This window comes from Flavobacterium sp. PL12, assembly GCF_039123485.1.
Lineage (GTDB): Bacteria > Bacteroidota > Bacteroidia > Flavobacteriales > Flavobacteriaceae > Flavobacterium > Flavobacterium weaverense.
Map to the genome: position 1 here is coordinate 1 of NZ_JBANDI010000008.1, position 57,671 is coordinate 57,671.

The window sequence follows — 57,671 nt, forward strand, 5'->3', positions numbered from 1 at the left end:
TCTTTCTACCACGTTTGTCACGCTGGAAGCGTCTCACTGCTATTGATTTTTGTAAATAAGTAATTGTTGAGATTCCTCCGGAATGACAAATTAGTAATTAGTGTCTGTGCGATAATTAAATTAAAGCGCTTTTTTAAAGAGACTCTTTCTACCACGTTTGTCACGCTGGAAGCGTCTCACTGCTATTGATTTTTGTAAATAAGTAATTGTTGAGATTCCTCCGGAATGACAAATTAGTCCAGTTTATTACCTTGGGTAACTAAGTAAAATACTTTAAAAAAAAATTCTATCTATAAAGTTTGTCACGCTGGAAGCATCTCATTGCTTTTGATTTTTGTAAATAAGTAATTGTTGATATTCCTCCGTAATGACAAAAGAGGATAATTTGTCGTTGCGGTAATTAAACTAAAACACCTTTCTAAACAAACTCTCTCTATCACGTTTGTCACGCTGGAAGCGTCTTATTGCTATTGATTTTTGTAAATATGTAATTGTTGAGATTCCTCAGGAATGACAAATTAACAGATAAATTATATTAGTTAATTACTTGCTTTTTTGCGCTGACTCTATTTACATTGTTTGTTACACTGGAAGCGTCTTATAGTTATTAATTTTTATAAATAATCAATTGTTGAGATTCCTCCGGAATGACAAATTAGTGGATAATTGAAGTTAGTTAATTATTTGCTTTTTTGCACTGACTTTATTTACACTGATTGTCACGCTGGAAGTGTCTCAAAGGTCGTGTTATAATTTAAGCGAAGTTATATGTAATCACAAAATAATAACACAAAGAGCTTATAATGTTTGTGTTATAAAGAATCAATTATTATTTTTATAAAAAAATGATTGAATACACTGAAGGAATTTATAACTTTTATGTTTACATTTTGACAAATAAAAACAAAACTGTTTTATATACCGGTGTCACTAATAATTTAAGGAGAAGACTGAACGAGCATAAAGAAAAAATTAATCCTCATAGTTTTAGTGCTCGTTATAATGTCGAATTTTTAATTTATTACGAACATTTCGGCTGGATTCAATTAGCGATTGCTAGAGAAAAAGAAATCAAAGACTTTAGGAGAGAGTTAAAATTGGATTTAATTAAAAGGTTTAACCCAGACCTACAATTCCTTAATTCTCATTTTGATTAGAACATACAAACATAATCTTGAGTAATAATATTAATAAAGATTATGCATGACGAACACAAAATCCTAAATCGAAATTCCTTTTTCCTTCATTGCAATAATTACATCAGAAGCATTTTTAAAAGTAGGTGATTTTTCAACAATGCTTGCTACTCTTTTCTTGTTCAACTTAAAAGTAATATCCTTTTCGGTAGTGAACAGAAGCGCAGTCAAAAATGGATTATTCATGTAAGGAGCTAATACCATAAAAGCTTCGTCTAAAGTATGAGTAGACTCAATTTCCTCTGTTTTATATTTTGCTGTAAGCGACAAAGCAAAAACATCGTTGTCTAATAAAACAGGTCGAACGTAAATATTCTTCAAATCGGTATCACCAATTGTTTTGGCAAGTGTCAATTTAGCGTAAGTTTTATCAGTAATACTTTCTTTTACTTTTTCCCAAAATTCAGCAAATATAGGTTGGTAGGACATAGAATTATTTTTTATGATTGTAAGTGCCCAAAAGGGAGTACAAAATTAGGTTTTGTAGAGCAAACCAAATCTATTTTCTGAAAAATTATTTTCAATATTGTTATTTTTAAGTAAAAAGAGAGCCATTTGGCTCTCTTTTTAGTCTTATTTTCCTGTGAACAATGCTTTTCTTTTTTCTAAGAATGCTGTTGTACCTTCTTTAAAATCTTCGGTTCCGAAACATTTTCCGAAAGCTTTGATTTCAGTTTTGTAACCATTTTTGCCTTCTTTAAAGTTAGCGTTGACTGCTTTTATCGCCTTGCTAATCGCATTAGGTGAATTTTTAATTATTTTTTGAGCAATGGTAGTGCAAAATTCTAATAATTCCGTTTGTGCCACTACATGATTTACGAGTCCATTTCTATGAGCTTCTTCAGCATTTATCATTCCAGCGGTCATAATCATTTCCATAGCGCGACCTTTCCCAATTAGTTGTGGTAGTCTTTGCGTTCCTCCATAACCTGGAATTACTCCTAAGGAAACTTCTGGAAGTCCCATTTTTGCATTATCTGAAGCTATTCTGAAATGGCATGCCATAGCTAATTCTAGTCCGCCACCTAATGCGAATCCATTAACGGCTGCAATTACAGGTGTTTTTAAATTCTCAACAAAATCAAATAATTTTTCTTGACCTTCCGCGGCTAATTTCATTCCCTGATCAACAGAAAAATTAGCAAATTCAGAAATATCAGCTCCAGCTACAAACGCTTTTTCTCCACTTCCGGTCAGCAAAATCACTTGAACTTCATTGTCTTTTTCTAACTTTTTAAAAGCTTTGTGCAGCTCATTAATCGTTGCCACATTCAACGCATTTAGCTTTGATGGACGGTTAATAGTAAGAGTTGCGATATTGTTTTCAGTTGTTACTAAAATATTTTCGTAAGTCATAATGGTAGTTTTAAGTGTTAATTATAGGAAGAGTTACGGTGAAAGTTGTTCCTTTCCCAAATTCTGTATCAAAGGTAATTGTTCCTTTATAGTTTTCGATGATGTTTTTTATTATTCCAAGACCAAGACCCATTCCACTACTTTTAGTGGTGAATTTTGGCTCGAATATTCTAGCTCTATCCTTAGGTTGAATACCAATGCCATTATCTGCAAATGTGATTAATACATTATTGTCTTCTTTTCTAATTCTAACAATTACCGATTTTTCTTCTTGCTGTTCTGGGATAGATTGTATTGCGTTCTTAGCTAAATTAGTGATAATGCGAATGAGTTGCGTTCTGTCAATTACCGAAATAATTTTTGGTAAATCGCTTATAACTTGGATGTAATCTTCATTAAATATATCCATTGCAAGTTCGACAACTTCAACCACATTTAACGTTTCATTTTGCTGTGCCGGCATCGAAGCAAAGTTTGAAAATGCCGAGGCAACTGCTGTCATCGTGTCAATTTGCTGGATTAAAGTTTCAGAGTAATCATTCATTTTTTGCTTTACGTTGGGGTCGCTTGGATCAAATTTACGTTGAAAACTCTGAACAGTCAATCGCATTGGAGTAAGCGGATTCTTTATTTCATGGGCTACTTGTTTAGCCATTTCGCGCCAAGCTTCCTCTCTTTCACTCTGCGCTAATTTTAAGGCACTTTTCTCGAGCTCATCCACCATCGCGTTATACGAATTTATTAATAGATTAATCTCCTTGCTACTGGCTTCTAAAACAATTTTTTCGTTTTTCTGACTCAAACTGGTTTCGCTCAATTTATCAGAAATCGTTTTTAATGATTTAGTGATATACGACGAAAGGAAATAGGCTAATGCAAAAGCCATAATTAGCATAAAGGAGTACACTTGTCCTAAGCGAATTAGAAAGCTTTTTAACTCATTTTCATAATAGCCATCATCTTCTACATAGGGCAGATTCAAAATTCCTAAAGGTTTAAATTTATCGTCTTTGATTTGGCTAAAAGCCGAACGATTCTTTTTACCAGCAATAGACTTAATTTCAACGTAGCGCTTTTCAATGGAAGAACGCACGAGTTTTAAAATGTATTTTGGAATAGGTGGCGCTACTTTATCGACTGAAAAAGACTCTTTTGAAGATTTAAGTAATTTTCCGTCTAAGCCATAAATATTGATTTCGACATTATGAATGTGCGCTAATTCGTGAATTTTGTCTTTGAAAATTAAATCTAGATTACTAGAAGTAAGGGGATACGTTGTTGTGGATAACACGAAATTAATGTGTTGCTTAACAGCATTTTCATTGCGCTCTAGACGTTGCTGGTGATAGACTTTAGCTTCATTTTTAAACTGAATAATTGAAATAGACGCTAAGATTACCGAAGCCATTAATATCAATACAATCATCGAAAGGAATATCCTAATTCGTAATGAAAGCGTTGCTATTTTGAAGTTTTTGATCATAATTTAAGTGTTCACTGTTCACTGTTCAGTTTGAACATTTTCCACAAGTTAATCATTTGCTTTTACTCCAAATTTATTTGGATTGCGCATCATATAATTTATAAGTTTTCCAACTTCTTCATTTTCTTTACAAAAAACGTTAAAAGTTTCTTCAGAAATGTAGTTACATGCAAAACAAAATTCAAGCCAAGTGTGTGTTTCAGAATTTTCAGCATCACAGTCGGTCAATTTACTATGAAAGTGTTTTGGATAATCTCTTTTTCTATAAGCCTCTGCGATATTCGCACAAACGCTTCGGGATGATCTTCTAATTTGGTCTGTTAAAGAATAGGTCTCTTCTTTTGGAAAAGACTTACTTAAATTAAAAATTTTCATCGCTAATAAAAAACCTTTTTGGTAAGCAAGCAAATCTTGATGCTTCATTTCTATTTCTTTGAAGTTTTACCTGCTAACTGAACACTGAGCACTAATTTCTCTCTCTAATTCTTTTATAAAATTTGAATCCAAGCATTATCAGAATTGAAAATAAGAAAATACCAACTACTCCGTAAATCCAGTTTACTGCATTTTTTAAAATCACTAAAAATACAACTGCAAATAGAATGATTGTCGCACCTTCATTCCATAATCTCATAAATGTATTGGAGTATTTTACATTATCAATTTGTAAATCTTTGAATATTAAATGGCATTTCCAATGGTATAAATACAGCGCAAATACAAAGCCAAGTTTTACGTGCATCCAAGGCATTTGCAACCAAGATTGCCCTAATTCTGTAAAAAATAGCATCCAAAACGCAAAAATACTCGCTAAAACCGCTGACGGCCATGTGATAATATACCACAAGCGATAGGTCATGATCTTGTATTGTTTTTGCAGAATTTCTTTTTCAGGAGATGGTTTTTGAGACGCTTCTATTTGGTAAACAAATAAGCGAACAATATAAAATAAACCTGCAAACCAAGTGATAACAAAGATGAGGTGTAATGATTTTAAGTAATTATAGTATTCCATCGTTAGTTTGAATCAATTTTGTGTTCATTTCTTTTTTAAGAAAGTAACCGGTGAGAATCGTGGAAAGAACATCGGCAATAGGAAACGCAATCCACACTCCAAAAATACCTAAAAAATTTGGTAGTATAAGCACTAGAGGAATTAGGAAAAATCCTTGCTTACTTAAAGTTAAAAGTAACGCCTTTCTAGCTTTTCCTGCGGCTTGAAAATAGGCGGCGCCTATTAGTTGAATTGCAATAATGGGTGAAGCAGCAAAAACCCAACGTAAAGCGTCTGGTGTTTGAGCGATTACAAGTGCATCAGTTGTAAAAACTGCGGTAATGGGTTTTGCAAATATTAGAATAACCACAAAAATCAGTGTAGCTAAAATAGCTGCATATTTTATAGATAATTTCACACTTTCTTTAACTCTATCGTAATTTCCCGCACCATAATTAAAACCAGCGATAGGAAGGAAACCTTGTGTAATTCCTAGGATTGGGAACAAAGCAAACATTAACATTCTACTTATAATTCCGTATATCGCTACTGAATGTTCGCCACCATAAGTGTATAAAGTATGATTTAAAATAATCGATAAAACACTTATAACACCTTGTCTTGAAAAAGTCACGAAACTTAGCGCTGATATTTCTTTAACGATAGGAATTTTGAATTTAAAGTGTTTTAATTGCAACTTTAATTCACTTTTAAAAAGGAAAAACCATAAAACAAATAGAAAGCAACTAAAATAGGATATGGCTGTCGCCAAAGCAGCGCCAAACATCCCTAAATTCATGTATTTTATAAAAAGAATATCTAATCCAATGTTAACAAATGCGGGGACTAGCATTGCCACCATAGCAAATTTTGCTTGGCCCTCTGCGCGAATGATATTGTTCCCCATCATGCATAATGCAAGAAATGGAACTGAAAGTATAATAGGGAAAAAGAATTCCTCTGCAGGTTGTACAATAGCTCCTTTTGCTCCAAAAAGCGCTAACATCTCATCACTGAATAAAAGTCCTATTGCAACGAAAAAGCAAGATAGCAGTAGAGTCATCATGATTTGATTGGCAAAAGTGTTTTTTGCTTTCTCTTTATCATTCGCTCCTAAAGCTCTAGAAAGTACAGATCCGCCACCAATACCTATTGCCATTCCTAATGAAGAAATGAAAAAGGTAAATGGCAAAACTACCGTTACCGCCGCAATGGCCAAAGAACCAATCCATTGTCCAACAAAAATTGTGTCAATCAAAATATTGACAGACATGAACAATACTCCAATAGAAGATGGAACTGCTTGTTTTATCAATAATTTTTTGATGTCTTGCGTGCCTAAGTCATCGGCGGTAACAGCCATTTATGCGTTTAATTTTTCAGTATTTGATTGAACAGTAGAAGATGTATTTGACCAAGTCGTAATCCAGTTACCCACTGTTTGACACCAATCGTCACTATCATTTAAGCAAGGAATCGCTAAAAATTCCTCTCCACCATGAACTTTAAATTCTTCATTTGCTTCCATGGCGATTTCTTCTAATGTTTCTAAACAATCAGACACAAAAGCAGGAGTAACAACAGCTAATTTTTTAATTCCTTTTTCTGGCATTTTATTTACTTCAACATCAGTGTAAGGCGTTAACCACTTATCTCCAGCTAAACGAGATTGGAAAGTTTGGCTGTATTTTCCCTCTGGAATTCCTAGTAATTTAACGACTTGTTTTGTAGTTTCATAACATTGATGACGGTAACAAAATTCATGAGCTGGTGAAGGTGTATTGCAACAAGAACCATCAATTTTACAATGTGATTTTGTAATATCTGTTTTGCGAATGTGACGCTCTGGAATTCCGTGATAGGAGAACAATAAATGATCGTAATCATAACCTTCTAAATGGCCTTTGATTGAATCAGCTAGGTTTTTTAAATAATCAGGTTTATTATAGAAAGCAGGAACAATAGTAAATTTCATATTTGGAAAATACTTTTGACGGTGCTCTTCAGCTAACTCTAAAATTGTAGTAGTTGAAGCCATTGCGTGCTGAGGATATAAAGGAAATAAAAGAACTTCCGTTACTCCTTTATCATGTAGCTCTTGTAAACCGGATAACAAAGATGGATTTCCGTAGCGCATCGCTAATGAAACTGGAACATCAACTAACTGCTTCACTTTCTCATGCATTCTTTTAGAAATTACAACAAGAGGAGAACCCTCGTCCCACCAAATTTTAGCATATGCCGCAGCAGATTTTTTAGGTCTTGTTTGAAGAATAATTCCACGTACTAATAAAGCGCGCAACAAAAAAGGAACGTCAATAACATATTTATCCATTAAAAACTCATCTAAATATGGTTTTACATCTTTTGCTGTTGGACTTTCTGGAGAACCTAAATTAACTAATAATACACCTTTCATGTTGTCTTTTTTTGTTGATACAAAAGTAATTAAACTTACTTTTTTGTAAATTGGGATTAACTATTTTTTATTGATTGTTTGATATACGAAATTTATGCCTTTACGTATTTTGATTCATAGACATTAAATATTTTTTAGGAGTCGTAGCAAATTTCTTTTTAAATGCGGCTATAAAGTGACTTCCAGTACTATATCCTATTTTTAGTCCTACTTCGTTGACATTATATGAACCACTGTCGAGTAATTTTCGAGCAAAATCCATTTTGTAATCAAACAGAAATCCATAAACGGTGTCGCCGTAAATTTGCTTGAAACCCATTTTTAGTTTCTTCAAATTCAAACCAATCTCATCTGCTAATTCTTGTAATCCTGGGGGTTCAGCCATATTTGCAATAATAATTTCTTTGGCTTTTCTGATTTTTAAAACGTTATCCTCATCTATTAAAAAGGGACATTGTTCTGCATTAGGATCTTCAGTTCTATTAAAATATAAACTTAATAATTCATATCCTTTCCCTTTGTAGTAAAGGTTTTTGATCGATGGATTTAGATTGTAGTGAAACATTTGATTCAGTACAATTGCCATCGAGGGACTGATTTCCGTTTCGTTGTAATATTTTTTTTCTTGATTTTCTTTACTTAGAAAAGGGATATGTTCGGCATCATCAGTGAATAGACCGTGAAACTTTTTAATCGAAATAAAAATAGAAATCAACCATGTTTTTGGATCGATTTCGACATTTAAAGGAAGTTCTTTCTCAGTGTTATAAAACAAAAGAGCCTTTTCTTCCTTTAGTTTTAAACTGTAATTACCTTGATTAAAATTATAATTTGCACTTCCCTTGAGTCCAAAATGAAATTGTATCAATCCTAATTGTATTGGGCGTTGAAATACAGCGACTTCATCTGTGTTGTTTTGAAAGCGAATTAAAATAAAATCATCATCAATTTTTATTTCTTCCTCCATTTTTTAGATTTTTTTAATTCTGTTCGAAAGAATCTCTTCTAATCTAAGATTCCATTCCGACCTTCAAAATTAAATCTTTTATGTGGTTAAACCTTTACTTCCTTCTAAATTTATAGAATGTTTAATTATTACTAAAATTAGAAGATGTGGTAAAACTGTCTTTTTCCAAATATATATTTGCGAAATACTATTAAAGCTAATACTTAATTTTATAATTACATTGTTGTTATAATAGAATCTATCAGAAAACCAGCAGTTTAAAAATAATTCTTTTTTGACATTAAAAAAGCTATTCAATTAGGTAGTGTTTTTATTTAAAAATAGTTTTCTAATTAGTTTATTATAACGGAAATCAATTTAACTTTAATGAATCATAATTTTAAATTAGCTTTAAATAAATTAATTTTTAAAAGGTTTTAGCCACGAATAATTCATCTATTTAGAGATACAATTTCCATTACTGTTTTTAAAAATGATATTGTTCAAAATAATTGTTAACATTATTTTTAAGCACTCTAAGCGATGTTTTTACTAATAATTTAATAAAAAAACCCAATCTCTTATTTAGAATTATTCTACATAATTAACTGTATTTACCCTTATTTTGCTCTATATTCAGATATAACTTCTTTTGTAATTAGTATTTTTGACTAAAATATCTCTTAGCGATACAAAAAGCACTTCCAGCGTTGTTTTAATAAAATAGTTAACAATAATTTTGTAGAAATTTTTTAAGAAAAGTATAATATGGAAAAATTCAACATGTCCAGAAATAGCACTTTCTATGCTTTAGGTTTAAGTTACAAAAAAGCAGATGCAACAATCCGAGGAAAATTTAGTTTAGATGCGCATGCGCAATCTGTTTTATTAATGCAAGCTGAGGCAGAAGGTATCGAATCACTTATTGTTACTTCTACTTGTAATAGAACTGAAATATATGGTTTTGCGAAGCATCCTTATGAATTAATCAAATTACTTTGTGAAAATAGTAAAGGTTCTGTAGAAGAGTTTCAAGAAGTTGCTTACATATATAAAAATCATGAAGCTATTAATCACATGTTTCGTGTAGGAACAGGATTAGACAGTCAAATTCTAGGTGATTTTGAGATTATTAGCCAGATTAGAAATGCTTTTAATTTAAGTAAATCTAACGGTTTGATCAATACGTTTATGGATCGTTTAGTAAACTCAGTTATTCAAGCGAGTAAAAGAATTAAAACCCAAACTGATATTTCTTCTGGTGCAACATCTGTTTCATTTGCATCTGTTCAATACATTTTTAAAAACGTTGAAGAAATTGCTAATAAAAATATTTTACTTTTTGGAACAGGGAAAATTGGAAGAAATACTTGTGAGAATTTAGTAAAACATACTAAGCACAGTCAAATTACTTTAATTAATCGTACAAAAGATAAGGCGGAGAAATTAGCTAAAAAATTGAATGTTGTTGTAAAAGATTACGCTGACTTGCAATTAGAGTTACAAAAAGCTGATGTTGTAGTTGTTGCAACTGGAGCACAAAATCCTACGATTGATAAAACTCTTTTAAATTTAAAAAAACCCTTATTAATTTTAGATTTATCAATACCTAAAAATGTAAACGAGAACGTAAAAGATATTGAAGGTGTTACTTTAATTCACATGGATCAACTGTCTCAAATTACAGATGAAACTTTAGAAAACAGAAAGCAACACATTCCACGAGCAGAAGCAATTATTGAGGAAATTAAAGAGGAATTTGATTCTTGGAATAAAAACAGAAAATTTGCACCAACTATCCAAGCTTTAAAAGAAAAATTAAATTCTATTAAAGAAGGTGAGTTGAATTTTCAAAGAAAGAAAATATCAAATTTTCATGAAGAACAAGCTGAATTAATAAGTAATAGAATCATCCAAAAAATTACTAAACATTTTGTGAATCATCTAAAAGATGGAGAATCTATGGATGAAGGAATCGAATGGATTGAAAAAGTGTTTCAGTTAGAGCAAGAAAAATATTTTTCGTAATATAACAGATTGAAAAAGCTTTAATAAGTAATTAAAACTGTTGTAAAATTAAATAAAACGTGGTCGAAAAAACAATACGCATAGGAACCAGAGATAGTGAATTAGCACTTTGGCAAGCCCATACAGTTGAAAAAAAATTAAACGATTTAGGTTATAAAACTGAAATTACTGCAGTAAAATCACAAGGAGACATTCTTCTCGATAAACCACTCTACGAATTAGGCATTACTGGAATTTTTACTAAAACATTAGATATCGCCATGATTAATGGTCAAGTAGATATTGCGGTGCATTCCATGAAAGACGTTCCTACAGCATTGCCAACAGGAATTGTTCAAGCTGCTGTGCTAGAAAGAGCGAATACGCTTGATATTTTAGTTCATAAAGGCAATCTTGATTTTCTACAATCAGAAGGAACAATTGCAACGGGTAGTTTACGTCGTCAAGCACAATGGCTCAATAAATATCCTACACATAAAGTTGTTGATTTGCGTGGAAACGTGAATACAAGAATGAAAAAATTAGAGGACAGTGACTGGAACGGAGCTGTTTTTGCCGCTGCTGGATTAGAAAGAATTAACATCAAACCATCTAATTATATCAATTTAGACTGGATGATTCCAGCACCAGCTCAAGGAGCAATGGTAATTGTTGCAATGGCAAATGATGAATTTTGTAGAGATGCCGCTGCCGAATTAAACGATATAGAAACAGAAGTTTGTACTCATATTGAAAGACAATTTTTGAAGACTCTTGAAGGTGGTTGTACAGCTCCAATAGGAGCTTTAGCAATAATGCAAGATGACGATATTATATTTAAAGGTGTATTGTTTTCTTTAGACGGAAAAGAAAAATTAGAGATTAATAAAACCGTTTCATTAGAGGAGTGGAAAAAATTAGGATATAATTGCGCTAAGGAAATTTTAGATAACGGCGGAATTAGTTTGATGGAAAGCATTCGTAATGATTTAAAAAAGTAATTTTATTTCATTATGAAAAAAGAATCCCTACTCAATTATTTGTATCGTTTTTTTGATATTATAGTACTACTATTTATAGTTTTTGATTTTGGATATGATTTTCAGGATAATTATAACTCACCGCACGTAATTGCATTAATTGTACTTTCAGTAGGATTATTAGGTTTTAACTCCTTCAAATATTACAATTATACATTCAAAAGCAACAAGAAGGTAGTTTTAATCAACATGATTATTCTATCATTTCTACTATTGCTTTCCGCTTTAACTTGGTTTGTAAATAGCACATTACCATCTTATTACGTTTTACAGAAAATCAAACCAGTTATTGAAGGAGGTCTTATCTTTTACTTCTTACTTCGATTGATGGTATTTGTTCGTCATATCTATGACATTTACTTTAATCCCGCTATCGTTTTTGTAGGGAGTTTTATGATTTTAGTTTTAATTGGTGCCTTCTTACTAATGCTACCAAGTGCCACGACAGGCTCAATTACTTTTACTAATGCACTTTTTACCGCCACAAGTGCTGTTTGTGTAACTGGTTTAACCGTAGTTGATACCGCAGCAGATTTCACAATAATAGGCCAATCGATTATTATTGTTTTAATTCAATTAGGAGGAATTGGAATTTTAACTTTTACATCATTCTTTGCATTCTTCTTTAGAGGAAGTTCTTCGTTTAAAGAAGGATTGAATACACGAGATTTTATTGCTAATGAAGGTCTAAGAGATGTTTTTAGAGCGGCTCTTAACGTTGTTATATTTACACTAGCTGTTGAATTAGTTGGAGCATTGTTTATTTATTCATCTATTATCGAAAATCCTATTATTGAGCATAAATTATACTTTTCGATATTTCACTCTATATCAGCTTTTTGTAATGCAGGTTTTTCTACTTTACCGGGAGGAATTTTAAATACAACTGTCAAATTTAATTATTACCTACAGTGGATTTTGATGCTAATGATTATTTTGGGCGGTTTAGGTCACAATATTGTCTTTAACTTCTTTCAATATTGGAAGACCTATGTTTTTGAGCTTTTTGATAAAAAGATAATTCATAAAAAAGTCAGGATCATTACTTTAAATACGAGAATAGTGCTTTATACTACCTTTATATTATTAATAGGAGGTTCTATATTTCTATATATTTCAGAGTATAATCACACTTTACTACAACACGATACTGTTTTTGGAAAAATAACAGCAGCAGCGTTTAATGCAGTATCACCTAGAACAGCAGGCTTTAGCGCAACTGATTATGCAGAAATGGGTGTTCCATCCTTGCTTTTTATTATTTTTCTAATGTGGATAGGTGGTTCGCCAGCCTCAACTGCAGGTGGAATAAAAACGAGTACTTTTGCATTAGCGACATTGAATATTGTTGCAGTAGCTAGAGGGAAAGGTAGAATTCAATTATTTGGTCGTAGAATATCAGCAGATTCTACTTCTCGTGCATTTGCTATTTTATCGATCTCGTTGATTACGATTGGTCTTTCTATAATGGGTGTATTAATTTTTGAACCAGAAGGAACATCAATATTAACAGTAGCTTTCGAATGTTTCTCAGCTTACAGCACTGTAGGATCGAGTATCAATTTTACTCCAACACTTACTGAGCCGAGTAAGTTTGTGATCATTATCACTATGTTTATTGGTCGTATAGGAATGCTGAATTTAATGGTAGGATTATTACGAAGATTGAATCATCAGTTTTACGAATATCCGCGGGAAAATATATTAATTAACTAAACTTGTTTAGATGAAAATAATCGTTTTTGGTTTAGGAAATTTCGGAATGTCATTGGCGATAAGCCTAACCGAAACAGGAAATGAAGTTATTGGTGTTGATAAGAATATTGAGAAAGTGAATCTTGTAAAAGATAAAATTTCACACGCCATTGCCATGGATTCTACTAACGAGCTGTCATACGAAGCTTTGCCTTTAAAGGACACTGATAAAGTAGTGGTTGCTATTGGAGAAAATGAAGGTGCTGCCATTATCACGACTGCAATTATTAAAAAATTGAGCGATGTGAAAATTATCAGTAGAGCGTTGTCACCTATTCACGATACGGTTCTTGAGGCTATGGGAATTCATAGTATTGTTCATCCTGAGCAAGAATCTGCAGATCGATTGACGAAGCAAATTAATTTTAAATCTACTTTAGAAAATTATCAGTTAGATGATAATTACACCATATCTGAAGTTAAGGCAAAACCAGAATTCTTTGGTAAAACATTAGCTGAATTAGATACCATCGATAAATATCGATTAACTTTGATTACTATTATTCGAAAGAGAGAAAAGAAAAATTTAATAGGCAAAAAGTCTATTATAAAAGAATCAATAGGTCGTCCCGCTCCATTAACTGTTATCCTGGAAGATGATATTTTAGTGGTTTACGGATACAATAAAGATATAGAAACCTACTGTTTAGGTCAAGAAGAATACCAAAAAAGAAGTTAAAAAATGATTCAGATACTATCTACAAAGACACTTTTAAAAGATCAAAAAGAAGCTTTGGTAAATGCTAATTTCAATGTTATTGAAGTCGATTTTATAAAGACGAAAAGCAATCCTTTTCAAATAAATGAAATTAATGAGAATTTGATTTTTACTAGTCAAAATGCAGTGCAAAGTTTTTTATTGGATCCAAAAGCTGAAGCATTAAAGTCCAAAAATGTTTTTTGCGTAGGTTTAAAAACTAAAATCATGCTTTCTGAAAGTGGCTACAATGTTGTCGCTTACACTGGTTACGCAGAGGATTTAGCAGAAATAATTACTTTGATTTATGCTAGTGAAAGCTATACTTTTTTTAGTGGAAACTTAAGAAGAGAGACTTTGCCAAAAGCTTTGAAAGAAGCTAAAATAAAGTTTAACGAAATTCAAGTTTACGAAACAACACTGACGCCTCAGAAAATTAAAACGCCTGTTGAAGCAATTTTATTTTTTAGTCCTTCTGGAATCGAAAGTTATTTGAAAGATAATAAGATTAAAAACGAGACTTGTTTTTGTATTGGAACAACAACTTCAAGCGCTCTAGAGGGAATAACTAAAAATGTAATAGTGGCTACACAACCTACAATTGAAGATGTGATTGAAGAAGTAATTGCTGAATATAGATAATGACTGTTTAAAGATGATTTAAACAATTAAAAATAATGAAAACGCTATAAGACAATAAATTATGATTAAGAACGACCTATTTTTAAAAGCACTAAAAGGAGAAACAGTTGATCGTCCGCCAGTATGGATGATGCGCCAAGCTGGAAGATATTTGCCGGAATTTATTGCATTACGTGATAAATATGATTTCTTCACGCGTTGTAGAACACCTGAAATTGCTGCTGAAATTACTGTACAACCTATTCGTAGAATTGCTCCAGATGCTGCGATTTTATTCTCTGATATTTTGGTGGTGCCACAAGCAATGGGACTTGAAGTTATAATGAAAGAAAATTTTGGTCCGTTTGTACCAAATCCAATTCGCACAATTCAAGATGTAGAACGCGTTATTGTTCCGAATATTCACGAAACTTTAGGATATGTGATGGATGCCATCAAATTGACTAAAGAAATGCTGAATGATGAGGTTCCCTTAATTGGTTTCGCTGGTTCGCCTTGGACAATTATGTGCTATGCAGTGGAAGGTCAAGGATCTAAAAGTTTTGATAAAGCTAAAGGATTTTGTTTCCAATATCCAGAAGCTGCTCACGTTTTATTGCAAAAAATTACAGATACTACTATTCTATATCTTAAAGAAAAAGTAAAAGCAGGAGTGAATGCCGTTCAAGTTTTTGACTCTTGGGGTGGAATGCTATCTCCAGCTGACTATCAAGAATTTTCTTGGAAATACATCAACCAAATCGTTGAAGCTTTAGCTGATGACGCACCGGTTATTGTTTTCGGAAAAGGATGTTGGTTTGCTCTAGGCGAAATGGGTAAAAGTAGAGCTTCAGCATTAGGAGTAGACTGGACTTGTTCACCAAGGAATGCAAGATATTTATCTGGAGGAAAAATTACTTTACAAGGAAATTTTGATCCATCACGGTTATTATCACCTATTCCAGTTATCAAGAAAATGGTGCATGAAATGATTGACGAGTTCGGGAAAGATAAATACATCGTGAATTTAGGTCATGGAATTTTACCAAACATTCCTGTAGATCACGCAAAAGCATTTATCGATGCAGTAAAAGAATATAATCAGTAGATAATTTTGTCCTGCAAGGTTTTCAAAACCTTGTAGGTGTAAATTTGACTATATTTATGATTAAAAACACCTACAATGTTAAAAAAACACCTTGAAGGTTATCGAATGAATTTCCTGCGAGGTTTTCAAAACTTTGCAGGTTTAATTTAAAAGAAAATGAAATCAGAAATATTAGAAAAAAACTATTACTACCACATTTATAATAAAGGAATAAATGGTACAAATATCTTTTCTAATAATGAAAACAAGAGTTATTTCCTAAAACAGTTAGATAATTATTTAAAAGGTAACCTTTCAGTTTATGCTTATTGTCTAATGGATAATCATTTTCATTTGATTGTAAAGGTAAATTCTGATCCAGAAATAGTTACACAAAGTTTTTCCAATTTTTTCAATGCATATGCAAAAGCATATAACAAAGAAGTAAGTAGAACAGGAAGCCTTTTTGAAAAACATTTCAAAAGAATTCGATTAGATAATGAGTTGTATTTAAAAAATCTAATTCTATATATTCATTTAAACCCAAAACATCATTTAAATATTGATTTCAAGTCTTTTTTGTTTTCTTCATACCGATCTATTTTATCTGATAAAGAAACCAAATTAGAAAGAAGTGAAATTTTAGATTTATTTGGAGGGAGAGAAAATTTTATTTTTTGTCATACTACAGAAAATGAATTATTAACTGAAAAATACACATTTGAATAATTAATAAAAAATACCTACAAGGTTTTCAAAACCTTGCAGGAGATTTAAATATGAAAAATAAATTTTACGCTTACATACAAAACTTACAAAATAAAATTGTTGCAGGATTAGAAGCTGTTGATGGAAAAGCTAAATTTCGTGAGGATGTTTGGGAACGACCAGAAGGAGGAGGAGGAAGAACTCGTGTAATCGAAAATGGGAATGTTTTTGAAAAAGGCGGTGTTAATATTTCAGCAGTTCACGGAAAATTACCAGACAGCATGCAAAAACTCTTCAACGTAGGAGAAGCTGATTTTTTCGCATGCGGATTAAGTTTAGTTATTCACCCAAAGAGTCCAATGGTTCCAACGGTTCATGCTAACTGGCGCTATTTCGAAATGTATGACGATGCTGGAAATGTAATCAACAGTTGGTTTGGTGGCGGACAAGATCTTACGCCTTATTATTTGTTCGAAGAAGATGCAACTCATTTTCATCAGACTTGTAAAACAGCTTGTGATAAGCACCATCCAGAGTTTTATCCAAAGTATAAAAAGCAATGTGACGCTTATTTCTGGAATGCACATCGTTCTGAAGCTCGTGGAATTGGAGGCTTATTTTTTGATTACTGCAAAGAGACAGAGGACATGAAAATGGAAAATTGGTTCAACTTTGTTTCAGAGGTTGGGAATAGTTTTCTAGAAGCGTACGTTCCCATTGTTGAAAAAAGAAAAAACTTACCATTTACAGAAGCTCAAAAAACTTGGCAAGAAATTCGTCGTGGCCGTTATGTAGAATTTAATTTGGTACATGACAAGGGCACTTTATTTGGTTTGAAGACCAATGGTCGAATTGAAAGTATCTTGATGAGTTTGCCACCACATGTTCAGTGGGTTTACGATCATCATCCAGAAGCTGGAAGTGAAGAAGAAAAATTAATACAAGTATTAGAAAATCCAGTTAATTGGATTTAAGATTGTTGAATAACGATTTTTGATTGCAGATGTAATCCCGTAGTTCAATAATATTCGATAAATAGAAAATATAATAAGATTAGAGATCTAGGATTTCAGACTTTTCTCAAAATAGCACAAAAGATCTAAAATCTACAATCGTTAATCTAAAATCATAAATCATTATGTTCCCATTACAAAGAGGTAGAAGATTACGCGTAAACGAATCTATTCGTTCTTTAGTTCGCGAAACTACATTAAGTCCAAGCGATTTTATGTTCCCTATGTTCATCGCAGAAGGTGAAAATTACAAAGTAGAAATTTCTTCGATGCCAGGAATTTTTCGTCGTTCAATAGATTTAACTGTTTTAGAAGTTAAAGAATTATTCGAATTAGGAATTCGTGCGGTAAACATTTATGTAAAAGTTGATGAAAGTTTAAAAGACAATACAGGAAAAGAAGCTTGGAATCCAGACGGATTAATGCAACGTGCGATTAAGGAGATAAAAGTAGCTTGTCCAGAAATGATTGTAATGCCAGACGTGGCATTAGATCCTTATTCCATTTATGGTCATGATGGAATAATCGCTAATGGTGATATTGAGAATGACTCAACAAATGATGCATTAGTAAAAATGGCCATTTCTCATGCACAAGCAGGAGCTGATTTTGTAGCTCCATCTGATATGATGGATGGACGAGTTTTGCGCTTGCGTCAAGGACTTGATGCTGCAGGATTTCAAAATGTGGGTATCATGAGTTACTCGGCTAAATATGCTTCGGCATTTTACGGACCATTTAGAGACGCCTTAGACAGCGCTCCAAGAGAAGCTGACGTAGTTGTTCCGCAAGATAAAAAAACGTACCAAATGGACTATGCAAACCGTTTAGAAGCTATTAAAGAAGCATTGTGGGATGTTGAAGAAGGTGCAGATATGGTTATGGTAAAACCAGGAATCGCTTATTTAGATATTGTACGTGAAGTTAAAAATGCTGTGAATGTTCCTGTAACTGTTTTTCATGTTTCGGGAGAATATGCAATGATCAAAGCAGCAGCCGAGAGAGGTTGGTTAGATCATGACAAAATTATGATGGAGCAATTAATGTGTATAAAAAGAGCAGGAGCAAGTTTAATCTCGACCTATTTTGCTAAAGAAGCTGCGATACTTTTACAAAAAAGTTAATAAAATAATAAGCTTAAAATTTGAAAATTGAGCTGAAGAGTAATTTTTTTAGTATATTTGATACAGAGTTAAATACAGCTAATCTTACTTTTTGACTGGAATTTAAATAATCACAATTAAAGAAAATAACATGAAAAAGATTTTATTATTATTTGCAGTTTTAGCCATGGCTTCTTGTAAAAAAGAAGAAACTAAAAAAGAACCATTGTATCCTACTTCAACTGAAGAGATCGCTCAGACTCCTGAAGAATTAGGTGCAGAGATTTTTAAAGGAAAAGGAAATTGCGTTGCTTGTCACCAAATGGACCAGAAAGTCGTAGGACCGAGTCTTAAAGTTATCGCACAGATGTACAAAGATAAAAATGCAGACATGGTTAAATTTCTAAAGGGTGAAGGTGAACCAATTGTTGATCCAAGCCAATACGAAGTGATGAAAGCTAATTTTGCGATTACTAAAGCGATGTCTGATGAAGAATTAGGTGCACTAGAAGCTTACGTATATTCAAGTATCAAATAGTTTCACCTTTATTAAAAGTGAAATTTTAAAAAATCTATAGGAAAGTAAAATCTCCTGTAGATTTTTTTATTTTTATTTATGTCAAGTTTGCTTTACTTTTTGATTATTTTACTTTACATTTGATGTGGATTTTAATTGTATCAACATGAAAACAAATTATTTATTTCCGTATTCCTTTAAAAAGTTTAGCGGCATCTTATTAGTTATTTCTCTTTTAACGCTGTTAATTATTTCTGCTGTCAATAGAGATCACGATGTAATTCAGTTACCTGTTAAGACATTTGCTTTTATTTATGATAAAGCCGGCATCCATACTGCTTACTTTGGATTAACTGAAAATAATATTATCGATGAGGTGTTGATGACTGTATTTATTATTTGTGGTATTGTTTTCGCTTTTTCGAAAGAAAAGATAGAAGACGAAATGGTTTCTAAAATTCGTCTGGAAAGTTTAGTTTGGGCAACCTACGTCAATTATGCTATTTTGTTAATTTGCGTGACTTTTATTTACGGATTATCTTTCCTTCAAGTGATGGAGTATAACATGTTTACGCTACTATTGTTCTTTATTATCCGATTTCATTGGACGCTATACAAAAACAGTAAATTGGATAATTATGACGAATAATGTAAAAGTGCAGCGTGCTATTGCAAACATTACACAAGCACAATTAGCGGAGAAAATAGGAGTGAGTAGGCAAACAATAAATGCAATTGAGTTAAAGAAATATGTACCGTCGACAGTTTTAGCTTTAAAAATCGCTAAACTTTTCGGTAAATCAGTGCATGAGATCTTTGAATTAGACAGTGAAGATTAACGTCTTACTTTTAAATCATTAAACCAATTTTAATGAGATAATTAAATAAATTCGATAGTATGGAAACTGCTTATATAAAAACACCTTTAGGTATTGCTGAAATTGTAGGTGATGAAAACGGTATTTGCTCAGTTTCAGTGCACGACCAAGGAACCTTTTCAACCGAAATTCCCGCAAAGTTACAGAATGCAGTAAGTCAGTTAAATGAATATTTTGAAGGAACGAGAACTGCATTTGATTTTAAGTTAAATCCTAAAGGAACGGAGTTTCAAAACAAAGTGTGGAAAGGACTTTTATCAATTCCTTTTGGTAAAACGAGAACATATCTCGAACAATCAAAAATTTTAGGTGACGTTAAAGCAATTCGCGCTGTGGCTTCCGCCAATGGTAAAAATCCTTTGTGGATTGTAGTTCCATGCCACAGAGTTATCGGTTCTGATGGTTCTTTGACTGGTTATGCGGGTGGCTTATGGAGAAAAAAGTGGCTTTTAGAACATGAAAATCCTACGAATCAGCAAAGTCTTTTCGATGAACTGTAGTTTAATTTTTACTTTCTATCATTAGATCGTATTTTAGTTTGTGAAAATTTATGTAATTTGGGATCAAATATGAAAATATGATCGAAAAAATAAACCTAAATAATATTCTATTTCTAGATATCGAAACTGTGCCTGAAGCCGAAGATTTTAATGCTTTAGATGATGAGATGAGAGATTTATGGGAGCATAAAACACAGTATCAAAGAAAGGACGAATTCACTGCAGAGGATTTTTACGACCGTGCAGGTATTTGGGCAGAATTTGGTAAAATTGTTTGCATTTCTGTTGGTTATTTTACAATCAAAAATGACATTCGGAATTTTAGAGTTACTTCGTTTTTTGGTGAAGAAAAAAAAATATTAGAAGATTTTAATAATTTGCTTAATACGCACTTTAACCAACCACAGCATGTTCTATGCGGACACAATGCTAAAGAATTTGATATTCCATTTATTGCGCGCCGAATGATAATAAATCAAATAGCGATTCCCAACAAGCTAAATCTTTTTGGAAAAAAGCCATGGGAAATTCCACATTTAGACACTTTAGAATTATGGAAGTTCGGGGATTACAAGCACTACACTTCACTCAAATTACTGACAAAAATATTGGGAATTCCTTCCCCAAAAGGTGATATCGATGGCAGTCAAGTTGGTCATGTTTTCTATGTCGAAAAAGATATAGATCGAATCGTAACTTATTGTGAAAAAGATACTATTGCCGTAGCGCAAATTTTTCTGAGATTAAGGAGAGAAGATTTGTTAATAGAAGACGAGATTATTCATGTTTAAATAAATGATTTCTGTTACAGTATCAAAAATATATATTAGTTTTAGCAATTGAAATTTGATTTTACGGTTTTCCTTGAATTGTTACATTTATAAAAAATATAGATTATGGTATTAAGTAGGTTTTGGTTAGTTATTTTTATCTCGTCGATTTTATTTGTGGTGATCAGTTTGTTTTCGGGAAGTACTTATACCATCGATTATGTTTTGAATGGTGAAAAGGGTGATCGTATTTTAGTATCTGAAAAATATATAGATCAAGTTCCTGCTTTTATTAGAGATAGTATTCAATTGAAAGCAGATAAAACCATGATTGTTAATCGTGATTTGTCAAATAACGATACGACTTATGTTTACAAAAATCAAACCGTTCAGATTTACAGTGGAGTTCAAAAATCCGATGGATTATTAGCAACGTGTAGAAGCAGTTTAGTTGACATTATTATTCCCTTGATTGCTTATTTAGCCTTCTTTTGTGGACTGATGGAGCTGTTAATTATTTCTGGAGTTTCTGGTAAATTAGCTAAAGTATTGAGTCCTGTATTTGTAAAAGTATTTCCAAGTATTCCTAAAAATCATCCCTCTATTTCTTATATGACGTTGAATTTTGCAGCTAATTTTTTAGGGCTAGATTCGGCCGCAACGCCTTTTGGGTTAAAAGCAATGGAGAGTTTGCAAGAGCTCAATCCGGATAAAGACACTGCAAGTGATGCGCAAATTATGTTTATGTGTTTGCACGCATCGGGTTTAACTTTAATTGCCACCTCTATTATTGGATATCGTGCAGCTGCAGGTTCTAGTAATCCTGCTGATGTAATGTTGCCTTGTATTATTACATCGTTTATTGGTACTATTGCTGCTTTTTTAATCGTGGGTGTAAAACAAAAAATCAATTTTAAAAGTGCTTCCTTGGTAATTGGATTAATGACATTAATTGGCGCTATTGTCGGGTTGTTGATGTATGTTAATCATTTAGATTTAATCGGAAAGAATTATTTTACTTCTAATCTTTCGGGATTGATTTTATTAGCTATTATTGGTTTTACCTTATTTTACGCATTTCGTCAAGAGAAGAAATTTGCTGAGGCTAAAACGACTGTATTTGACTCTTTTGTAGTTGGTGCAAATAATGGTGTAAAAACTGGAGTTACTATTTTTCCTTATGTTTTGGGAATGCTAGCTGCTATTTCTTTATTTAGAAACAGCGGTTTATTTGATATTATAAGTGATGGAATTGCTTTTATCTTTTCGAACTTAGGAGTAAATAAACAAATTATTGATGCTATGCCAGTCGCCTTGCTTAGACCTTTCAGTTCTGCAGGATCAAGAGGGTTTTTATTAGATTCGATGAGTACTTTTGGCGCAGATTCCTTAACAGGAAGGTTAAGCAGTATTTTTCAATGTAGTGCCGAAAGCACATTTTATGTAATTGCAGTTTACTTCGGTTCTGTAAATATTAAAAACACACGTTACGCGCTAGGAACGATGTTGCTAGTTGATGTGATTTGTGTAATCACAGCAATTTTTGTAGCGACTTGGTTTTTCTAGGATTACTCTAAATTATTGATATAAAAAAAGAGTCGGAATTTCAATGTTGAAATTCCGACTCTCTTACATTTATAGAAGTTTTTTTAGATAACCATCTCAGGTATTTCACCTTCAATTATTAGTTCAGCTTCTGTTGAAGCAATGATATGTTCAACTGTAACTCCTGGCGCGCGCTCTAAGAGCTTAAAACCCTTTGGAGTCACTTCTAGAACTGCAAGTTCAGTAACCACTTTTTTAACGCAGCCTACACCTGTTAATGGCAAAGTACATTTTTTAAGTATTTTTGATTCCCCTGCTTTATTCACGTGCATCATGGCAACTATAATATTCTCTGCCGAAGCAACTAAATCCATAGCTCCACCCATTCCTTTTACCATTTTACCTGGTATTTTCCAATTGGCAATATCACCGTTTTCGGCTACTTCCATTGCACCAAGAATAGTTAAGTCTACTTTTTGGCTACGAATCATTCCAAAACTAAAAGCAGAATCAAAAAAACTGGCTCCTGGTAAAGTCGTAATGGTTTGTTTTCCAGCATTAATGATATCGGCATCTTCTTCGCCTTCAAATGGAAACGGTCCCATTCCTAGCACACCATTTTCACTTTGAAACTCGACATTAATTCCATCAGGAACATAATTTGCCACCAGTGTTGGAATTCCTATACCTAAGTTTACGTAATACCGATCTTTAACTTCTTTTGCAATTCTTTTTGCTATGTCTTCTTTTGTTAACATAATTTATTTTTTTTAAACCATTAAGAATATTAAGGTTCAGTAAGTATTTTTACTATTACTGTTTTTAGACTTAAAATGATCACTGCTCACTTTTTTAAATCATTAAGATAGTAAGGTTCATTAAGTGTTTTATTTAAAGTCTATTTAAAGTTCAAATTGATGACTGAACACTGATTACTTTTTTCTAACCGTTCTTTGCTCAATTCTTTTCTCGAACTTTTCGCCTTGAAAAATACGTTGGACTAATATTCCTGGAATATGTATTTCATTTGGATCAAGCGAACCCACAGGTAACAATTCTTCTACTTCAGCAATTGTGATTTTTGCAGCGCCAGCCATACAAGAATTAAAGTTTCTGGCAGTTCCTTTAAAAATAAGATTTCCGGCTTCATCACCTTTCCACGCTTTTACAATAGAAAAATCAGCTTTGAAAGCCAATTCCATTACGTGCATTTTTCCATTAAATTCTCGAGTTTCTTTACCTTCAGCAACTTCAGTTCCGAAGCCGGCTGGCGTAAAAAATGCTGGAATTCCAGCCTGAGCTGCACGACATTTTTCTGCTAGAGTTCCTTGAGGTGTTAACTCTACGTCCAATTCTCCAGAAAGCATTTGACGTTCAAATTCAGCATTTTCACCAACGTAAGATGAAATCATCTTTTTGATTTGGCGCTTGTGCAAAAGTAAACCAAGGCCAAAATCATCTACTCCTGCATTATTTGAAATACAAGTTAAATCCGTCGTTTCTTTTTTTACTAATTCAGCGATACTGTTTTCAGGAATTCCACATAATCCGAAACCACCTAACATGACAGTCATCCCATTTTCAATTCCTTGAAGGGCTTCGTGAACATTATTTACTTTTTTATTGATCATAAGAATGAATTACTAATAAGCCTAATTTTAATAAAAAATAGGATTTAATTATTTAAACAATTTAAAATTTTACAATTCGAATTCTCCTGTGTCATTTTCAGTGTCAGTTGAATCGACTACTTTTTTAGCAACATAACAATCTACTTTAATAGAAAGATTAGCAGGTCGCTCAAATGGAGATTTCGAAACTTTTAAATCTGGATCATCATAGCAAAGTTTCATAAAGTAACCCCAAACAGGTAATGCTGCAGTAGCTCCTTGTCCGTAAGTAATACTTTTAAAACGTGCAGAACGATCTTCGCAACCAACCCAAACACCCGTTACAAGATTTGGAACCATCCCCATAAACCAACCATCAGATTGATTTTGTGTAGTTCCAGTTTTTCCTGCAATCGGATTCTTGAAGTTATACGGATAACCTGTCCAGCGATTAGAACCATTTCCACCGCCCGTAGTTCGCAAACGATCTCCAGAACCACCTTCGGTAACTCCTTCTAACAATTTGATTACTGCGTAAGCGATATCTTTATTTAATACATCGTGGGATTCTGGTATTGGCTCATAAATAATTACACCACTTTTATCTTCAATTCGTGATATAAATTGTGGTTTCATATAAACACCTTGATTTGCAAATGTGCTGTAGGCAGCTACCATGTCCTCAACAGTAATTTCAACGGCACCTAAGGCAATTGATGGTTGCAAAGGAATTTCAGATTTCACACCTAATTTATGAGTTAAATCTACAACAGCTTTTGGACCTACTTTATCCATTAACTTGGCAGAAACTGTATTAATCGAACTAGCTAAACCTCTTTTTAAGGTAACCATTCCGCGGTATTTATTATCTGAATTTTTTGGCTCCCAATCCGCTGTTACATTATGACGACCTTTTCTAATCATAAAAGGTCCATCAATAATTGAATCACAAGGAGACATATTCAATTGCTCAATAGCAGTCGCATATACAAATGGTTTAAAAGTCGAACCTACCTGTCTCGCTCCTTGCCCTACGTGATCGTACTGAAAATACTTGTAATTAATTCCTCCAACCCACGCTTTAATATTTCCAGTTTGTGGCTCCATAGCCATTAAACCAGATTGAAGAAAGTGTTTGTAATAACGGATTGAATCCATAGGAGTCATGATTGTATCTCTTTCTCCTTTCCAAGAAAAAACAGTCATTTTAGTCTTTTCACTAAAAGATTTTATAATTTCTTCCTCACTTTTATCCATTGATTTCATTACAGACCAACGGTTAGATGATTTCATAGCTTGGTTCAATATTTTTTGAGTTTCAACAGCTGAAATATTAACAAAAGGAGCATTTTTATTGCCTTTTGACTGATTAAAAAATTCTTGCTGAAGATTTGCCATATGCGCCGTAACTGCTTTCTCAGCATGTGACTGCATTCTTGAATCGATCGTTGTATAAATCTTTAAACCGTCTTTGTAAATATCATAGTTAGAACCATCCGACTTTTTGTTTTCTTCTACCCATTTTTTCATGTAATCGCGAAGATATTCTCTAAAGTAAGTAGCAGTACCGTCTTTGTGAGTTTCTAATTTGAAATTCAATTTGATTGGTAAACTCTGTAATTGCGCTTTTTGATCTTCAGTAATAATATCACCTTTTTCCATCTGTGACAGCACTACATTTCTACGATTTTTAACTCCTTGAGGATTACGAATTGGATTGTATAAACCTGAATTTTTAAACATTCCCACTAAAATAGCAGATTCGTCTATTGTCAAATCTCTTGGCTCTTTTGAAAAATAAGTTTTTGCTGCAGAGCTTACTCCAACTGAGTTATTTCCAAAATCATATACGTTGCAGTACATCGCAATGATTTCATTTTTAGTATATTGTCTTTCTAAACGAATTGCAATAATCCATTCTTTCATTTTTTGGACAATTCTAAAAGGTAAGAATTTTGACCCTTCACCATGAAATAATTGTTTCGCTAATTGTTGCGTTAAAGTACTTGCGCCACCGCTTGTTCCTAAACTAGAAATTGCTCTCAAAGTTCCTCTAGCATCAATGCCTGAGTGATCATAAAAACGAGCATCTTCAGTAGCAATTAAAGCTTGAACTAAGTTTTTAGGTAAGTCAGAATATTTTAGTTGTGATCTATTCTTTTGGAAATACTTACCAATAACAACTCCATCTGCTGAAATAATTTCAGTTGCTAGGTTAGAATCAGGATTCTCTAAGTCTTCAAATGAAGGCATTGATCCAAAGATTCCCCAAGATGCGAATAAGAAAAATAAACCTACACTTCCTAAACCAATGAAAAATATTTTCCAAAATTCCCTTTGATAAGAAGTAATGTCCTTGCCAGTACCTTTCGTCTGTTTATTGTTTTTTTTGATAGCCATAGTACTATATTATTCTTTTTTTTCTATTCTAAAACCAACTTCGGTAATTCCGTCTAAGTCTTGTACGCCAGGCACTTTGCCATTCTCTCTAACAGCTTGTTTGATATGCACTTTGTATTTCTTGCGAAATCGTACATTTTCTTTATAAAACAATTTACTTTCTTTAATATCAGTAAAGCCATCGCCTAACATTGTGCCATCAGGATCAGCCATTTGATATTCTAAAGTATCTACTTTTGTGAATCCATTAGGCATTTCTAATGCTACAATTAAAAACAAGTTGTTGAATTTGTAATCATTATTTGCTCTTAAATTTACAAATAAATTATATCGTTTTGTCGAATCTAGCTCTGGTAAATTGAATGTTACAATACTGTCTTTATGCCACGCATTCCCAACAGTTTTATACTCATCAAAAACTCTTTTTTTATCACAAGAAGAAAAGAGAATCACAACCAATAGAACTAAAGCGCTATTTTTTATCCACATTTTTGGTAATAATTATAGGTTTTCTAGGCTCCGCAGGTTTTTTATCTACAGGCGCTTGACGATTAGTATCTGCCGGTTTACTGTTTTTAATGATTTTATTATCTTTTGCCGGTTTGCTGCCGTTGGCAACAATCGCATTTTCTCCAACAGTTTTGCGTTTCTTATTTGGTTTTTTCTTTGCTTTAGGTTGGTCAAAACGAGTTAGACTCTCTTGTCCCATTGCATTATTAAAGTTTTTCTCTACCTCAACTACAATTTCAATTGCAAAATCTTCAAGTGAAGAAACCTTATTTTTTAATTTATTTTCTGCTACAATTTCTTTTACCTGATCAATTTTTAAAACATGCCAGTTAGCGAAGTTATTAGTGTAAGCAAACCACATTAATCCTTTAAAAATATCTTGTTTTTGGCAAATTGCATCTCCTTTTTCAGTAACTAATTTAGTTTCAAAATCTGGAAAATCTTTCAACGCATCCATATAAGTGTCTAGCTCGTAGTTTAGACAACATTTTAATTTACCACATTGTCCCGCTAATTTTTGCGGATTTAAAGATAGTTGTTGGTAACGCGCTGCAGAAGTGTTTACGCTTCTAAAATCAGTTAACCATGTAGAACAACATAACTCTCTTCCACATGAACCAATCCCGCCTAAGCGAGCTGCTTCTTGGCGAAAGCCAACTTGTTTCATTTCAATTCGAGTACTGAATTCTTTTGCGAAGTCTTTAATTAAAGCACGAAAGTCAATTCTGTCATTTGCAGTGTAGTAGAAAGTCGCTTTCGAACCATCTCCTTGAAATTCGATGTCTGAAATTTTCATTTCTAATTTTTGAGCAATCGCTAATTCACGTGCTCTCACTTTCATTGGTTCTTCTCTATCACGAGCAACTGACCAAATATCAATATCTTTTTGAGATGCTTTTCTATAGATTTTAGGTACTTCATTACTTAAATGATTTACCCCTTTTTTCTTCATTTGGATTTTAACTAATTCTCCTGTCAACGTGACAATTCCTATATCGTGACCGGGAGAAGCAACCGTTGCAACTATATCTCCAATGCTTAATGTTAACTTTTCAGTATTGCGATAAAATTCTTTTCTACCATTTTTAAAACGAACTTCGACACAGTCGAAAGGAGCGTCTCCATTAGGTAAACTCATATTTGAAAGCCAATCGAAAACAGTCAGTTTATTGCAGCTATCGGTGCCGCAAGTCCCATTATTTTTACAACCCTTAGGTGCGCCACCATCAGAAGTTGAACAACTTGTACATGCCATAATTTTATATATAGTGTTGTGACTGGCACAACTTAAGTTCTTAAAACGATTAAGTCGTAAAGATAGTATTTTTTAATTTTATGTTACAACGATTGAAATTGCAGGAAACTGATAAAATTTTACTAAAAAAAACCCATTACGATTACTATCATAATGGATTAGTTTTTAATCTATTTTACTGAATTAGCATTTTTAAAACGCCATTTTTTTTAATAAATAACTTCTAAATTTTTACTGTGAAGCAGTAGAATTCCTTTACTATTTGTCCCACCAAACTGGTGTAATCATAGATTTAAAATTTGTACTATATACAGCGGAATTAGTACTTTTTTCAGAATTTGGATATACAAATCTTCTAATCCAATTACCACCATTGTTAGGATCTGTATTTTTTGGTAGTTTTAAACCAACAAAAACATTGGGTGAAAAATTATATCTTCTGTAATCTGTGAACGTTTCAGGATTTAGATATAATGCGATAAATTTCTGTCTCATGATGTCTTTTAATGCTAGAGCAGCTGCGCCTTTAGCAATTGATGCGTCAGCAACGTAAGCTGTTTTCAAAGCAGGTGCAACTCCTAACTTATCCATGTTAGCATTAATTCCAGCAAGATAAGCAGTATTTGCTGCTGCATTTGCACCAGTGCTAGTTGCAGTTCCTCCTGCTATAATGAAATTAGCTTCTGCTTCAATAAATTTCGCTTCAGCAAATGACATAATCACTAACGGTGAATTCGCTTTTGAGTAAAAGAAATCAATTCCTATTTTAGCATTAGCGCCGGGTTGTCCAGGAACGTTTGCACCAGTTCCATTTTCAATTCCATTGTAATTAGTAACTACCATTGGATCTGGATTTGTAGTTTGTGAAGCTGGATTCGGATATTTTCTAATGTCAACAATTGCTAGTAATCTTGGATCCATCGTTACTGTGCTAAAAGGAAATGATTTTCCATTCATAGCATTTATCAATTGATTCGAAATTAAAAATGAAATATTACCAGTGTTTAATCCTAACTGATTTGCGTACCAAGGATTTGTATTTACAGTGTTGTAAACTAATTGAAAATCATCTGCATTAGACGTGAACCCTTTTGATAAGCTTTCCAATGCTTTAGTAGCAGCAGTTCCAGCGTTTATTTTAGATAAGTGTAACTGGTATCTCGCTTTAAACGTATACGCAGCCTTAATCCATTTGTTAACGTCTCCGCCATAAATTAAATCTTCTTTACCTGGTTTATTAATTATTGAAGTGTTAGGAGCCGATAATTTTGCGATTGCATCTGTAAATAATCCATCAATTGCAGCATACACTGATTCTTGAGAGTCATATTTTGGATACGTAATTGTACCCCCTTGAGAAGCTTCAGTGTAAGGAATGTCTCCGTATAAATCTGTTGCTAAACCTATATTAATTGCTTTCAAAATTTGTGCAATTCCTAAGTAGTGAGAAGAATTTGTCGCGATTGCTTTGTCTTCCACCACTTTGATATTCGATAAAGCTTTTACATAAGTGGTGAACCAATATGAATCTAAACCACTGAAATAATGCTTGTCAATATCTTGGTTTGAAAGTGCTGATGAAATATGTTGGCTTACTTGAGCAACACTTACTGAAGCAGAATATTGAGCATCAATGGTGTTTTGAATTGCAGGACTTAATACATCTTTTAATGCTGTTGAATTAGTGTCTATCGCATCAGGAGGTGTATTTACATCAAAATAACTATCGCTGCAACTTGTCACCAAGCTGGTCGTAACAAAAAGTGCTACTATTTTTATAATATTTTTCATACTGTTATTTTTAATAAATTAAAATCCAAAATTAACACCAAAAGAGTACGATTGTGTTAATGGAACGTTTAAACCTGTGAATCCATATACATTACTTCCTGAGCTAAACTGACTTCCTTCAGGGTCAAAACCTCTAAATGGTGTCCATAGCAAGAAGTTACTTCCGCTTACTGTAAATGAAGCAGTAGCAATGTTTAATTTACGAAGCAATTCTGAAGGTAAATTATACGATAAAGACACATTTCTTAATTTTAACCAAGAAGCATCTTGGACTAAAATTTCAGAAGCTCTGTTGTAGTTTTCATTACGGTAGTAACTGTTAGCATCTATTATTGCAGGAATGTCGTTTGTAACATAACCTCCAGAACCATTAGATTTAACACCGTCAAGCACTTTTGTGATGTTTCTCTCCTCAGTAATCTTCAGAACACCATTTCGTAACCCGTTTCTTTGTCCTGAGTCAAAAGCGCTTCCACCTTCTTTATATTCGAATAAGAAGGATAAATTAAAGTTTTTATAGGTGAAAGTATTGTTTAAAGTAGCAACCCAGTCCGGAAAAGCATTAGCCACTTTAGAATATTCGAAATCACCTTTAGCTGTTTTTTTCAAAACAGGTAATCCGTTTGAGCCAATTAGTCTTTGGCCATCAACTTCCGTCCAAGTATATCCATATAAAGATCCTGCCGCATCACCTACTTTTACTTGAGAAATTACACCTTGAAAACTGTCCATAAAAACAATATTTTCAAATGGTAAAGAAGTTACTTCAGTGTCATAAGCTGTAAAGTTAGCAGTAGCAGTCCATTTTAAATCGCTAGTTTTTAATATGTCTCCTGCAAGTGTTAACTCATGACCTTTTGTTTTTAACGAACCTGCATTACTCCAAATACTTGTTAATCCTGAAATTTGTGATACTGGAACTGCAATAATTTGGTCATCACTTTTTCTATCAAAATAAGTGTACTCTAATCGTATACGATTATTGTAAAACTTTAAATCAGTACCTACTTCTAGAGTCGCAACAATTTCTGGTCTAATGTTAGGGTCTGAAGCAATAGAACCAACAGAAATTCCACCAACACCATTAAAAGGAGTTTCTGGTCTACTGTATCTTCCAATTCCGTAAGGAGGAATTTTTCCAACTTGTGCCCATGAAGCTCTTATTTTTCCTAATGATAAAACATTTCTATCTTTATCAATTAAGTCATTAAATACAAAGGCAGCATTTGTAGAGTAATAATCAAAAGATCGATTTGCTTTAGGTAAAGTTGAAACTTCATCTCTTCTTGCAGTAGCTCCTAAATAAATAATTTCTTTGAAATCAGCTTTTGCTTCACCAAAGTATCCAATGTTTCTTTGAACTTGCTCTCCTGTATTAGTTACAAATTTGTTTGTAGTATTTGAAATGTTGTCAAATCCTGAGATTAACAAACCTTCACCTCTTTGATTGCCATACGTATTTCTAGTATCAGAAATTTGTTGTCCGATCAAAAGATTAGTACTAATATCACCAAATTTTTTAGTTGCTGTAAATACTAAGTTTGAATTCAGACCTTTGAAATTAATAGTTTCATTTGTTATGAATCCTTTTACACCAGTTCCAACATCTAAATCATCTGGAACGTATCTATTTCTCAACTCAGAATAATTATCAATACTTGCTCTATAAACAACATTAAACCAAGAATTCGCCTGCCAGTTTAAGTCGGCACCAGCAATCCAGCGATCTACATTGTCATTTAAATTACTGATTTCAGCAAAATATCTTGGATTGTCGATAGTTCCTTTTGTCCAGTTTCTTTGTTTTCCATCAACAGTCAAATAGTTGTTGATGTCTATAGATGGAGACCAGTAAGCCATAGAACTCATGATCGATTTATCTCCCGTATTAGCTCTAGTTCCACCAGAATTAGCATACGTTACAGAAGTTCCTAGTTTTAAATTTTCTAATAATTTATAACCTCCATTAAACTTTAAAGTTTTTCTGTCGTAGCTTGTGTTTGGAACCGTTCCTTCATCTTTACTTGTAGATGCAGAAAGATAATAATTGATTTTTTCGTTTCCACCGCTTACACTTACGTTTAGAGTGCGATTAACTCCAGTTTTGAAAAAATCTCTATAAAAATCTCTAAAGCGAATGCTTGAATCATCAGCAGATGAATATTTTGGTCCATTCGATTGAAATCCTGATGTAAATCCAGGGTAGTACGAAACTCCTCCAGGAACACTGTCGTCATTGTTGCTTAAAACTCTAGGTACTAAAGTACGTGGGAAAGGCGAGGCTGCGTTTCCTGCAGTTGTACCTTCTCTCCAAGTTGATTGTAGTTCTGGGTATTTGTTTACTTCACTAAACGAAACACTCGAAGAAACGTTAACTTTTGTTTTTCCTTCTTTTCCTTTTTTGGTAGTGATAATAATTACACCGTTACCGGCCAATATACCATACAAAGCCGTGGCTCCTGCACCTTTTAGAATCGAATATGACTCGATGTCATTTGGATTAATATCTACTGAACGATTTGAAAAAGCAAATTGCTCACTACTTCCAGCAGAATTAGAACCAATAGAAGGATTGATATTTCCTGTGAAAGTGGAATTGTTTACCGGATTACCATCAATAATGATTAACGGTTGATTATTGCTTCCTGCACTTAAAGAAGAAACTCCTCTAATTAAAATGTCAACTCCAGCACCAGCAGCACCAGAAGTTTTATTTACTGTAAGTCCAGAAATACTTCCTTGCAAACTTTCTAAAGCATTCACTTGGCCTGGTCTTTCAATATCTGCGGCTTTGATTGTTTGATTCGCAAATCCTAAAGATTTAGTTTTACTTTGAACACTAAAAGCGGTAATTACAACCTCGTCTAGTTTGTTTTCTGAGCTTTCCTTAAGGCTAATATTTAATGTATTTCCTGTGACAGTTGCTTCTTGATTCGCGAAGCCAATGTATGAAACCACTAAAACGTTTCCTTTTGAAGCTTTAATTTGAAAATTTCCATCTAGATCTGTAGACACAACAGATTTAGTTCCTTTAATTGCGATGTTTGCTCCGGGTAACCCAATACCAAGATTGTCTGAAACTTTACCTTTAATAATACCTTCTTGGGCATACGTCATAAAAAACCCAAAAAAGAATAGTAAAAGAAGTAAGCTCTTTTTTTTCATATTGTTAAATTTTCTTAATTTAAAGTAAAACTAACATAAAATTTAACATAAGATTGGTGAAATTTGTTAATTGTTTCAAAATCTCACGCTGTTTTTATTGATACAATTTGTATTTGACAAGCTTTGACGACTAATTTACAGCTTTCTAAAATGTTCTAATTTGCTGATTTTGAGAATTAAAAACCTTTACGATGTCATGAATGTTTCAAAACCGATTTTCCATGATTTTATACATTTAAAAGTGAATTCATTTTAAAAGAATAATTTAAAACTTACATGTTAAAACAGATTCAATATGCATGATTGTATTTCGCCGCTAGGCGAAGTTCCTAATTACAGACACAAGTTCGATTTTAGCATGAGTTTTCATTTTTGTGCAAAAAAAAACCTTTGTCAAAGTTTTAAGTTTTGACAAAGGTGATGAGTGAATTGGTTTTAAAAACTAGTCTAAAACTTTGTATAATTTATCAGATAAACGAATTCTAAAAGGCAATTTGAAAGTGCAAGTGTCTCCCGAAGTAGCAATTGTAGCATCAATATCATTCACGAACATTTCTACAATGATGATTTGCTGTTCTCCAGTTGTAGCTCCTTCTATTAAAAGAGTATCACCAATTTTAATTTCTCCTTCTTCAATTAGAAATTGAGCAACGCTTGGTTTTGGAAAAAAGTGAGTTCCTTTTCCAATGTATTGTTTTTTAATTTTTGTTTCTTTTTTCAAAACAGTTGCGACTCTTCGAGCTGTTTTTGTTTCGGCCAATTCCGTAAGATTTGGAACTGCAGCTAATGGATCTTGATTGTTCTTAAATGTCAGAACATCTGATTTTCCTTTTTTGAAAATCATATTGCCGTTTTTAATTCCTCTTCTTACTGCTTTTTGTTCCTCATCCGGTAAATGAATTACCTCTACACATGCTGATGAACAACAGCCTTCCATAGCAATCGCGCATTCTTCACATTGAATGAAAAGCAAATGACAACCCTCGTTTGCGCAATTCGTATGTACATCGCAAGGTTTTCCGCATTGATGGCATTGTGATACGATATCGTCTGTGATTCTTTCGCCCAAACGGTGATCGAATACAAAGTTTTTCCCTATGAATTTACTTTCTAAGCCTTGCTCCTTTACTTGACGCGTATATTCAATAATTCCGCCTTCCAATTGGTATACATTTTCAAAACCTTTGTGTTTAAAGTAAGCGCTAGCTTTCTCACAACGAATTCCTCCGGTGCAATACATCAAGAGTTTCTTATCTTGCTTGTGCTCCGCTAATTGCTCTTCGATAATAGGTAAACTTTCGCGAAAAGTATCTACATCTGGTTTTATAGCTTTTGTAAAATGACCAATTTCGCTCTCATAATGATTGCGCATATCGACCACAATAGTATTTGGGTCTTCTAATAAATCATTGAATTCCTTCGCTTTTAGATGTATTCCAATATTAGTTACATCAAAAGTTTCATCCACTAAACCATCGGCAACAATCTTGTCACGGACTTTTACGGTTAGCTTCAAAAAGGAGTGATCATCTTGTTCAACAGCGATATTCAAACGAATTCCTTTCATGAAATCATAGACTTCTATGGTATCTTTAAACGCATAGAAATTGTCGGCTGGTAGCGAAAGTTGGGCATTTATCCCTTCATGAGCTACATAAATCCTGCCTAGAACGCCTAATGGATTCCACGCCAGAAATAAATCGTTACGAAATTGTGTTGGATTTTGAATTTGCGCATAAGCATAGAAAGACAAAGTAAGTCTTTGTTTTCCGGCATCATCGATCATGATGGCTCTTTCTTCTGCGCTTAAGGTGTTATACAGTTGCATGCTATAAACAGTTTAAGTGTGAAAAATTATTTTTGCAAAAGTAGATAATTTAACCGTAAAGTTCGCAAAGAAGCCTCAAAGTTCACTAAAGGTTTAAGTTATTGGAGCTTCTTCCAGCTTTCCGCTATATCTCTTGTTTTCGCTAGCGCTACAACAAGAGGATGCCGCTTCAATCTGGGCTAGGGTAGTTGTAGTTAAAGAATAGTTTCCGCTTATTTTGTCATTCTGAGGAACGAAGAATCTTTATAAATTGCTTAACTAACTATGATTCTTCCTTCGTCAGAATGACAATTTTGAGTAAAAAAAATGAAAGTATCTGAGTGTTTTATTGACAATAATACGAAATAATTTGATAGAAAAAAGACCAATATATTAATAGTAAGATTGGTGTAATTCTAAATCATCCAAATTCGTGGCATTTGTGCAATTCGTGTCTAATATAAAAATGTAAAAACTTTTATAAATCTAAAATGGTAATAGTTGCGCCATCTAAATCTGAAGTAATATACAATTGGCAACTTAACCGAGTGGATTCGTCTTCGTAACCCATTTTTGATAAAGTAGCGGGTTCGTTGCGATCCTTTAAAATAGAGTTTCCAGTTATTCCTTCCGCAGTAATAATACAAGTGGCACATCTGCCTACGCCACCACATTCACCAAAACTCTCTAAACCTAATTTATCTCGCAACAAAAACATCAAGTTAGGATAACTTCCTTGTTGTGTTTCGATTAGCTCAGAATAGTCATTATCTATTACGGTAAATTGAATTGGTTTTTGTATCAAAATATAAAGTGTTTATAAAACAAAACCGCAGATTAGCAGATTTAAAAAGTAATCAGCTAATCTGCGGTAAATAATTATTTATTATGCCTAAGCAAAAATCTTAGCAATACTCGTTGAAAGCATCTTTCAAGTTTTCTGCAATCATTTCAGCTGGACGACCTTCAATGTGGTGACGCTCTAACATGTGAACTAATTCACCGTTTTTGAATAATGCCATAGCTGGAGAAGATGGAGGAAAAGGAAACATGTGTTGTCTCGCTGCATCAACTGCATCTTTATCAACTCCTGCAAAAACAGTAATTAAATGGTCTGGTTTTTTAGCACCATCTAAACTCATTTTAGCTCCTGGACGAGCGTTTCTTGCTGCACATCCACAAACTGAATTCACTACTACTAGAGTTGTTCCTTCTGCTTTTATTGCAGTATCTACTGCCTCAGCACTATGTAAATCTTGAAAACCTGCCGACGTTAATTCCGCTTGCATTGGCATTACCATTTCTTCTGGATACATATCGTTGTATTTTAAATATTAATTTTATGAAGCAAAGTTACGAAGTTTAAAAAGAACTCCATTATTTGTATTATAAAGTTTTGTTATTGTTTGATAGACATGACTTTATTACTGAAATAAGTGTCTACCTGAACGAACTAATGCATTAATAAAAGGCATTTTAGGACATTTCCAAATCACTTGGAGATCTTCAGCAAAAGTGGTTTCTTCATCTAGAAATTTAAAAATCAAAGCGGGACTTCCTTTTCTAAAAAGAGAGGAGAATATAGACGCTCCTAATTCGTTTTTGCGATCTAAAATATCCAAAAGCAGCAAGTCATAAAACCAGAACTTAGTCGTTTTGTGGAATTTAGTGAAATCTGTTTCTTTTTGTAAAAAAGCGACTAATTGAGTTGATTTTTTATCAGAGCTTTTAAAAGTGTAACCTGTACTGGCTTTAGTCCATCCGCCGGCTGTTCCTATATTCAGTACTTTTTCAGTATTCTTTTTCCAAAAAGGATAACAACTCATTGGTATACTTCCTTGTTCTTTTTCGACTATCTCGTAGTCTGTTATTCCAAGTTTTTCAATGTACTTGATGATCTCATTTTCGTATTCTTCTTTTGGTAATAATTGAGCAGAAAACAGCGTGTATTCTAGCAAAGCTTCGGTAGACGAAGTTGGTAAAACATACATAAAGCGAGTGTTTCCTCTTTGCTCCACAGAGAAATCCATAAAAGTGGCTTGATCTGGAGTGAAAACAGGATCTTTTGATTTTATAAACCAACCAATAAAATGCTGTTGCAAAAGTGGATAATTAGTTTGATTTTCCACTTCAGATTTTCGATAAATACTATTAATTACTTTGCCACATGTGAAGTTTTCTGAAGATGTTGCAACAAAAACATGATTTTCTAGCTCGTTGATATCGGTGACTTTTTCGTTCAAAAAAGTAATATTAGTTTGTTTCGAAATCAAATCGAATACTTGATTGTAGAAATCCAGTCCTTTTACCATATTGTAACGATATGGCTTTAAATCAAGATCCCGACTAAAATCAGCATTGGCAAACAAAGCCGAATCCCATTTTTTTGAAATACTTTTTTCCCATTTGGATTCTTTCTGCTCCCAAAAACACCAAGTTCTGTCATTGGTTTTTTTTGTATTTTCGTCGATTAACAGAATGGATTGATTGGAAAATTTTCCAGATTCAATCATTTTATAAATCGTCATCAAAGCAGCTAAACCTGTACCAGTAAAAACGTAATCGTAATGTTTCATAATAATTGGAGCATAATCATCTCCAAAAATAGGCAATTATTTCAGTTTGTCAAGGATAAGCAGTAAGGCTTTCGCCGAAAGAAAGGAAGCTTGTTGCAATATAATCGAGTTATCATGATCTAGTATTGTCAAGCTAGGATAAATGACTTGATTGTCAATAGTCGCTAAGGCTGTCGCCAATTCGTGAACTCCAGTATTTGTTCCATTGGGTTGGAATTGAAAAGTATGATTATTGAAAACGATGTCTTGTTTTGTTTCTGCATCAAATGAAATGAAATAGAAATGTTCGTTTAGCGTTGCTACAATTTTTGAGTTTTTGAACGTAGCATTTTCCATCATTTTGCAATATTTACACCAATTTGTATGCGTAAATACAACTATATGTTTGGGATTTGCCTTTGATAATTGTTCTGCTTGCTCAAAAGTGTTTAAGTTCAATTGGGCAAAACCCGAAGGAGTTACCCAAAGAAACAATACAAATATGTAAAGTGCTTTTTTCATTATTTTAAAGTGTATCGTAATCCTAGAAAAGTTCGAATTCCTTGATTTGGTCCATAAACATAACTTGGATCAAAAGTTAAAGCGTACGGATTATCAGCGGTTGCTTGTACATTTCCAGTTGCGTCATATTGTACATTTTTATCAAATGGATCATTTGCTCTCGCAATAATAAACGGATTTCCTTTGTTTGGCGTCCAATTTAAAAGGTTTTTTACTCCTGCATAAATTTCGATTTTCTTGAACTTATTAAAAGTAAACTGAATATTCTGGATGCTCCAAGTTGGAGAGTAGTCTTTTCTTGGATCTAAAGGGCCTAAAGTTGGTAAACGCATTGGTCCATAAATATTTCCAGTGTAATCTAAATCTAAAAACAGTTTATTTATTCGATACGAAATCGCCCAAGTTCCTGAGAACTGTTCTGTTAAGATTTGCTTAGTGGTAATGTTTTTTTCTGTCTTGGAAACATCCATAAAAGTAGCTCCTAAAATCATTTTCAAACCATTTGTGAAAACGAAGTCAATGTTAGAACTAATTCCTTTAGTAACTGCGTGACCATCTAGATTTTTATAAATAATTTGGTTAGGATTTGTGTCATAATCAGGAATAATAGAATTACTAAATCGAGTATACCAAGCGGTTGTTTCGATTCCTATGAAAGTTCCATTTTGAGCGTATAGTTTTTTCAAATAGTTCAAGTTAACATTAAACGAGCGTTCTGGCTTTAATTCTTCAAGAACAATTACATCACGAGAACCGGTTAAAGCAGCATGTTCTTCAGTAAATAGATTTACAATTCTAAAACCAGTTCCCGTATTGAAACGTAGAATATTATTGTCGTTCAGCTTCCATTTATAAGCTAATCTGGGAGTAAAAATAGAGCCGTGGTTGCGGTTGTAATCGTAACGAGCGCCTAGAAGTACTTTATGATTTTCATTAAAAGCAACTTCGTCTTGAACAAATAAACTTGGAATCCAGTTGATGTCTTCCTTCACGGTTGCAGTCGTATTATCATCGTAATATTGATAGCGCAAAGCTGTTCCAAAAAGTAAATCGTGATTGTTTAATTTTTTGTCCCAAGTCAGTTGCCCAAAACCAATGCGCTGTTTCGCTAAATACGGAATATCTCCATAAACCGAATTTTGATCGTGATCCGTATAGGAAAAAGAGAATAACATTTTCTCAGCTATAGGCAATTCATAAGCGCCTAATAATTCCCAACGTTTGGTGTAGATGCTTTCGCCATAAATTTCGTTTCCTCCACGGTATTTTTTCTCCCACTGCATTTCGCCACCCCAACGATCTTCATAAAAATAACGTCCTGCTAATGAGAATTGTTTGTTATTTTTCCGATTAAAATTCCATTTCTGGAAAACAGAGATTCGATCTTGTAGCGTTAAGTCAGTAAAATTATCGTTGTTGTTGTCTATTGGATTACTGTAGTTAAAGTAATTAATTCCAGTTAACATCGAGATGTCTTTAGTAACATTTGCTTTAAAACCTAAGTCAACGTTGAGTTCGCCCCAATCCGTTAAAAATGAATCAGCAGAAAAAAGAGGAGCGTTTTTAGGATTTTTAGTGATGATATTTATTAAACCACCCACGGCTTCACTTCCATACAAAGAAGAAGCGGGACCTTTCACAATTTCGATACGTTCCAATAAAGAATTAGGAATTCCAGAAAGTCCGTACACCGTTGAAAGTCCACTCACAATAGGCATTCCATCAATCAAAACCAAAGTATAAGGGCCCTCAAGACCATTGATGTGAATGTCTCCAGTGTTACAAACATTACAGTTCAGTTGCGGACGGACACCATTCACGTTTTGCAAGGCTTCAAAAATGTTTGCAGTTGGATTTTTCTTAAAGAAAATAGGTTTGTAAACTTCAACAGGAACAGGGCTTTCTAAACGCGATACCGCTTTTAAAGTTCCAGTGATTACCACTTCATCTAAAGTATTATTTTCCTGAAGTTCAAAATTCAAGTAGACATCGGTACTATCGCTAACCGTGAAATTACTTGTCTTTGGTCTAAAACCAGTGTAGGAAACTTGGATTTCATAGGTTCCTTTTGAAATGTTTTTAATGTTAAATTTCCCTTCGGAGTCGCTGACAGTTGATTTTTTCAAGGTTTTAATGATAACATTTGCTAATGGCAGTGGCATTCCGTCAGCAGAAACGCTTCCTTTTAATGTAGTTTGACTAGTCATCATTATGCTGAATAGTATGCAAAAAAGTAGTAATAAATTTTTCAATGTTTGATTTTTAGTTGTGGATATATTTATAATTTAGGCAAATCTAAAAATAATATTGTATAAAACAAAAAAACATATTTATATTTGCAGTAAATAGTTATGAATGGGTAAATCATTAGAGGAAGTTCACGGATCAGTTTCGACGCAAAATAAAAAATCAGTTTTTAGAAAAATTCTTGCTTTTTTTGGTCCTGCATACCTGATTAGCGTTGGCTATATGGATCCTGGAAATTGGGCAACTGATATTGCCGGAGGAAGCCAGTTTGGTTATGCTTTACTATGGGTTTTACTGATGAGTAATATAATGGCTTTGCTGTTGCAAAGTTTTAGTGCTCGTTTAGGAATTGTAACCCAACTCGATTTAGCGCAAGCTAGTAGAGCGACTTATTCTAAATTTATAAATTACATTTTATACTTTCTTGCCGAAATTGCTATTGCTGCATGTGATCTTGCTGAGGTTTTAGGAATGGCTATTGGTATCAATTTATTATTTGATATTCCTTTGATGGAAGGTGTTATTATTACGGTATTAGACACGTTTTTATTACTGTTTTTGATAAATAAAGGAATCCGGAAAATGGAAGCCTTTATCATTGTTTTGGTATTAATTATTGGAGTTTCATTTGTATTTGAAATGTTCTTTGCACAACCAGAATTAGATAAAGTTTTGTATGGATTAATTCCTTCGATGCCAAATGAAGCTGCTTTGTATATTGCTATTGGAATTATTGGTGCAACCGTAATGCCGCACAATTTATACTTACATTCCTCATTGGTGCAAACCAGAAAATTTGACCGAACTCCAAAAGGAATTAAGCAAGCGATTAAATACAATTTTATTGATTCGACAATTGCTTTGAATTTGGCGTTTTTTGTAAATGCCGCTATTTTAATTTTGGCAGCAGCCACATTTTATAAAAGCGGAATGCACGAAGTGGCTGAAATTCAAGATGCGCATAAGTTTTTAGCACCGCTGTTAGGAACTAAATGGGCACCTATATTATTTGCGGTTGCATTGATTGCTGCTGGACAAAGTTCAACAGTTACAGGAACATTAGCGGGCCAAATTATAATGGAAGGCTATCTGAATTTAAGGATTCAGCCTTGGGTGCGCAGAATAATTACGCGATTAATTGCGATTGTTCCTGCTGTTATCGTGATTAGTATTTTTGGTGATGGAGTGACTGGAAAATTACTGATTTTTAGTCAAGTGATTTTAAGCTTACAGTTGGGTTTTGCAATTATTCCGTTGATTCATTTTGTCAGCGATAAAACAAAAATGAAGGGATTTCACATTAGTAAAATTACTCAAATTGCGGGCTGGTCTGTTGCGTTAATAATCGTTTCACTAAATATTAAATTGGTTTATGACGAAATAAATGGATGGTTAGAAAATTCGGAGAATCCAATTATTCTTTGGTTGACAGTTGTTCCTTTGGCACTAGCATTTTTAGTGTTGCTTTTATATATTATTTTCAAACCTTTTGTGTCTAAATCAAAAATTGACATTCAAAATCATTCACCTCATAATCTGAAATTAAAGTTTGAGGAAGCTAGCACATTGACGCATAAAAACATTGCAGTGACAGTAGATTTTTCTGATTCAGACGAAGTGGCTTTAAATAGTGCTTTTAAGCTAGGAGGAAAGTCGGCAGAATATACTTTAATACATATTGTCGAAACGGTAGGAGCAATGGTGTACGGCGAAAAAGTAGATGATCATGAAACATTAATTGACGAGAAATTATTAAACGAATACAGAGAAATGTTGACAGCAAAAGGATTTACGGTTAGTATAAAATTAGGTTTTGGAGATCCAGCGAAAACAATTCCAACAATCATTAACAAAGAAAATTTTGATATTTTAGTTATGGGAACACACGGCCACACAGGATTTAAAGATTTAATTTTTGGAACTACAGTTGATAAACTGAGACATAAAATTTCTATTCCGTTACTAATCGTCAAAAATTAATATTTTCTTGGAGCTATTTCCAGCTATCCGTTACAATCTGTGATTGCTTCGTTCCTCGCAATGACAGGATTTCCACTGCTATCTGGGCTAAAAAAATATAAAAATCAGAAATCGTTAATCAAAAATCAGAAATTACATGACTTATTCAGAAGAGAATTATCTTAAAACTATATATCACCTAAACGCAGTTTCAGATGGTGCAGTTAGTACAAATGCAATTGCTGAAAAAATGGAAACTAAAGCGTCATCAGTTACTGATATGCTAAAAAAATTAGCAGAGAAAGATTTAATCAATTATATAAAATATCAAGGCGTTTCCTTAACTGAACAAGGACTGTTAGCAGCAAAGATGATTGTTAGAAAACACCGTCTCTGGGAATGCTTTTTAGTTGAAAAACTAGATTTTTCTTGGGATGAGGTTCATGATGTCGCCGAGCAATTAGAACATATAAAATCGGAGAAATTGATTAATAAGTTAGATGATTTTCTTGGAAATCCTACTGAAGATCCACACGGAGATCCTATTCCCGATGCAAATGGAAGAATTGTAAAAGTGGAAAAAAGACTTCTTTCTGAATTAGAAAAAAATGAATCAGGAATTTGCGTGGGAGTAAAAGACACTTCTTCTGAATTTTTGAAATATTTGGACAAGCAAGAAATTGCTTTGGGTTCACATGTTCAAATTATAGAAAAAGAAAGTTTTGATTCCTCTTACAGAATAAAAGTTGGAACGAAAGAAATTATGATTTCAAATAAAATAGCTAGTAATATTTACATTCAATAAATATGTTTCAATCCATTATCGATTATTTTAGCAGTATCGACCCGATTTTAGCGGCTTTGTACGCGAGTTTATTTACTTGGTTTTTAACAGCGCTTGGTGCTTCTTTCGTGTTTATGTTTAAAACTATGAACCGAACAGTTCTTGACGGAATGCTTGGTTTTACGGGAGGAGTTATGGTTGCTGCCAGTTTTTGGAGTTTATTGGCTCCAGCCATAGAAATGACAGGAGGCGAAGGTTTTTCGAAAGTGATGCCCGCTGCTATTGGGTTTTTCCTAGGTGCTTTGTTCATTTTTGGAATCGATAAAGTATTGCCGCATCTTCATATTAATTTTAAAGTTAGTGAAGGAATTAAGTCTCCTTGGCAACGAACCACATTGTTAGTCTCTGCAATTACATTGCATAATATTCCCGAAGGTTTAGCGGTAGGTGTTTTATTTGGTGGTGTAGCTGCTGGAATTCCAGAAGCTTCTATTGCTGGTGCAGTAACATTAGCGATTGGAATTGGAATCCAGAATTTTCCAGAAGGAATTGCTGTTGCGATGCCTTTAAGAAGAATGGGAATGAGCAGATGGAAAAGTTTTATGTACGGTCAATCTTCAGCAATTGTTGAACCTATCGCAGCCGTTTTAGGAGCTTTTGCCGTTACTTTTTTCACACCTATTTTACCTTATGCTTTAGCTTTTGCCGCAGGTGCAATGATTTTTGTAGTAGTTGAAGAAGTTATTCCAGAAACACAACAAGATAAAAATACTGATATTGCTACAATGGGTTTCATTGGTGGTTTTATTATAATGATGGTTTTAGATGTCGCTTTAGGATAGTTTTTTTACTTACTTTTAAAAGTGATTAAATCGTACATTTATCTCAAAATCAAAAAATCGACAATGAAAAAAGTACTAACATTCCTTTTTATAGTGTTTAGCTCCATCGCTATTGCTCAAAATAATACTGTTGTGAAGCAAAAATTCAGTAAGGTAAAACAAAACAGTTGTATAAAAGGAGAAGGCTATAAGTTACTATTGAAAGAAGTACTAACAGATTCTCGCTGTCCCAAAGGAGTAACTTGTGTTTGGGCAGGTGAAGTTACTATTATGGTATCCGTTTATAAAGATTCAGAATTTATTGAAGATAAAAAGCTTGTTTTTACTACGAATACTTATGAAGGAAACTTGAAGTGGATTGCTGCGTATTTAAATCAAAGTGACAGAGTAATTAATAGTTTAATAATTGGTCCGTATCCAAATGTGGCAACAGTTATAAAGCCAGAGGATTATTATTTGAAAATAGGGTATACACAATACAATTAACCGCAACTTCCGCAACCGCTTCCGCAGTCTTTATCCGATTTTTTACCTTTAAAAAAGAATTTCTTAATTAGAAAAGCAATAGCTATTCCAAGTACGACGAAGGCTATTATTTCTTGATACATAATATGTTATTTTAAGATTTGGTAGGCTATCAATGCCACTATATAAGCAAATCCAGACATCAATACCAGTTGACCTAAAGGCCATTTCCACGAGTTGGTTTCTTTTTTAGTGATCGCTAACGTTCCAGCACACTGCATTGCAAAAGCGTAGAACAATAGTAAAGATATTCCAGAAGCAAAATTAAAAATTTTCTCTCCCGTTGCTGGATTGACTTCTGCAGCCATTCTGTTTTTTATTGTCACTTCATTATCACTTCCACCTACACTGTAAATGGTGGCTAATGTTCCCACAAACACTTCTCTTGCGGCAAATGAACTGATAATTGCAATTCCTATTTTCCAGTCGTAACCAAGAGGAGAAATAGCGGGTTCTATGGTTTTACCCATAATTCCTATATAAGAGTTCTCTAATTTTTGGGAAGCTACTGCATTTTCAAAATCTTGATCATTTAAAGGATCATTGATATGGCTTTCAGTTATAATTTGTTCCGCGTTATTGAAACTCTTTCCTGGACCATAAGAAGCTAAAAACCACAATACAATTGATATTGCAAGTATGATTTTACCTGCTCCAAAAACGAATGCCTTTGTTTTTTCAATTACATTAATTCCTACGTTCTTGAATAATGGTAATTTATAATTTGGCATTTCAACTACAAAATAGGTTTTCCCTTTTATCTTAAGAATCTTGTTCAAAATGTAAGCCGAAAAAATAGCAGTTCCAAAACCTAGAAGGTACAACAGCATTAAAGTGATTCCTTGCATATTTAGAAATCCAAAAAGATGAGTATCTGGAATTACCAACCCAATGATAATCGCATAAACAGGAAGCCTAGCTGAACAGGTTGTAAACGGAGTTACTAAAATAGTAATCAATCTTTCTTTCCAGTTTTCAATATTTCGAGTAGCCATAATAGCGGGAATGGCACAAGCAGTTCCTGAAATAAGGGGAACAACACTTTTCCCTGACAAACCAAATTTTCGCATGATTTTGTCCATCAAGAAAACAACTCGGCTCATATAACCACTTTCCTCGAGAATGGATATGAACATAAATAAGAACGCAATTTGCGGTATAAATATTAAAATTCCTCCAATGCCTGGAATGATTCCTTGCGAAATTAAATTAGTCAAAACTCCTGCAGGCAATTCAGCGGCTGTGTATGCACTTAAGGAGGCAAAACTAGCGTCAATATAATCCATTGGTATTGTTGACCATTCGAAAATAGATTGGAAAATAACAAACAAAATCAAAAAGAAGATTACATATCCCCAAACTTTGTGGGTTAAAACACGATCTAATTTACTTCGGTAATCTTTTGCAATTGAAGTATCAATTTTTAAGCCTTCTTTCAACACATCATTAATGAATTGGTAGCGTTTGATGGTTTCTTTTTGCTGTAAACGTTTTAAATCAGAATGTGATTTAGTGAAAGAACTGCGTATTTCATTTCGATCTAAATTTAGGAAATTTACGTCTTGCGTAATAACTAACCACAATTTATATAATAGCTGATTTGGAAATGCTTTACGTAAACTATCAAAATAATCTTGATCTATTACTGAAGAATTTAAACAAGGTTCTGTTGAAATCGTTCTGTAAGTAATAATCATTTCTTTCAACTCTTGAATACCAAAGCCTTTTCTAGAACTGATTAGTGCAATCTTAGTTTTTAGATGTTCTTCAAGATAGGGAATGTCTAAAGAGATTCCTTTAAATTTCATTCGATCAGCCATATTGATGACTAAAATCGTCGGAATCTCTAAATCTTTAATTTGTGTAAAGAGAAGCAGATTTCGTTTTAAATTTTCGACATCCGTAACCACTAATGCTACGTCAGGATATAATTTATCATTTTTATTAAGCAACAATTCAATAACAACATTTTCGTCAATTGAACTTGCATTTAAGCTATACGTTCCTGGTAAATCAAGAATATTTGCTTTTATATTTGTAGGCAGTTTACAAAAACCAATCTTTTTTTCAACAGTAATTCCAGGATAATTCCCTACCTGCTGATTTAAACCTGTTAATTGATTGAAAACGGATGTTTTACCCACATTTGGATTTCCAATGAGGGCAATATTGATGTTTTGCTTGCTTACCATAAGTTGAGTTTTATAATATCAACTTCTATTTCTTTAGCGGTTTCAATTCTAATGGCCACATGTGAACCATTGATATTTAAAAATAAGGGATCACCAAAAGGAGCAATCTGAAGTAATTCAACCGTATTGCCAGGCAAACAACCCATCTCCAATAATTTTAAAGGAACGACATCGATGTCAAAGTCTTTTATGATGGCTTGTTCGCCTTTTTTGAGAGAATGTATCGTGGTATGCAAAGCTTATTTAGATTGAATTAATATTGCAAAAATACACATTTTAATATAAAGGCAAATGATAAATATCACATTTAAATGCCAATTCTAGATAAATCAATAAACGGTCTTGTGTTTATGTAAGAGAATTGCTGTAGAGCAACAATTATATTTCTTTTATTCTGAAGCTAAGAAAGTGATGTCCTCAATTAATCGTTTCATATCTTCTTTATTAGTTCCATCATAAAAGCCACGAACTCGCTTTTTAGTATCAACTAATATAAAGTTTTCAGTGTGAACCATATCGTACAACTCACTCGGTTTTCCCAGTTTAACAGCTAAATAAGATTTTCTAGCCATGGTATAAATCTCTTTTTTATCACCGGTAACTAAATTCCATTTAGAATCGTCAACTTTGTGCTCGATAGCGTACTTTTTTAAAACGGGAACACTATCAGTTTCTGGAAAAACGGTATGGGATAGTAGTTTTACTTTTGGGTTATTAGCAAAAGCAGTTTGAATTTGAGAAAGATTAGCGGTCATCTTCGGGCAGATTGTTGGACATGTTGTGAAGAAAAAATCCGCAACGTAAATTTTGCCTTCATAATCTTTTTGAGTAATCGTTTTGCCGTTTTGATTGACAAATGAAAAATCTGCTATAGTATGATATTTGCTCTTATACTGCACGGTGCTATCCACTAATTCAGGATTTACATCAGATGGATTGAAAATAGGAAGCATTTTTTTTGGCTTTAACGCCGAATAAAATAATGATAAAACAATTGCTGAAAACACGATAAAGACTCCTAAAAAAATTCGGTATTTTTTGATAAATTCTAACATGATGCTATTTTGATGCAAAAATACAAAATCGAGCTATGTTTCATAGCGCAATTAACATAATCTTATTCTGTGTTGATAGGGCAAGGTGATAAGTACTATTCGATAATTGAATTTATAAAATTACTAATCTTATCGGCTTTGCTATTCTCTTTATTTTTAGGCGCTGTCACAAATAAATTGAATAATAATCCGCCCATTAAACCACCATATAAAGTGCTATTTAATGGTTTTGAAGTGATAGCACAAGTTCCGCTCGCACAACCTATTTGCAGGTAATATAAATATCCTGCAAGAAATCCAACAATGATTCCAATTCCCGTGATGATGTATGCTTTTTTTGTCATTTTATTTCTTGTTAAAAGTTATGCTCCACATTCCTCGTACTTCACTTTCATTATAATCAATAGCTAAATCTTTGGGATATAATTTTAAAATTTGTGTTTTCACTTCTGGTTTTATCTCTTTTCCGTGACATTGTAAACACATAGTATTCGTTTCAATAGGATAATAAAAATGAACCTTTTTACCTTTCTCTAAAACAATAGGCTTTATATCGCCATTTTTAGCCATTTGCTTTTTGAATTGACTTATGTATTTCAATTCTTCTAAGTTTGCTGTGTTTTTTGGATTTCTATTTTTATCAGAAACTCTTTTTATAGTTGCGTTGTACTTTACCGCCATGCTATCTGTCAAAGGCATTGCTTGAACATTACAAAAATCTAGTGCTGCAATCGTGCCTTTTTTCTGTATCGTTCCCATCAAGGTTTTGCCCAACACTTTTTTAGTTTCTAATGCATATTCTAAACCTATATCAGAGTATGTTTTTTGAGATGCCACTTCACTATATTTCTGCCCTGATTGTATCCAAGTTTTATTTCCGTGGGATTCCCAGTGCGCTTTAAACCCCCTTGGTTCTTCAATTTGATAATCAAACATAAATTCGGCTATTTTTTCTAGACTTCCTTTTGGAAAATCTTGCTTTGGCATTAAGCCATGTTTTTTTACAGCACCGCGCATTAATGCTTTTTCCTTAGTTGGCTGTTTTACAAATTCAGTTAGTTGTTTTACAAATTCCTCTTTATTCAATCCTCCTTTGTCAATATATCTTGCTTTAATGGCTACCATCGGTGGAGCAATCCGACCTTCGTTTTCAGCTGCGTTCGGACTATGACATAAATAACAATGTTTTTCCATCAGCTTTTTACCTTCCTCATGCTGCATTTGTTCGAATGCTATTTTTTGTGGAATTTCAATGTATTCCGAATTTTTTTTCTGAAAACTGAAAAGCGCTACAGTTGCTATAATCAAGATTAGATACTTCATGGTCTATTTATATTTAGATCAAAAATAGCTACGCTTTTTTAATCTCTATGTAACTAATGTTACATAGAGATTATATAATAGGGTAAAAAGTTGAATAAGAGCTAGAGTCAGTTTTAAATAATTATCTATTTATCCATTAATCTCAATGTGCTTTCCATGATATTTAAATGTAAATCCTGCATTTAGTAATTAAAATTAAAGCAATACTGTCATAACAAATAATACAATTTATTTATATTAATTTTTTTATTGATAGATTTGTAATTGTAATTAAAACATCAAAAACAATGAAAATAAAGCTTAATAAGCAGCTACTATTTGCTATTCCTGCAATTATAGGTTTCGCTGGAGTGCAGTCACAGTCTATTCCTGTAAAGACTGTACCAGGAATTGATGTCTCAAATATTGATAAAAAAGTCAGACCTAATGATGATTTCTTTAGATATGTAAATGGGATTTGGCTTGACAAAACTGAGATTCCTAGTGACAGAACATCATGGGGAAGTTTTAATGAATTGCTAAAGAAAACGGATAAAGATGCTATGGATATTTTGAAGGAAGCTTCTAATAATCCAATGTATAAATCTAATACTGATCAGGGAAAAGCAATCAATCTTTTCAAAACGATCTTAGATACTGTAGGTAGAAATAAAAATGGTATTACTCCATTAAAACCGTATTTAGCTAAAATCGATGCGATTAAAAATGCTAAAGATTTACAAAAAGTGTTAATCGAAATGGAACCAATAGGAGGTATTGGTTTCTTCGGAATTTATGTTGGTGCAGATGATAAAGACAGCAATAAGAATTCTGTGTTTTTAGGAACAGGAGAATTAGGTTTGCCAGACAAGGATTATTATTCAGCAAATGATAAAGATTCTAAAGAAAAACGCCAAAAATATGAATTACACGTTGCTAAAATGCTGCAATTTATTGGTGAAAACCCAATTAAAGCTAAAGCAAGCGCGCGTAAAATTGTACTTCTAGAATCGGCAATGTCTAAACCTCGTTTAGATCGTGTAGAACAAAGGGATGGTAGGCTCCAATACAATCCAATGACAATCGCAGCATTGCAAAAAATCACTCCTGCAATTGATTGGAAAAATTACTTCACAAAACTGGGTTTTACTAAGTTAGATACTGTAATTGTATCGGAGCCTAAGTACATGAAGGCTTTGCAAACAATTTTAGCTGAAAATAAAGTTGAAGACTGGAAGGAATATTTGAAATGGACTCTTTTGCAAGGTGCTTCAAGAGAACTAACTACTGATATTGAATCAGCTAATTTTGATTTTTACGGCAAAACACTTACTGGAGCTATAAAGCAAAGACCAAGAGAAGATCGTGCATTGCAAACAATAAACGGTGGAATTGGTGAAGCTCTAGGTAAATTATATGTAGAGAAAATGTTTCCGGCTGAAGCCAAAGCTAAAGCAGAGAACATGATTAAAAATGTAGTTTTAGCTTACCAAAACAGAATTGATAATTTAACATGGATGTCGGCTGCTACCAAAGTAAAAGCTGTGGAAAAGTTAAATAAAATTACGATCAAAATTGGTTATCCTGATAAATGGAAAGATTATTCCGCTTTAAAAATTAGTAGCTTAGAAGAGGGTGGAAGTTATTTTGAAAATTCTCAGAATCTTTCTCGTTGGGCTTTTAATGAATCTATAGAAAAATTAGACAAACCTGTTGATAAAACAGAATGGGGAATGTCACCACAAACCGTAAATGCATATTACAATCCATCATATAACGAAATTGTTTTCCCTGCAGCAATATTACAACCGCCGTTCTACAACTATCAAGCTGACGATGCTGTTAATTATGGCGGAATAGGAGCAGTGATAGGTCACGAAATCTCTCATGGATTTGATGATTCAGGTGCACGATACAATGCTGATGGAAATTTAGTAGACTGGTGGACTGCAGAGGATTTAAAACAATTTTCAATCTTAGGAACGGCTTTAGCTGATCAATATAGCGCTTTGGAGCCTTTACCAGGAATTCATGTCGATGGAAAGTTTACATTAGGAGAAAATATTGGTGATTTAGGTGGAGTTAATGCAGCTTACGATGGCTTAAAAATACATTTAAAAGCTAATGGAACTCCAGCATTGATTGATGGTTATACACCAGAACAACGTTTCTTCATTTCTTGGGCTACCGTTTGGCGTACTAAAATGCGTGACGAAGCTATTAAAAACCAAGTAAAAACGGATCCGCACTCACCTGGAATGTATAGAGCTTATGTGCCTGTGCAAAATATAGATGCGTTCTACGATGCATTTACAATTAAATCCGGTGATGGAATGTATATCACGCCAGAGAAACGCGTAAAAATTTGGTAAATCAGTTTAATAAGTCTTATTTCAATCCCAATTGTATCGTTAAAGATGCAATTGGGATTTTTTTTAGCACCAATTTTTGCTGAAAAAATTTTTAACAAATAATTAAAAAATTTATTAATAGCTTTGTGAGAATAACTGAATAACTAACAAAAAATGAAAACAATGAAAAATAAGCAACTGCTTTTTGTCATTCCTGCAATTATGGGTTTTGCTGTAAGCCAAGCTCAAAATGCTCCTGCAAATAAGGAACCAGGAATTAATGTGAATTACATGGACAAAAATGTAAAACCAAGCAATGATTTCTTTCGCTACGTGAATGGAACTTGGCTTGATAATACTGAGATTCCAAATGACAGAACGCGTTGGGGAAGTTTTGATGAATTGCGTCAAAGAACAGATGCGGATGCATTAGAGATTTTAAAAGATGCTACTAAAAATCCTAGTTATAAATCAAACACGGATCAAGGTAAAGCAGTCAATTTATACAAAACAATTTTAGATACTGTAGGCAGAAATAAAGCAGGAATTGCTCCACTAAAACCTTATTTAGCTAAAATTAATGCAGTTAAAAGCAGCAAAGATTTACAAGCATTGCTTATTGAGATGGAGCCTTTTGGAGGTATAGGTTTCTTTGGTGCTGGAGTTGGAACAGATGCTAAAAACAGTAGTAGAAACGTGATTAATTTAGGTCCTGGAGGAGTTGGTTTACCAGACAGAGATTATTATGTATCTGACGATGCAGATTCAAAAGAAAAACGTGAAAAGTATGTTTTGCACGTTGCTAAAATGCTGCAATATCTTGGTGATAAACCAGCTGTTGCTAAAATGAATGCAGAAAAAATTCTTTCTCTTGAAACTGAAATGTCTAAGCCACGATTAGATAGAGTAGAGCGCAGAGACCGTCGAAAGTCTTATAATCCAATGACACTTGCGGAATTAACTAAATTAACGCCTTCTATCAATTGGGATACTTATTTTACAAAAATTGGATTAGCTAAAGTTGATACTGTTATTGTTTCTCAACCGAAATACATGACGGCTCTTGAAGCTATTTTTAAAGAAAATAAAGTAGAAGATTGGAAAGCTTACATGCGTTGGAGTTTATTAAATAGATCTTCAAGTCAATTGTCTACTGATATTGAAAATGCAAATTTTGAGTTTTACGGTAAAACTTTAACAGGAGCTGTTAAACAAAGACCACGTGATGAAAATGCACTTCAAACTATTAATGGAACTATGGGTGAAGCTCTAGGAAAATTATATGTCGAGAAAAAATTTCCAGCTGAAGCTAAAGCTAAGGCAGAGAAAATGATTAAAAACATATTCTTAGCTTTCGAAAATAGAATTAATAATTTAGCTTGGATGTCTGCTGAAACTAAGGTAAGTGCTGTTGCTAAATTGCATAAATCTAGAATTAAAATTGGTTATCCTGATAAATGGAAAGACTATTCTGCTTTGACAATTAAAAGTCCACAAGAAGGTGGAACTTATTTTGACAATGTGAAAAACATGGCGCAATGGCGTTTTAATGAAAATATTGCTGATTTAAAGAAACCTGTTGATAAAGACAAATGGGGAATGTCTCCGCAAACAGTGAATGCGTATTACAATCCTTCAAATAACGAAATTGTATTTCCAGCAGCTATCTTGCAACCGCCATTTTACAATTATCAAGCGGATGAAGCAGTAAACTATGGTGGAATAGGTGGTGTTATTGGTCACGAAATCTCTCATGGATTTGATGATTCAGGATCAAGATACAACGCTGATGGAAATCTTGTAGACTGGTGGACAGCCGAAGATTTAAAACAATTTTCAGCATTGACTGGCGCACTTGCAGCTCAATACAGCGCATTAGAGCCTTTACCTGGAACTTTTGTTGATGGTAAATTTACTCTTGGTGAAAACATAGGAGATTTAGGTGGTGTTAATGCTGCTTATGACGGTTTACAATTGTATTTAAAAGAAAACGGAAATCCAGGATTAATTGATGGATATACACCAGAACAACGTTTCTTTATTTCTTGGTCAACAATTTGGCGTTCAAAAATGCGTGATGAAGCCTTGAAAAACCAAGTAAAAACTGATCCGCACTCTCCAGGAATGTACCGTGCTTATGTGCCTTTGCAAAATATTGATACGTTTTACAAAGCATTTGATATTAAAGCAAATGACGGTATGTACATTGCTCCAGAAAAAAGAGTTAGAATCTGGTAACACTATAATATTTCAGAGTTTCTATAATAACAGAAAACCCATTCGTCTAGGTGAATGGGTTTTCTATTTTTTAAAAATTAAGGTTTCTATTTCAAGAATTATTTTACTAAGTATTCCTGCATAAATCGAATCACTGCTAAACGTTGGTAATCGATATTAGCTTTCTTTTTAAATCCGTGTCCTTCATCTTTAGCTTCAAGATACCACACTGTATTTCCTTGTGCTTTTAATTTGTCACGCATTTGCATCGCTTCAGTTACTGGTACTCTAGGATCGTTTGTACCTTGAATGATAAACATTGGCTTCTTTATTTTATCTGTGTTATTCAATGGAGCCATTTTGTCAAAAAAAGCAGCCATTTTAGGATCTCTTTCATCACCATATTCCGCTCTACGTAAATCACGTCTGTATTCTTCTGTGTTTTTTAAGAATGTATTGAAGTTGGAAATACCTACAATATCAACAGAGCATTTTATTTTATCAGCATAGTGAAAGGCTGTTGCCAATGTCATATAACCACCATAGCTCCCGCCCATAATCATTATTTTGTCTTTATCTAGTTCAGGTTGTTTTGCAATCCATTCTAGTAAAGCTCCTATATCTTTAACAGAATCCTCTCTTAGAAAACCATTATCTTTTGCTAAGTATGTTTTTCCAAAACCAGAAGATCCTCTAACGTTAGGATAAATCAATGAAACTCCCATTTCGCTAGTGTAGAAATTATTTCCTCCTAAAAAGGAAGCCATAGATTGTCCTTCCGGTCCACCGTGAATCAATATGATAACAGGTCTTTTTCCCTTAAATTTTGGCGAAGCTGGATAGTAAAAACCAGAAACGGCTAAGTCATCAAAACTTTTCCATTCGATAAATTTAGGTACAGACATTTCTGAAGGTTGCATTTCGCCCAATTCACTTTCAGTCCAGCGTGCTACCATTCCAGAACTAATTTCTAGTTGATAGATATCTGATGCAGTTTGCGCAGTAGATTGATTAAAAAAGATACTTTTATTATCCTTTGTAAAACGAGGATTACTAACTAGCCCTACTGGAAGTCCTTTTACTTCAGTATAAGATTTAGTTGCCGTGTTCATTAGATACATCTTATTTAATCCCGCTTCATTACTGGTAAATACAATTGATTTTTGATCTTCAGATAAATCGTAGTTTTCAACATTCCATGGAATAGCAGTGGTGTGATACGTTATTTTCTTTGTCTTTAAGTTCATAGTGGCTAATCGCTCAAATTCGTTATCCTTATCCGTTATATACCAGATTTCGTTAGGAATATTTGAGAAAGTAGCATCAGATTGTGAAACTCCTTTAACTTTTCTATCTGTAATTTCAGTCAATTTTCCTGTAGCAATATCTAGCAACCATAAATACGATTCATTTATAGAAACATATTCTCCTAAAACTAACTGTTTATTGTCTGCAGATATATCTTGAATTCCCCAACCTCCGCCCTTTACTTGCAAAATTAATTTCTCTGCTTTAGGATTGTTTGGATCCATAAAATAAACGTCGCGATCACCACCGTTTCTCTTTGTTGAAGAATAATAAAATCCTTTGCCATCTTTGCGCCAATTAATACCGCCATTTTGAGATCGTCCGCCATCAGTAAGTAAAGTTGATTGTTGCGTTTTAAGATCTAACTTGAAAAGTTGGCTAAATTCGTTTCCGCCAATATCTTTAGCATAAACTAAATACTCGCCTTTTGTCGGTTCGTAAGAAGTAGCACTTATTGGTTCATCAAAAAAAGTGATTTGGGTTCTGGCGCCCATACCATTTAAAACACGATGTAATTGAGAGGTCGAACCAAATCTTGTATTGATAATAATCTCGTTTGTTACCGGATTGATATCCGCTAGAGTTGCGCTTCTAAATTCTGAATATTTCTTTACATCGTTAGAAAGTTCTTTAAGAATAGGAGCAATATTTTCTGTGATTAAATTTTCATTTGGAACTACAAAGCTAGATTTCGTTTGACCATTCATTACAAACAGCGTAGAAAAAGTAGCAGTGACTACTAAAAGACTTTTAAAATTCATAATAATATATTTATTTGGTTAATAGCATTTTTTTTCGAGATTTCCTCAAGGAATAGTTGACCATGTAAAGACCGAACAAGGTAACACTTCCTCCGATAGCAATCGCTGCATTAAGTGTTTCACCAAAAATTACTGCTCCTAGAAGAACTGCAACGATTGGATTGATGTAGGAATAGATGGTGCTAATTTCTGCAGGTAGATTTTGCAACGCATAAATAAAAGCAATAAAAGTAAGTATAGATCCAAAAATCACTAAATAAGCGATAGACCACCATGATATTGCAGGGATTTCACTTAAAGGTACTGATATTCCAGTAGCGCCCGTGTAAGCAAAAACGATGATGCTAGATAAAAACATTTGTATTCCTAAGCTGAAATAAGGGTTAAATGTTGCTGCTTTTTTCTTCGTATATAAAGTTCCGAAAGCCCAAGTCAAAGTAGAAATTATCGAAACTATTATTCCAAATCTAAAACTTGGAATTAAAAAATCGCTTAAATGATCGAAGAAAATAACACAAACACCACTAAAACTAATCACTAAGCCTACAACCGATAATCGAGATAATCGTTCTCCTCTAAAGAAAGTAATAATAACGATCCATAAAGGAACAATAGCTCCAATAATAGCTCCAAGTCCGCTACTGATATATTTGACGCCCCAAGTGCTTAATCCATTGCTTAAAACAAAATTAAGAATGCTTAATATGATGATGGTTTTCCATTGTTTGCCTTTCGGCCAAGGAGCCTTTTTGAATAAAAAATAGGAAATATAAAGAAATCCTCCTAAAAATTGTCGGATTGCAACTAGCTGTAAAGCGGGCATGTGTTTGACGCCTTCCTTTGAGGCAATCCAAGTAGTTCCCCAAAAAAAACTAACAAAACATAAAGCTAAGATGGGAAGTCCAACTATATTTATTTTTGTCGAAATGGCATTCTTAATTTTAGCTTTCACTTTACAAATTTGGTTCCGTAAAAGTATATTTTAAAAGATTTATAATTTTGTTATTTTCAATTAATTTTCCAACTGATGGCTTACTATGATCAAATTTTGGCAACGGTAAATTTAAGTCGGCTGCTTTTTGACTGTAATAGCTTTCTCGAGATGGGTGAAAAGGAGATACGGCGTTAAATGTTTCGTTCCAGTAGTCACTTTCTATTATTTTTAAAATGATACCAATACAATCTTTTTGATGAATTAAATTCACGGGAGACTCTGGATTTTCAAGGTTTTCTCTTCCTGCTAAATATTTCCCAGGTTGTCTGTCAGAACCAATTAAACCACCAAATCGTAAAATTGTAGTTTTAAAATTGCTATTACTTTTTAAAAGCGACTCACATTCTAGTAATTGTTTTCCACTTTCGGTTTCAGGTTCTGGTATTGTTGATTGATCCACTGTTCCTTGATTTTCTCCATACACAGACGTAGAGCTTACAAAAAGTACGTTTTGAACAGTTGACTTTTCTATAAAGGGAATTAAAGTAGCTATTTTTTTTACAAATGTTTTTTCATCTGCTGCCGCTGATACATTTCTTAATTTTGGCGGAATATCGATTATCAAAGTTTCACTTCCTTGTAAAAAAGAGTTCATGGATGATGAAAAATTTATCATGTCAACGCTACCTTCATCAATAATTAAGGGAATATCTATTAAAAAAGGATTAATATTTTCACTTTGTAACAAGGATAGTTTTTCCACGGTCGTTGTCGAACCATTTATTTGAATTCCTTTTTCTAGTAAGGCTTTCGCCAAAGGCATACCTAACCAACCACAACCAAGAATGCTAATTTTTGTCATTTTATTTATTGTACTAATGTGCGTTTTTATAATAATTTCAATCTAATTCAATCTTGGAATAAATAAGCTTTTTATATGCTTG

52 protein-coding genes are annotated in these 57,671 nt (G+C 33.3%); 22 read left to right on the forward strand and 30 right to left on the reverse strand.

Annotation, left to right across the window (positions count from 1 at the left end; genetic code table 11):
* Window positions 1-845 precede the first annotated feature (845 nt).
* Entirely contained in the window at window positions 846-1,157 is a 312-nt protein-coding gene (locus tag RCH19_RS05305) for a GIY-YIG nuclease family protein (protein WP_343022350.1), read from the forward strand.
* Window positions 1,158-1,220: 63 nt separating this feature from the next.
* Here RCH19_RS05305 and RCH19_RS05310 read toward each other — a convergent pair whose 3' ends face one another.
* The 8 genes from RCH19_RS05310 to RCH19_RS05345 all read right to left on the reverse strand — a co-directional run bounded on the left by RCH19_RS05310 (window position 1,221) and on the right by RCH19_RS05345 (window position 8,415).
* Window positions 1,221-1,625: a hypothetical protein gene (locus RCH19_RS05310; RefSeq protein ID WP_121924683.1), complete on the reverse strand. Its 405-nt coding sequence runs from the start codon at window positions 1,623-1,625 to the stop codon at window positions 1,221-1,223.
* 144 nt (window positions 1,626-1,769) lie between these two features.
* Window positions 1,770-2,552 (reverse strand): enoyl-CoA hydratase-related protein, encoded by a 783-nt coding sequence (locus RCH19_RS05315; protein WP_343022351.1) that lies wholly within the window; start codon window positions 2,550-2,552, stop codon window positions 1,770-1,772.
* 10 nt (window positions 2,553-2,562) lie between these two features.
* Window positions 2,563-4,035, reverse strand: a complete 1,473-nt coding sequence (locus tag RCH19_RS05320) for a HAMP domain-containing sensor histidine kinase (protein WP_343022352.1) — start codon at window positions 4,033-4,035, stop codon at window positions 2,563-2,565.
* 48 nt (window positions 4,036-4,083) lie between these two features.
* Window positions 4,084-4,458: a four helix bundle protein gene (locus RCH19_RS05325; RefSeq protein ID WP_343022353.1), complete on the reverse strand. Its 375-nt coding sequence runs from the start codon at window positions 4,456-4,458 to the stop codon at window positions 4,084-4,086.
* A gap of 43 nt (window positions 4,459-4,501) precedes the next feature.
* Entirely contained in the window at window positions 4,502-5,050 is a 549-nt protein-coding gene (locus RCH19_RS05330; RefSeq protein WP_343022354.1) for a CopD family protein, read from the reverse strand.
* Window positions 5,037-6,392 carry an MATE family efflux transporter gene (locus RCH19_RS05335; RefSeq protein WP_343022355.1) on the reverse strand — a complete coding sequence of 452 codons (1,356 nt, stop codon included), beginning with the start codon at window positions 6,390-6,392 and terminating at the stop codon, window positions 5,037-5,039. The genes RCH19_RS05330 and RCH19_RS05335 overlap by 14 nt, the downstream gene beginning before the upstream one ends.
* Complete coding sequence (hemH, locus tag RCH19_RS05340; protein ID WP_343022356.1) at window positions 6,393-7,448, reverse strand: ferrochelatase; 1,056 nt, start codon at window positions 7,446-7,448, stop codon at window positions 6,393-6,395.
* Between the two features lie 100 nt (window positions 7,449-7,548).
* Window positions 7,549-8,415 carry an AraC family transcriptional regulator gene (locus RCH19_RS05345; RefSeq protein WP_121924677.1) on the reverse strand — a complete coding sequence of 289 codons (867 nt, stop codon included), beginning with the start codon at window positions 8,413-8,415 and terminating at the stop codon, window positions 7,549-7,551.
* Between the two features lie 747 nt (window positions 8,416-9,162).
* Here RCH19_RS05345 and hemA point away from each other — a divergent pair.
* The 15 genes from hemA to RCH19_RS05420 all read left to right on the forward strand — a co-directional run bounded on the left by hemA (window position 9,163) and on the right by RCH19_RS05420 (window position 22,656).
* On the forward strand, window positions 9,163-10,422 hold the full coding sequence (gene hemA / locus RCH19_RS05350; protein WP_343022357.1) for a glutamyl-tRNA reductase: 1,260 nt from the start codon (window positions 9,163-9,165) through the stop codon (window positions 10,420-10,422).
* Window positions 10,423-10,481: 59 nt separating this feature from the next.
* On the forward strand, window positions 10,482-11,402 hold the full coding sequence (gene hemC, locus RCH19_RS05355) for a hydroxymethylbilane synthase (RefSeq protein ID WP_343022358.1): 921 nt from the start codon (window positions 10,482-10,484) through the stop codon (window positions 11,400-11,402).
* A gap of 12 nt (window positions 11,403-11,414) precedes the next feature.
* Window positions 11,415-13,157, forward strand: coding sequence for a potassium transporter TrkG (locus RCH19_RS05360; RefSeq protein ID WP_343022359.1), 1,743 nt, complete (start codon window positions 11,415-11,417; stop codon window positions 13,155-13,157).
* Between the two features lie 10 nt (window positions 13,158-13,167).
* On the forward strand, window positions 13,168-13,875 hold the full coding sequence (locus RCH19_RS05365; RefSeq protein WP_121924673.1) for a TrkA family potassium uptake protein: 708 nt from the start codon (window positions 13,168-13,170) through the stop codon (window positions 13,873-13,875).
* A 3-nt stretch (window positions 13,876-13,878) separates the two neighbouring features.
* Complete coding sequence (locus RCH19_RS05370) at window positions 13,879-14,535, forward strand: uroporphyrinogen-III synthase (protein WP_343022360.1); 657 nt, start codon at window positions 13,879-13,881, stop codon at window positions 14,533-14,535.
* 61 nt (window positions 14,536-14,596) lie between these two features.
* The gene (gene hemE, locus RCH19_RS05375; RefSeq protein WP_343022361.1) at window positions 14,597-15,622 is read left to right on the forward strand and encodes a uroporphyrinogen decarboxylase; all 1,026 of its coding nucleotides are present in this window, start codon (window positions 14,597-14,599) and stop codon (window positions 15,620-15,622) included.
* A gap of 156 nt (window positions 15,623-15,778) precedes the next feature.
* Window positions 15,779-16,330 (forward strand): hypothetical protein, encoded by a 552-nt coding sequence (locus RCH19_RS05380; RefSeq protein ID WP_343022362.1) that lies wholly within the window; start codon window positions 15,779-15,781, stop codon window positions 16,328-16,330.
* A 50-nt stretch (window positions 16,331-16,380) separates the two neighbouring features.
* Window positions 16,381-17,283 (forward strand): oxygen-dependent coproporphyrinogen oxidase, encoded by a 903-nt coding sequence (gene hemF, locus RCH19_RS05385; protein WP_343022363.1) that lies wholly within the window; start codon window positions 16,381-16,383, stop codon window positions 17,281-17,283.
* A 164-nt stretch (window positions 17,284-17,447) separates the two neighbouring features.
* Window positions 17,448-18,446: a porphobilinogen synthase gene (hemB, locus tag RCH19_RS05390; RefSeq protein WP_343022364.1), complete on the forward strand. Its 999-nt coding sequence runs from the start codon at window positions 17,448-17,450 to the stop codon at window positions 18,444-18,446.
* 130 nt (window positions 18,447-18,576) lie between these two features.
* Window positions 18,577-18,963 carry a c-type cytochrome gene (locus RCH19_RS05395; RefSeq protein ID WP_121924666.1) on the forward strand — a complete coding sequence of 129 codons (387 nt, stop codon included), beginning with the start codon at window positions 18,577-18,579 and terminating at the stop codon, window positions 18,961-18,963.
* A gap of 145 nt (window positions 18,964-19,108) precedes the next feature.
* Window positions 19,109-19,591, forward strand: coding sequence for a hypothetical protein (locus RCH19_RS05400; RefSeq protein WP_343022365.1), 483 nt, complete (start codon window positions 19,109-19,111; stop codon window positions 19,589-19,591).
* The gene (locus RCH19_RS05405) at window positions 19,581-19,781 is read left to right on the forward strand and encodes a helix-turn-helix transcriptional regulator (RefSeq protein ID WP_343022366.1); all 201 of its coding nucleotides are present in this window, start codon (window positions 19,581-19,583) and stop codon (window positions 19,779-19,781) included. Before RCH19_RS05400 ends, RCH19_RS05405 begins: the two co-directional genes overlap by 11 nt.
* Before the next feature lie 59 nt (window positions 19,782-19,840).
* Complete coding sequence (locus tag RCH19_RS05410; protein WP_343022367.1) at window positions 19,841-20,320, forward strand: methylated-DNA--[protein]-cysteine S-methyltransferase; 480 nt, start codon at window positions 19,841-19,843, stop codon at window positions 20,318-20,320.
* Window positions 20,321-20,397: 77 nt separating this feature from the next.
* Window positions 20,398-21,111, forward strand: coding sequence for a 3'-5' exonuclease (locus RCH19_RS05415; RefSeq protein WP_343022368.1), 714 nt, complete (start codon window positions 20,398-20,400; stop codon window positions 21,109-21,111).
* Between the two features lie 105 nt (window positions 21,112-21,216).
* A complete protein-coding gene (locus RCH19_RS05420) occupies window positions 21,217-22,656 on the forward strand; it encodes a nucleoside recognition domain-containing protein (RefSeq protein WP_121924661.1) in 1,440 nt (479 codons plus the stop codon).
* A gap of 83 nt (window positions 22,657-22,739) precedes the next feature.
* Here RCH19_RS05420 and RCH19_RS05425 read toward each other — a convergent pair whose 3' ends face one another.
* The 13 genes from RCH19_RS05425 to RCH19_RS05485 form a co-directional block, all read right to left on the reverse strand.
* Window positions 22,740-23,393, reverse strand: a complete 654-nt coding sequence (locus RCH19_RS05425; RefSeq protein ID WP_121924660.1) for a CoA transferase subunit B — start codon at window positions 23,391-23,393, stop codon at window positions 22,740-22,742.
* Between the two features lie 174 nt (window positions 23,394-23,567).
* A complete protein-coding gene (locus RCH19_RS05430) occupies window positions 23,568-24,266 on the reverse strand; it encodes a CoA transferase subunit A (protein ID WP_121924659.1) in 699 nt (232 codons plus the stop codon).
* 69 nt (window positions 24,267-24,335) lie between these two features.
* On the reverse strand, window positions 24,336-26,645 hold the full coding sequence (locus RCH19_RS05435; RefSeq protein WP_343022369.1) for a transglycosylase domain-containing protein: 2,310 nt from the start codon (window positions 26,643-26,645) through the stop codon (window positions 24,336-24,338).
* 9 nt (window positions 26,646-26,654) lie between these two features.
* Entirely contained in the window at window positions 26,655-27,134 is a 480-nt protein-coding gene (locus RCH19_RS05440; RefSeq protein ID WP_343022370.1) for a gliding motility lipoprotein GldH, read from the reverse strand.
* Window positions 27,118-28,410 carry a regulatory iron-sulfur-containing complex subunit RicT gene (ricT, locus tag RCH19_RS05445; protein WP_121924656.1) on the reverse strand — a complete coding sequence of 431 codons (1,293 nt, stop codon included), beginning with the start codon at window positions 28,408-28,410 and terminating at the stop codon, window positions 27,118-27,120. The genes RCH19_RS05440 and ricT overlap by 17 nt, the downstream gene beginning before the upstream one ends.
* A 258-nt stretch (window positions 28,411-28,668) precedes the next feature.
* Entirely contained in the window at window positions 28,669-30,201 is a 1,533-nt protein-coding gene (locus tag RCH19_RS05450; protein WP_343022371.1) for a SusD/RagB family nutrient-binding outer membrane lipoprotein, read from the reverse strand.
* An 18-nt stretch (window positions 30,202-30,219) separates the two neighbouring features.
* Window positions 30,220-33,366 (reverse strand): SusC/RagA family TonB-linked outer membrane protein, encoded by a 3,147-nt coding sequence (locus RCH19_RS05455; RefSeq protein WP_343022372.1) that lies wholly within the window; start codon window positions 33,364-33,366, stop codon window positions 30,220-30,222.
* A gap of 442 nt (window positions 33,367-33,808) precedes the next feature.
* Window positions 33,809-35,194, reverse strand: a complete 1,386-nt coding sequence (locus RCH19_RS05460; protein WP_343022373.1) for a rhodanese-related sulfurtransferase — start codon at window positions 35,192-35,194, stop codon at window positions 33,809-33,811.
* A 457-nt stretch (window positions 35,195-35,651) separates the two neighbouring features.
* Entirely contained in the window at window positions 35,652-35,978 is a 327-nt protein-coding gene (locus tag RCH19_RS05465) for a hypothetical protein (RefSeq protein ID WP_343022374.1), read from the reverse strand.
* Between the two features lie 100 nt (window positions 35,979-36,078).
* Window positions 36,079-36,489 (reverse strand): BrxA/BrxB family bacilliredoxin, encoded by a 411-nt coding sequence (locus RCH19_RS05470; RefSeq protein WP_121924651.1) that lies wholly within the window; start codon window positions 36,487-36,489, stop codon window positions 36,079-36,081.
* A 108-nt stretch (window positions 36,490-36,597) separates the two neighbouring features.
* On the reverse strand, window positions 36,598-37,749 hold the full coding sequence (locus RCH19_RS05475) for a lycopene cyclase family protein (RefSeq protein WP_343022419.1): 1,152 nt from the start codon (window positions 37,747-37,749) through the stop codon (window positions 36,598-36,600).
* Window positions 37,750-37,785: 36 nt separating this feature from the next.
* Window positions 37,786-38,250, reverse strand: a complete 465-nt coding sequence (locus tag RCH19_RS05480) for a DUF255 domain-containing protein (protein ID WP_343022375.1) — start codon at window positions 38,248-38,250, stop codon at window positions 37,786-37,788.
* A complete protein-coding gene (locus tag RCH19_RS05485) occupies window positions 38,250-40,460 on the reverse strand; it encodes a TonB-dependent receptor (protein ID WP_343022420.1) in 2,211 nt (736 codons plus the stop codon). Before RCH19_RS05485 ends, RCH19_RS05480 begins: the two co-directional genes overlap by 1 nt.
* A gap of 145 nt (window positions 40,461-40,605) precedes the next feature.
* Between RCH19_RS05485 and RCH19_RS05490 the strand changes: the two genes are divergently transcribed.
* The 4 genes from RCH19_RS05490 (at window position 40,606) to RCH19_RS05505 (ending at window position 44,568) form a co-directional block, all read left to right on the forward strand.
* Window positions 40,606-42,477, forward strand: coding sequence for an Nramp family divalent metal transporter (locus RCH19_RS05490; RefSeq protein ID WP_343022376.1), 1,872 nt, complete (start codon window positions 40,606-40,608; stop codon window positions 42,475-42,477).
* A 136-nt stretch (window positions 42,478-42,613) separates the two neighbouring features.
* Window positions 42,614-43,261 (forward strand): metal-dependent transcriptional regulator, encoded by a 648-nt coding sequence (locus RCH19_RS05495; protein WP_121924647.1) that lies wholly within the window; start codon window positions 42,614-42,616, stop codon window positions 43,259-43,261.
* A 2-nt stretch (window positions 43,262-43,263) separates the two neighbouring features.
* Entirely contained in the window at window positions 43,264-44,082 is an 819-nt protein-coding gene (locus RCH19_RS05500) for a ZIP family metal transporter (protein ID WP_343022377.1), read from the forward strand.
* 63 nt (window positions 44,083-44,145) lie between these two features.
* The gene (locus tag RCH19_RS05505; protein ID WP_343022378.1) at window positions 44,146-44,568 is read left to right on the forward strand and encodes a hypothetical protein; all 423 of its coding nucleotides are present in this window, start codon (window positions 44,146-44,148) and stop codon (window positions 44,566-44,568) included.
* Here RCH19_RS05505 and RCH19_RS05510 read toward each other — a convergent pair.
* The 6 genes from RCH19_RS05510 to RCH19_RS05535 all read right to left on the reverse strand — a co-directional run bounded on the left by RCH19_RS05510 (window position 44,565) and on the right by RCH19_RS05535 (window position 49,177).
* Complete coding sequence (locus RCH19_RS05510) at window positions 44,565-44,693, reverse strand: FeoB-associated Cys-rich membrane protein (RefSeq protein WP_211331308.1); 129 nt, start codon at window positions 44,691-44,693, stop codon at window positions 44,565-44,567. The genes RCH19_RS05505 and RCH19_RS05510 overlap by 4 nt on opposite strands.
* A gap of 3 nt (window positions 44,694-44,696) precedes the next feature.
* A complete protein-coding gene (gene feoB / locus RCH19_RS05515; RefSeq protein ID WP_121924643.1) occupies window positions 44,697-46,799 on the reverse strand; it encodes a ferrous iron transport protein B in 2,103 nt (700 codons plus the stop codon).
* A complete protein-coding gene (locus RCH19_RS05520) occupies window positions 46,793-47,035 on the reverse strand; it encodes a FeoA family protein (RefSeq protein WP_121924642.1) in 243 nt (80 codons plus the stop codon). Before RCH19_RS05520 ends, feoB begins: the two co-directional genes overlap by 7 nt.
* Before the next feature lie 153 nt (window positions 47,036-47,188).
* On the reverse strand, window positions 47,189-47,854 hold the full coding sequence (locus tag RCH19_RS05525) for an SCO family protein (RefSeq protein ID WP_343022379.1): 666 nt from the start codon (window positions 47,852-47,854) through the stop codon (window positions 47,189-47,191).
* A 95-nt stretch (window positions 47,855-47,949) separates the two neighbouring features.
* Window positions 47,950-48,198, reverse strand: coding sequence for a DUF6132 family protein (locus RCH19_RS05530; RefSeq protein ID WP_343022380.1), 249 nt, complete (start codon window positions 48,196-48,198; stop codon window positions 47,950-47,952).
* A gap of 1 nt (window position 48,199) precedes the next feature.
* Window positions 48,200-49,177 carry a DUF3365 domain-containing protein gene (locus RCH19_RS05535; protein ID WP_343022381.1) on the reverse strand — a complete coding sequence of 326 codons (978 nt, stop codon included), beginning with the start codon at window positions 49,175-49,177 and terminating at the stop codon, window positions 48,200-48,202.
* Between the two features lie 287 nt (window positions 49,178-49,464).
* On the opposite strand from RCH19_RS05535, the gene RCH19_RS05540 reads away from it, so the two are divergent.
* Window positions 49,465-51,528 (forward strand): M13 family metallopeptidase, encoded by a 2,064-nt coding sequence (locus tag RCH19_RS05540; RefSeq protein ID WP_343022382.1) that lies wholly within the window; start codon window positions 49,465-49,467, stop codon window positions 51,526-51,528.
* Window positions 51,529-51,681: 153 nt separating this feature from the next.
* Window positions 51,682-53,745, forward strand: a complete 2,064-nt coding sequence (locus RCH19_RS05545) for a M13 family metallopeptidase (RefSeq protein WP_121924637.1) — start codon at window positions 51,682-51,684, stop codon at window positions 53,743-53,745.
* A gap of 98 nt (window positions 53,746-53,843) precedes the next feature.
* Here the strand turns inward: RCH19_RS05545 and RCH19_RS05550 are convergent, their stop codons facing one another.
* The 3 genes from RCH19_RS05550 to RCH19_RS05560 are packed head-to-tail and all read right to left on the reverse strand — an operon-like array spanning window position 53,844 to window position 57,589.
* Window positions 53,844-55,793, reverse strand: coding sequence for an alpha/beta fold hydrolase (locus tag RCH19_RS05550; RefSeq protein ID WP_343022383.1), 1,950 nt, complete (start codon window positions 55,791-55,793; stop codon window positions 53,844-53,846).
* Between the two features lie 10 nt (window positions 55,794-55,803).
* Window positions 55,804-56,745, reverse strand: a complete 942-nt coding sequence (locus tag RCH19_RS05555) for an EamA family transporter (RefSeq protein ID WP_121924635.1) — start codon at window positions 56,743-56,745, stop codon at window positions 55,804-55,806.
* A gap of 1 nt (window position 56,746) precedes the next feature.
* Window positions 56,747-57,589, reverse strand: a complete 843-nt coding sequence (locus RCH19_RS05560; protein ID WP_343022384.1) for an SDR family NAD(P)-dependent oxidoreductase — start codon at window positions 57,587-57,589, stop codon at window positions 56,747-56,749.
* Window positions 57,590-57,671: the final 82 nt, after the last annotated feature.

What these genes read in the sequence shown, in the direction of transcription:
- RCH19_RS05305 (WP_343022350.1), top strand. Translation starts at nt 846, where the DNA reads ATGATTGAATACACTGAAGGAATTTATAACTTTTATGTTTACATTTTG.
- RCH19_RS05310 (WP_121924683.1), bottom strand. Translation starts at nt 1,625, where the DNA reads ATGTCCTACCAACCTATATTTGCTGAATTTTGGGAAAAAGTAAAAGAA.
- RCH19_RS05315 (WP_343022351.1), bottom strand. Translation starts at nt 2,552, where the DNA reads ATGACTTACGAAAATATTTTAGTAACAACTGAAAACAATATCGCAACT.
- RCH19_RS05320 (WP_343022352.1), bottom strand. Translation starts at nt 4,035, where the DNA reads ATGATCAAAAACTTCAAAATAGCAACGCTTTCATTACGAATTAGGATA.
- RCH19_RS05325 (WP_343022353.1), bottom strand. Translation starts at nt 4,458, where the DNA reads ATGAAGCATCAAGATTTGCTTGCTTACCAAAAAGGTTTTTTATTAGCG.
- RCH19_RS05330 (WP_343022354.1), bottom strand. Translation starts at nt 5,050, where the DNA reads ATGGAATACTATAATTACTTAAAATCATTACACCTCATCTTTGTTATC.
- RCH19_RS05335 (WP_343022355.1), bottom strand. Translation starts at nt 6,392, where the DNA reads ATGGCTGTTACCGCCGATGACTTAGGCACGCAAGACATCAAAAAATTA.
- hemH (WP_343022356.1), bottom strand. Translation starts at nt 7,448, where the DNA reads ATGAAAGGTGTATTATTAGTTAATTTAGGTTCTCCAGAAAGTCCAACA.
- RCH19_RS05345 (WP_121924677.1), bottom strand. Translation starts at nt 8,415, where the DNA reads ATGGAGGAAGAAATAAAAATTGATGATGATTTTATTTTAATTCGCTTT.
- hemA (WP_343022357.1), top strand. Translation starts at nt 9,163, where the DNA reads ATGGAAAAATTCAACATGTCCAGAAATAGCACTTTCTATGCTTTAGGT.
- RCH19_RS05360 (WP_343022359.1), top strand. Translation starts at nt 11,415, where the DNA reads ATGAAAAAAGAATCCCTACTCAATTATTTGTATCGTTTTTTTGATATT.
- RCH19_RS05365 (WP_121924673.1), top strand. Translation starts at nt 13,168, where the DNA reads ATGAAAATAATCGTTTTTGGTTTAGGAAATTTCGGAATGTCATTGGCG.
- RCH19_RS05370 (WP_343022360.1), top strand. Translation starts at nt 13,879, where the DNA reads ATGATTCAGATACTATCTACAAAGACACTTTTAAAAGATCAAAAAGAA.
- hemE (WP_343022361.1), top strand. Translation starts at nt 14,597, where the DNA reads ATGATTAAGAACGACCTATTTTTAAAAGCACTAAAAGGAGAAACAGTT.
- RCH19_RS05380 (WP_343022362.1), top strand. Translation starts at nt 15,779, where the DNA reads ATGAAATCAGAAATATTAGAAAAAAACTATTACTACCACATTTATAAT.
- hemF (WP_343022363.1), top strand. Translation starts at nt 16,381, where the DNA reads ATGAAAAATAAATTTTACGCTTACATACAAAACTTACAAAATAAAATT.
- hemB (WP_343022364.1), top strand. Translation starts at nt 17,448, where the DNA reads ATGTTCCCATTACAAAGAGGTAGAAGATTACGCGTAAACGAATCTATT.
- RCH19_RS05395 (WP_121924666.1), top strand. Translation starts at nt 18,577, where the DNA reads ATGAAAAAGATTTTATTATTATTTGCAGTTTTAGCCATGGCTTCTTGT.
- RCH19_RS05400 (WP_343022365.1), top strand. Translation starts at nt 19,109, where the DNA reads ATGAAAACAAATTATTTATTTCCGTATTCCTTTAAAAAGTTTAGCGGC.
- RCH19_RS05405 (WP_343022366.1), top strand. Translation starts at nt 19,581, where the DNA reads ATGACGAATAATGTAAAAGTGCAGCGTGCTATTGCAAACATTACACAA.
- RCH19_RS05410 (WP_343022367.1), top strand. Translation starts at nt 19,841, where the DNA reads ATGGAAACTGCTTATATAAAAACACCTTTAGGTATTGCTGAAATTGTA.
- RCH19_RS05415 (WP_343022368.1), top strand. Translation starts at nt 20,398, where the DNA reads ATGATCGAAAAAATAAACCTAAATAATATTCTATTTCTAGATATCGAA.
- RCH19_RS05420 (WP_121924661.1), top strand. Translation starts at nt 21,217, where the DNA reads ATGGTATTAAGTAGGTTTTGGTTAGTTATTTTTATCTCGTCGATTTTA.
- RCH19_RS05425 (WP_121924660.1), bottom strand. Translation starts at nt 23,393, where the DNA reads ATGTTAACAAAAGAAGACATAGCAAAAAGAATTGCAAAAGAAGTTAAA.
- RCH19_RS05430 (WP_121924659.1), bottom strand. Translation starts at nt 24,266, where the DNA reads ATGATCAATAAAAAAGTAAATAATGTTCACGAAGCCCTTCAAGGAATT.
- RCH19_RS05435 (WP_343022369.1), bottom strand. Translation starts at nt 26,645, where the DNA reads ATGGCTATCAAAAAAAACAATAAACAGACGAAAGGTACTGGCAAGGAC.
- RCH19_RS05440 (WP_343022370.1), bottom strand. Translation starts at nt 27,134, where the DNA reads ATGTGGATAAAAAATAGCGCTTTAGTTCTATTGGTTGTGATTCTCTTT.
- ricT (WP_121924656.1), bottom strand. Translation starts at nt 28,410, where the DNA reads ATGGCATGTACAAGTTGTTCAACTTCTGATGGTGGCGCACCTAAGGGT.
- RCH19_RS05450 (WP_343022371.1), bottom strand. Translation starts at nt 30,201, where the DNA reads ATGAAAAATATTATAAAAATAGTAGCACTTTTTGTTACGACCAGCTTG.
- RCH19_RS05455 (WP_343022372.1), bottom strand. Translation starts at nt 33,366, where the DNA reads ATGAAAAAAAAGAGCTTACTTCTTTTACTATTCTTTTTTGGGTTTTTT.
- RCH19_RS05460 (WP_343022373.1), bottom strand. Translation starts at nt 35,194, where the DNA reads ATGCAACTGTATAACACCTTAAGCGCAGAAGAAAGAGCCATCATGATC.
- RCH19_RS05470 (WP_121924651.1), bottom strand. Translation starts at nt 36,489, where the DNA reads ATGTATCCAGAAGAAATGGTAATGCCAATGCAAGCGGAATTAACGTCG.
- RCH19_RS05475 (WP_343022419.1), bottom strand. Translation starts at nt 37,749, where the DNA reads ATGAAACATTACGATTACGTTTTTACTGGTACAGGTTTAGCTGCTTTG.
- RCH19_RS05480 (WP_343022375.1), bottom strand. Translation starts at nt 38,250, where the DNA reads ATGAAAAAAGCACTTTACATATTTGTATTGTTTCTTTGGGTAACTCCT.
- RCH19_RS05485 (WP_343022420.1), bottom strand. Translation starts at nt 40,460, where the DNA reads ATGATGACTAGTCAAACTACATTAAAAGGAAGCGTTTCTGCTGACGGA.
- RCH19_RS05490 (WP_343022376.1), top strand. Translation starts at nt 40,606, where the DNA reads ATGGGTAAATCATTAGAGGAAGTTCACGGATCAGTTTCGACGCAAAAT.
- RCH19_RS05495 (WP_121924647.1), top strand. Translation starts at nt 42,614, where the DNA reads ATGACTTATTCAGAAGAGAATTATCTTAAAACTATATATCACCTAAAC.
- RCH19_RS05500 (WP_343022377.1), top strand. Translation starts at nt 43,264, where the DNA reads ATGTTTCAATCCATTATCGATTATTTTAGCAGTATCGACCCGATTTTA.
- RCH19_RS05505 (WP_343022378.1), top strand. Translation starts at nt 44,146, where the DNA reads ATGAAAAAAGTACTAACATTCCTTTTTATAGTGTTTAGCTCCATCGCT.
- feoB (WP_121924643.1), bottom strand. Translation starts at nt 46,799, where the DNA reads ATGGTAAGCAAGCAAAACATCAATATTGCCCTCATTGGAAATCCAAAT.
- RCH19_RS05525 (WP_343022379.1), bottom strand. Translation starts at nt 47,854, where the DNA reads ATGTTAGAATTTATCAAAAAATACCGAATTTTTTTAGGAGTCTTTATC.
- RCH19_RS05530 (WP_343022380.1), bottom strand. Translation starts at nt 48,198, where the DNA reads ATGACAAAAAAAGCATACATCATCACGGGAATTGGAATCATTGTTGGA.
- RCH19_RS05535 (WP_343022381.1), bottom strand. Translation starts at nt 49,177, where the DNA reads ATGAAGTATCTAATCTTGATTATAGCAACTGTAGCGCTTTTCAGTTTT.
- RCH19_RS05540 (WP_343022382.1), top strand. Translation starts at nt 49,465, where the DNA reads ATGAAAATAAAGCTTAATAAGCAGCTACTATTTGCTATTCCTGCAATT.
- RCH19_RS05545 (WP_121924637.1), top strand. Translation starts at nt 51,682, where the DNA reads ATGAAAACAATGAAAAATAAGCAACTGCTTTTTGTCATTCCTGCAATT.
- RCH19_RS05550 (WP_343022383.1), bottom strand. Translation starts at nt 55,793, where the DNA reads ATGAATTTTAAAAGTCTTTTAGTAGTCACTGCTACTTTTTCTACGCTG.
- RCH19_RS05560 (WP_343022384.1), bottom strand. Translation starts at nt 57,589, where the DNA reads ATGACAAAAATTAGCATTCTTGGTTGTGGTTGGTTAGGTATGCCTTTG.